Here is a 55,112-nt window from a genome sequence, read left to right as displayed (position 1 = left end):
CGACGGCGTCACCCGACGGCCCCGTCGTTCGCGACAAGCAGTACCGCAGGGAGCAACAGATCATGGCCAACGGAACCGTCAAGTGGTTCAACGCTGAGAAGGGCTTCGGCTTCATCACCGTCGATGGAGGGGGCCAGGACGTGTTCGTCCACTACTCGGCCATCGACATGAACGGCTACAAGGTCCTCGAGGAGGGCCAGGCAGTGACGTTCGACGTCGGCACGGGGTCGAAGGGCCCGCAGGCCGAGTCGGTCCGTCCGGCGTAGCCGCCGAACCACACGAGGAACGCGCCGTCCCCACCGGGGCGGCGCGTTCGTCGTGCCGGGTGTGCGTGCGTGCTCGTTGTGTCGGGCGTGTGCGGGCGTTCGTCGTGCCGGGACCCGCTGGTCGGTGCGTGTTGCACTCTCAGGGGTCGAGTGCCAGAATCGGGCTTGGCACTCGGTCGTACTGAGTGCCAGGTGCACCGGCTGACGCCGCGTGCGCAGGCGCTCGGTCACGCTGAGTGCCGGAAGACCCCCACGTTGTCCTGGAGGGACGAGAAACTCACATGGCAAAGATCATTGCTTTCGACGAAGAGGCCCGTCGTGGCCTCGAGCGCGGCCTGAACCAGCTGGCCGACGCCGTGAAGGTGACGCTCGGCCCGCGCGGCCGCAACGTCGTCCTCGAGAAGAAGTGGGGCGCCCCCACGATCACGAACGACGGTGTCTCCATCGCCAAGGAGATCGAGCTCGACGACCCGTACGAGAAGATCGGTGCCGAGCTCGTCAAGGAGGTCGCCAAGAAGACCGACGACGTCGCCGGTGACGGAACGACCACCGCGACCGTGCTCGCCCAGGCCCTGGTCCGCGAAGGCCTGCGCAACGTCGCAGCCGGCGCCGACCCCGTCTCGCTGAAGCGCGGCATCGAGAAGGCCGTCGCGGCCGTCTCGGACCAGCTGCTCGCGAACGCCAAGGAGATCGAGACCAAGGACCAGATCGCCGCCACCGCGTCGATCTCGGCCGCGGACCCGACCATCGGCGCGCTCATCGCCGAGGCGATCGACAAGGTCGGCAAGGAAGGCGTCGTCACCGTCGAGGAGTCGAACACCTTCGGCACCGAGCTCGAGCTCACCGAGGGCATGCGCTTCGACAAGGGCTACCTGTCGCAGTACTTCGTCACCGACCCCGAGCGTCAGGAAGCCGTCTTCGAAGACGCCTACATCCTGATCGTCAACTCGAAGATCTCGAACATCAAGGACCTGCTGCCGGTCGTCGACAAGGTGATCCAGGCAGGCAAGCAGCTCCTCATCATCGCCGAGGACGTCGACGGCGAGGCCCTGGCCACGCTCGTCGTGAACAAGATCCGCGGCATCTTCAAGTCCGTCGCCGTCAAGGCCCCGGGCTTCGGTGACCGTCGCAAGGCCATGCTGCAGGACATCGCGATCCTGACCGGTGGCCAGGTCATCTCCGAAGAGGTCGGCCTCAAGCTCGAGAACGCCACGCTCGACCTGCTGGGCAAGGCGCGCAAGGTCGTCATCACCAAGGACGAGACCACCATCGTCGAAGGTGCCGGCGACACCGAGCAGATCGCGGGCCGCGTCCGTCAGATCCGCTCCGAGATCGAGGCGACCGACTCCGACTACGACCGCGAGAAGCTCCAGGAGCGCCTCGCGAAGCTCGCCGGTGGCGTGGCCGTCATCAAGGCGGGTGCTGCGACCGAGGTCGAGCTCAAGGAGCGCAAGCACCGCATCGAGGACGCCGTCCGCAACGCCAAGGCCGCTGTGGAAGAGGGCATCGTCGCCGGCGGTGGCGTCGCCCTGATCCAGGCCGGCAAGGTCGCGCTCGACTCGCTCACCCTCGAGGGTGACGAGGCGACCGGTGCGAACATCGTCCGCGTGGCCATCGACGCGCCGCTCAAGCAGATCGCGCTCAACGCCGGTCTCGAGCCGGGTGTCGTGGCCGCCAAGGTCCGCGAGCTCGAAGCGGGCTGGGGCCTCAACGCCGCGACCGGCGAGTACGTCGACCTGATCGCCGCGGGCATCATCGACCCCGCCAAGGTCACGCGCTCGGCGCTGCAGAACGCTGCGTCGATCGCCGGTCTGTTCCTGACGACCGAGGTCGTCGTCGCCGACAAGCCCGAGCGCGCCGCGGCCGCTCCGGCTGGCGACCCGACGGGTGGCATGGACTTCTGATCCAGTCCTGACACGGAAGGGCCCTTGCACGCTGCGCGTGCGGGGGCCCTTCTGCGTGCCGGGGGCGGTGCCGGGAGCGGGTGCTGCCGCGTGCCGGGGCGGTGCCGGGGGCGGGGCTGCCGCGTGCCGGGGCTGCCGCGTGCCGGTCCGGAGCTCCCGCAACGACCGGTCACAACACCCCGCTCACGTCCGCTGAGCGGTCACGAACTGTCGGTCCGCCGGGCCTGGAGCGACGACGTGCGACCAGTCGGCGTCAGACCGCCGGTGATTCCTCACCGGTGAGATCGGCGGGTGGGCCCGGACGCGGCCAGAACACCGCTTCGAGGTCCTGCACAGGAGGCTCGGCACGCCTGGTTCTCCACAGTTCCGTCCGACGAGCGGTTGCGACCACGGCGGTCGACGTCATGATCGAGGATGCCCCGCCTGCGACCCCTGCCCGGAGACCTCGGACGCGGAGCCTTCCGGGTCTCCGACGCCGCTGCCCTCGGAGTGAACGGCGAACGGCTCCGTCGTTCTGACCTGTCCGCTCCGGTGCACGGCGTTCGTGTCGCCATGGGCAACGAGGGATTCGCGTCGTTCATCGAGGCGCTGGCGCTCGTCATGCGTCCGGACCAGTTCTTCAGTCACACCACCGCGGCGCGACTGTGGGGTGCACCGCTTCCCCGCGCCGTGCAGGACGACCCGACGGTGCACGTGTCCACGACCGCGGATGGAGCTCGGATGCGTCGGCCCAACGTCCGCGCCCATCGCCTCTCGGCCGCCCAGGCGGTCGAGCATTCCGGGCTGTCGCTGGCCACGCCCGCAACGGCCTGGGCGCAGTGCGCGTCACTGCTCGGGGTCCGCGCGCTCGTCGCCGTCGGGGACCACTTCGTGGGGCGGAGCGAGTTCGCGACGACGATCGATGCCCTCGGCGCGGCGATCGTCCCGGGCTCCCGGTCCTCGGTGGTTGCGCGGACGGCGGCCGATCTGGTCCGGGTGGGCTCCGAGTCCGCGATGGAGTCGTTGTTCCGGCTGGCGTTGGTCGACGCGGGGTTCCCCGAACCCGAGCTCAACGTCGACGTCCGCGATCCGGACGGCCGACTGCTCGGACGGGTCGACATGGCGTGGCCCGAGCTCAAGATCGCGTTCGAGTACGACGGCGACCACCATCGTGAGCGAGACGTGTTCCAGCACGATCAGCGCCGCGACAACGGATTCGTCGTCAACGACTGGATCGCCGTGCACGCCACCGCGGCGGACGCACATCGCCCCGCGGACGTCTTCGAGCGTCTGCGTCAGGCCTTCGAGCAGCGACTGGGCAGCACCCGTCGACTCGCAGCGTGATCAGGGCCGAAGGGCTCCGAACCGGCTCCGCGCGTGATCCTGAGTGGTCACGACATCCCGCTCGCCGAGCACCGACCGGTCGAAGAACGTCGATCGGGCACCGCGCGAGCGACGTTCTTCGACCACTCGGCGAACACGAGCGGGGTGTTGTGACCGGTGGTGGCGAGGGGCAGGGACACGTGCGCGTCAGGCGATGGGCGCGGCGCGGGTCGGGCGGGCGTCAGGGCGTGGGGGACTCGGGAGCGGGGGTCGGGGCCCAGTCGCGGGGGAGCAGGGGCAGCCAGATGCGGAAGGTGGCCCCGCCGCCCGGGGTGTCGATGACCTCGACGGAGCCGCCGTGTGCCGCGACGATGCCCGACACGATGGCGAGCCCCAGGCCCGATCCGCCGGTGTCGCGGGCGCGCGAGGTGTCGGCACGCCAGAAGCGCTGGAAGATCTTCTCGCGCAGCTGCGGCGGGATGCCCTCGCCGTGGTCGATGACGTCGATGTGCGCCATGTCGCGGTCGTCGTCGACCCCGATGCCGATCTCGATGGGGTCGTCGTGCGCGGTGAACCGCATCGCGTTGCCCATCAGGTTCGTCACGACCTGGCGGATCTTGTTCTCTTCGGCCAGGACGATCGGCGGGCGCTTCGGCAGCACGACGGTGGGCAGCGGGGTGGTCTCGGGGTCGATGGCACCCTCGAGCTCCATCGCGCGGTTGCGGCGCGTGCGCAGGCGGGCGAGCGTCTGGCGCGAGAACGCGATCGGGCCCGTGGTGTTGGCGGAGGGGGACATCGGCGCGGAGTCGGGCGAGGTCGGCGACACAGCGCCGGGTCCGAACGCCGAGGGTGCCCGGACGGCCTGCGGGACGTTCTCGCCGGTGACCGAGTCCTCGACCAGCACCTGGATCTCGCGGTCGGGGTTCGACGCCATGGTGTCGAGCGCGGAGTCGCGTGCGATGACCACGAGGTCGACGGGCCCCAGTTCGAGCGGCTTCGACTCGTCGATGCGGGCGAGCTGCAGCAGGTCCTGCACGAGCAGGCCCATGCGCTGGGCTTCCTTCTCGATGCGCTCCATCGCCTGGGCGACGTCCTCGTCCTTGCGGAGCGCCCCCATCCGGTACAGCTCGGCGTACCCGCGGAGTGACACCAGTGGCGTGCGGAGCTCGTGCGAGGCGTCACCCACGAAGCGACGCATCTGGGCGATGGTGCGCTCGCGGTCCTCGAACGCGCTGTCGATCCGCTCGAGCATGGCGTTGAGGGACCGGTTCAGGCGGCCGACCTCGGTGTTGGGGGTGTCGGCGTCGAGGCGCTGGTTGAAGTCACCGGCGGCGAACCGGGCGGCCGTGTCCTCGACGTCGCGCAGCGGGTCGAACGTCGCCGTCACGAGCAGCCGGGTGAGCATCGCCCCGAGCAGGATCACCGAGGCGCCGAAGCCCAGGAAGATGAAGGTGAACCGGGCGATCGTCTGGTCGGTGTCGGCGCTGGAGACCGCGACGAGCACGTAGCCGGTCTCGGTGGCGCCGGTCGACAGGTTCTGCAGGTTGGCCGGGATGACCTGTGCGCGCCACTCGTGGTTGTGCTGCTTGTCGTACAGCGTGAACGGCGTGGTCATCTTGGTGGCCGTGGCGAAGTCGAGCGCCGAGATGTCCGGCCGGGTGGTGGACTGCGTGTCGCAGATCTGCTTGCCGTCGCTGTCGTAGGCGGCCACGTACGAGCTCTCCTGGACCACGACGGAGAGCTTGCAGTACTGCTCGCCGTCGGAGACGTTCTGCCCCTCGAGCTGCGACGTCGTCGTCGTCACCTGGTCGTTCAGGCGCTGGACCAGGTAGGTGGAGAGCACCGTCATGGTGCCGAGCCCCGCGACGAGCAGCCCGAGCGCCACCAGGAGCACCGTGATGCCGGTGATCTTGGTGCGCAGGGAGATGCCGTCCCACCAGCGGTTCATTCTCGAGTGCATCGTGCCTCAACGGTAGACGGCGCCCGCCCGGCGAAACCGGACGAGCGCCGTGAGAACCAGGACGTCGACTACGAGGCCTTGGACGCCTTGAGCATGTAGCCGAAGCCGCGCTTGGTCTGGATGATCGGCTCGGTCGAGTACTGGTCGAGCTTGCGACGCAGGTACGAGATGTAGGACTCGACGATGCCGGCGTCGCCGTTGAAGTCGTACTCCCACACGTGGTCGAGGATCTGCGCCTTGGACAGCACCCGGTTCGGGTTGAGCATCAGGTAGCGCAGCAGCTTGAACTCGGTGGGCGAGAGCTCGATCTGCGCGTCGCCGATCGTGACCTCGTGGGTGTCCTGGTCCATCGTGAGCTCGCCAGCGCGGATGATCGCGTCTTCTTCGTCGTTCATCGTGCGTCGCAGGATCGCCTTGATGCGGGCGACGATCTCGTCGAGCGAGAACGGCTTGGTGACGTAGTCGTCGCCGCCGACCGTGAGCCCGGTGATCTTGTCCTCGGTGTCGTCCTTCGCCGTCAGGAACAGGATCGGCGAGGTGTACCCGGACGACCGCAGCCGCTTCGTGACGCCGAAGCCGTTCATGTCGGGGAGCATGACGTCGAGGATGATGAGGTCCGGCTCTTCCTCGAGCACGGCGGAGATCGCCTGTGCGCCGTTGCCGACGGCACGGACGGCGAACCCGGCGAAACGCAGCGAGGTCGTCAGGAGGTCGCGGATGTTCGGCTCGTCATCGACGATGAGGATCTTGGGTCCATCGGTCATGGCCCTATCCTCTGACTGTTCCCTAGGCGTTTCCTGAGAGCGCCTGGGGTACGCCCTGGATCTGGTCGGCATCGAGGATCGTGTACGAGTAGCCCTGCTCCGCCAGGAACCGCTGCCGGTTCTGCGCGAAGTCCTGGTCGACGGTGTCCCGCGTCACGAGCGTGTAGAACGACGCCGGCAGGCCGTCCTTGTTCGGACGCAGCAGTCTGCCCAGACGCTGGGCCTCTTCCTGCCGGGACCCGAACGACCCCGACACCTGGATGGCCACCGTGGCGTCCGGCAGGTCGACCGAGAAGTTCGCGACCTTGGACACCACGAGCACGTCGATCGAACCGTCGCGGAACTCCTGGTACAGCCGCTCGCGTTCGTCGACGGGCGTGGAGCCCGTGATCTCGGCCGCGTCGAGCGACGACGCCAGCGCGTCGAGCTGGTCGATGTACTGGCCGATCACCAGGATCTGCTCACCCCGGTGCTGGTCGATGAGCGCACGCACCACCGGGGTCTTCGCCGGGGTCGTCGCCGCGAGCCGGTAGCGCTCGTCGTCGCCGGACGCCGCGTACTCGAGCCGGTCCTCGTGCGGCAGGTCGATGCGCACCTCGTAGCACTCGGCGGGGGAGATGTAGCCCTGGGCCTCGATCTCCTTCCACGGCGCGTCGTACCGCTTCGGTCCGATGAGCGAGAACACGTCGCCCTCGCGCCCGTCCTCGCGGACCAGTGTCGCGGTCAGGCCCAGACGTCGACGGGCCTGCAGGTCGGCCGTCAGCTTGAAGACGGGTGCCGGCAGCAGGTGCACCTCGTCGTAGACCACCAGGCCCCAGTCGAGGGCGTCGAGCAGCGACAGGTGCGTGTACTCGCCCTTCCGGCGGGCGGTCAGGATCTGGTACGTCGCGATCGTGACCGGGCGGATCTCCTTGACGCTGCCGGAGTACTCGCCGATCTCGTCCTCGGTCAGGCTGGTCCGCTTCAGCAGCTCGGAACGCCACTGCCGGGCGGAGACGGTGTTGGTGACCAGGATGAGCGTGGTCGCCTTGACCGTGGCCATCGCGCCGGCGCCGACGAGCGTCTTGCCCGCACCACAGGGCAGCACGACCACGCCGGACCCTTGCGCGAAGAAGCTCTGCACTGCGTCCTGCTGGTACTGGCGCAGGTCCCACTCGGTGGTGTCGAGGTCGATCGCGTGCGGTTGCCCCGGTGTGTACCCGGCCAGGTCCTCGGCGGGCCAGCCGAGCTTCACGAGCTCTTGCTTGACCTGTCCGCGCGCCCACTGCTGCAGTTCGATCGCGGTGTCCGAACGCTTGTCGCCGAGCAGCGGCTTGATCCGCTTGGAGCGGGTGACCTCGGCCAGGACCGACGGGTCGGTCGCGGTCAGCAGCAGCGTGGGCTGGCGCTCGAGTTCCTCGGACGGGGAGTTCGCGATCACGGGAGCGTCGGCCGGGTCCTCGCGACGGATCACGAGCCGTCCGTAGCGGGCGACCGTGTCGCGGATGTCGACCGTCACGCTCTGCGGCACCGGGAACTTCGCGTAGCGCTCGAGCGTGTCGATCATGCTCTCGGCGTCGTGGCCGGCGGCACGTGCGTTCCACAGGCCCAGGCGCGTGACCCGGTAGGTGTGCACGTGTTCGGGCGCGCGTTCGAGCTCGGCGAACACCGCGAGCTCGTGGCGTGCGTCGTCGGCGTCGGGGTGCGCCACCTCGAGCAACACGGTGCGGTCGCTCTGGACGATCAGCGGTCCGTTCATGACCTGCCAGCCTAGCGGTGCGCGCCTGGGTCAGGCTTCGCTGTCGACGGACACGACGAGCGACAGGGGCAGCGTGCGCTCCACGTCGGCCGTGGTGTCCTTGCCGCGGACACGTCCGGCGGCGACGGACGTGGGCACGATCGAGAACGGCCGCTCGGTGCCGTCCGGCATCTTCACGACCACGCGGATCGGTGTGCGGCCCCGCACGGCCAGGTCGATCTGGCGCCCGAGCCACTCCTGCTCCGGTTCGGCAGCGCCGCGTTCGGTCGTCAGCCGGAGCCGTCCGACGACGGCGCGGGCCGCCGCTTCCGGCGAGCGGCTGGCGACACGGCGACGGCCTGGAGGCCCGTGGTGCGTCTCCGGGCGGGCGCCGGGTTGCAGCACGGCCGGGTAGCGCTGGTCCTCGAGCGCGGCGTGCACGACGTGCGCCGGGTAGCGGGTCACCAGGGTCGTCAGGTCGGGCCGTTCCCACGCCATCTGGCGCAGCTCGGCGTCCACCCCGATCAGGTCCAGCTGGTCGGGGGTGCCGCGCACCACCGCACCGAGACCGTCCTGGGCACGGTCGACCACGATGCTGCCGTCGCGCGCCGCGACCTCGTCGACCAGGTACGCCAGGGGCTGCGGCACGCCGGTCAGTCCGAGGCGCTCGAACAACCCGAGCACGTCGTCGCGGGAGCGGCCGGCGCGCAGTGCCCGGCGCAGGGAGTCGTCCGACACCCGGTACCGCGCGGCGAGTCCGGGCGCTTCGAGGTCCGCGACGCTCCGGAGTTCGGCGTCCGTGGCGGGGGCCAGCGGTCCCGGGGCGATCACGGTCAGGTCGTGCTGCAGGTAGACACCGTCGACGGTCTGCGGCAGGTCCGCCTGTGCGGCCCGAGCCGCGACGTCGGGGTCGTCACCGAGCAGGGCGGCACCGGTGTCGGTGACGACGCCGTCGACGGTCACCCCGAGGGCGTTCGCCGTGCCGCCGACGTCGAGCAGCGTCGCGTCGAGCCAGCGCGCACCCGCCGGGAAGGCCCAGCGCCCGAGCGTGACCAGGTCGGTCCAGTCGGCGCCGGCGGTCGTCAAGACCTCGTGCACGGCCGGGTCGAGTCCGTCGTGCCAGCGGGCGACGAGGTCCCGCCAGCGCTCGGGCCACGCCGTCGTCAGCCAGCCACGACCGGCGTCCGTGAGGGTCCAGGTGCCCTCGTCCGGTGCGGTGAAGCGGATGTGCGCGAGCAGTCCCAGGCGGTCGGGCACGACCTCGGCATCGCTGCCGGAGCGCTCGGCGAGCACCCGGGCGAGCGGGGAGCCGATGCCGCCCTTGACGAGTTCCCGCACGCCGCCGTCGTCGACCGCACGCAGGAGTTCCGCGAGCACCGTCATCGTCGCGAACGCGTGCTCGGCGCCCGTGGCGCGCGCGGCGTCCGGATCGGCCACGTCGGGGACGGGACCGGCGTGTCGGGCTGCAGCGGGGCCTCCAGGCAGGTCGGTCAGGTCGGGGTGGGCGGCCACGCGTGCGGCGACCGCGTCGTCGACCTGGCCGTCGTGGTCCGCCAGCCCGAGGGCCACCGCTGGGGCGAGGTCCGTGCCGGCGGTGCCGTCACGGAGCGCCAGCAGCGTGCGGCGGGGGAGTCGCTCGACCGCGGCGTCGACCGCGGCGTCGGCGCGGAACGCCTCGGCCAGGTCGAAGAAGTCGGTGATGCTCTGCGGTCCGGTCTCGCCCAGGACAGCGGTGGGCAGACCCCGCGCGACGATGAGCCGTTCGAGGTCGTCATCCGGCATCGCCCGCAGTCGGGCGGCCAGGTCGGCGGTGGTCGTCATCGTCCTTCGCCAGCGTCCGGTGCGGACGTCAGCGGGTTTCCTTCCGGTGTTCGCGGGCCTTGCGGGTCCACGTCACGCCCAGCAGCACGAAGATCAGGACCAGCGCGATGGGCGGCCCGAAGTACAGGATGCCCAGCACGGTCGGCCAGATGCCGTCCCCGGGGATGGTGCCGAGGGTCAGCCAGCCGATGATCATGGCGGCGAAGCACAGGATCGTGAACAGGATGATCCCACCGACCATGAACGCGAGCGTGCGTTCGGTACGATTGAACGTCGCCGGGGGTTCTGCGGAGTTCCGCGTGTCCCCGGGTGATCGGGTCGGCTTGGCCATCTGCCCAGGATATCCGCACCACGGCCGCACAACCATCGAGGAGTCCACGCATGCCCACCGGCAAGGTCAAGTTCTACGACGACCAGAAGGGGTTCGGGTTCATCACCGGCGACGACGGCGACCAGGTCTTCCTGCACGCGTCCTCGCTGCCCGAAGGCCTGACCACGGTCAAGGCCGGCGCGCGGCTCGAGTACGGCGTCGTGCAGGGCAACAAGGGCTCACAGGCGCTCTCCGTCCACCTGCTCGACCCGAAGCCGTCGCTGGCGAAGATGTCGCGACGCTCCGCAGACGACATGGCCGTGATCGTCGAGGACCTGGTGAAGGAGCTCGACCGGATCAGCGGTGACCTCCACCACGGCCGCTACCCGAAGAACGGCCCCCGCATCGCCGCCATCCTGCGGCACGTCGCAGACCAATTGGACGCATGACCATGACGACCGACCACACCGACCTGACCGCCCTGGCACGCACTGCGCTGCTCGAGGTCACTCCGGAGTCGACCATCGGCGCGCCCGCCGGCACCACGGACGAGGGCGACGGGGTGGTCTCGGTCCTGTTCGCGAACCGCCTGCCCGGGTACCCGGGGTGGCGCTGGACCGTCAGCATCGCGCAGGTCGAGGGCGACGAGCCGACCGTGCTCGAGGTCGAGCTGATGCCCGGCGACGGGTCGCTCGTCGCGCCAGAGTGGGTCCCGTGGTCCGAGCGGCTGGCCGAGTACCGCGCGGCGCAGGACGGCGAGGGGCACGACGGCGAGTCGGACGACGACGAGTCGGATGACGACGACGGGTCGGACGACGACGAGTCGGATGACGACGACGAGTCGGATGACGACGACGACGATGACGACGATGACGACGAGTCGGATGACGACGACTCGGACGACGACGATGACGACGACGAGTCGGATGACGACGACGAGTTCGACGACGACGACTTCGAGGATGCGGACGAGGGCGACCTCGCCGAGTCGGACGACGACGAGATCGAGGGCGTCGACGTCGACCAGCTCGCCGACGTCCGCGAGCCCGACCACGACGAGCGGTAGCGCGCACCACCACGCTCCAGACACGGCATCGCGGGCATCCGCGGTGCCGTGTCTGTCTGTCTGCCCGACGCTTCTGCCTTGCGAGTGGTCACGACACCCCGTCGGTGCGACGTCGAGCGGTCAGAGATCGTCGTTCGCGACGCGGCCGAGCGACGATTCGTGACCGCTCGGCGGACGTGAGCGGGGTGTCGTGACCACTCGGGGCGGGGGCGGGGCGGGGCTGTCCGGCGCCGGGCAGACTCAGGCGCCGAGCTGCTCCACGACGTAGGTGATCGCGCGGACGAGCTGCTGCACGTCGTCGGGGTCGATCGCCGTGAAGGTCGCCACCCGCAGCTGGTTCCGCCCGAGCTTGCGGTAGGGCTCGGTGTCGACGATGCCGTTCTGCCGGAGCGCCGCCGCCACGGCAGCGGCGTCGATGGCGTCGTCGAGGTCGATCGTCGCGACGACCTGCGACCGGTGCTCGGGATCCGTCACGAACGGCGTCGCCCAGTCGACGGACTCGGCCCAGTCGTACAGCGTGGACGACGACGTCTTGGTCCGGGTGTCGGCCCACGCCAGGCCGCCCGAGCCGTTGATCCACGACACCTGGTCGTCGAGCAGCAGCAGCGTCGTCAGTGCCGGCGTGTTCAGGGTCTGGTTCAGCCGCGAGTTGTCGACCGCGTTCTTGAGTGACAGGAACTCGGGGATGTACCGGCCCGAGGCGGCGATGCGCTCGACCCGCTCGATCGCGGCGGGCGAGAACAGGGCCAGCCAGAGCCCGCCGTCCGAGGCGAAGTTCTTCTGCGGCGCGAAGTAGTAGACGTCGGCGGCGCTGACGTCGAACGCCGCACCACCGGCAGCACTGGTGGCGTCGACGACGGTCAGTGCACCGGGGTCGCCCTCGGCTCGGACGACCGGCGCCATCACCCCGGTCGAGGTCTCGTTGTGCGGGTACGCGTAGACGTCGACGCCCTCGACGATCTCGAGCTCGGAGCGCGAGCCACCCGGGGCCTGGACGACGTGCGGTGCCTCGAGCCACGGGGCGGCAGCGGCCTTGGCGAACTTGGACCCGAACTCGCCGAACGACAGGTTCTCGGCGCGGCGCTCGATCAGTCCGAAGGCGGCGGCGTCCCAGAACGCGGTCGACCCGCCGTTGCCCAGGACGACCTCGTAGCCGTCGGGCAGCTGGAAGAGCTCGGCGAGACCGGAGCGCACCGAGCCGACCAGGTCCTTGACGGGCTTCTGGCGGTGGGAGGTGCCGAGGATCGTCGCGCCGCGGGTCACCAGGGACTCGAGCTGTGCGCCGCGGATCTTGGACGGGCCGCAGCCGAATCGTCCGTCGGTCGGGAGGAGGTCAGCGGGGATGACGATGTCGGCCATGGACCGATCCTACCGACGCTGGTATCCCACCTGGTCGCGCGTCTGCCGCAAAGCACGGTGAGGGTTTGTCGGCCTGAACAAGTAGGGTGGGTCGCGCTGGAGCCAGACATGAGAGGCGGACCGTGACGGATCTCGTCGACACCACCGAGATGTACCTGCGGACGATCCTCGACCTCGAGGAAGAGGGGATCGTGCCGCTGCGCGCGCGCATCTCCGAGCGTCTGGGGCACTCCGGTCCGACCGTCTCGCAGACGATCGCCCGCATGGAGCGCGACGGTCTGGTGGTCGTGTCCGGCGACCGGCACCTCGAGCTCACCGTCGAAGGCCGCTCGCGGGCGACGCACGTCATGCGCAAGCACCGCCTGGCCGAACGACTGCTCTCCGACGTGATCGGGCTCGACTGGGCGTTCGTCCACGACGAGGCCTGCCGGTGGGAGCACGTCATGAGCGAGCAGGTCGAGATCCGCCTGCTCGAGATGCTCGGCAACCCGACCGAGTCTCCGTACGGCAACCCGATCCCCGGCCTGGCCGAGATCGGTGGTCCCGACGCCGGCGGCTTCCTCGACGGCGTCCGCAACATCGTCTCCGCGACCGAGGGCACCGATGCGGTCGCCACCGGCGTGATCCGGCGTCTCGGTGAGCCGGTGCAGTTCGAGCCCGAGCTGCTGCACCAGCTGCGGTCCGCCGGGGTCATGCCCGGCCGGCTGGCCAGTGTCCAGCGCGCGGGTGCGTACGTGGCGGTCCGCGTCGAGGGCGAGGACGCCGGCATCGAGCTCCCCGCCGAGGTCGCGCAGCACGTCTACATCGACGCCGCCTGACGCACCGGACGACCTCCGCGCAGCCCGCGGGGTACAGCGTCGGGGGACGGCGTCGAGCGTTTGACACGGGCTGTGTCGGAAAATCGAACATCCGCGCTGACCAGGGCTTCTTTACCATTTTGTTACCAAGGGCCGTTTTCGTCTCGACAAGGTAACGGTGCGCCCGTATGCTCGACGAGTCCCCGGGCTGACAACGACCCGGGAACCCGTGGCAGGACGTCTCGAACCCGTCTCCTGCCTCGATCGGAGACGATGACGAACGGATGGGGTTGCGCACGTCGGTCCATGACCGGCGGGTGATGACGAGACGCCGGAGACCCATTCCCTTGACGCAGACCGGTACCGCCGCGGACGTGACGCCCGTGAACCCGACGAACACCGAGAACGCCACCGACGCCCCGCTCACCCGGCGGGCAGCGCGCGAGGCCGAAGGCCACACGCCCCGTCGATCCCCGGCCACCACCGCGATGCGTGCGACCGGCACCCACGCCGTGCGCAAGGCCGCTCCGGCTCCCCGCCCGACCACGGGCCCGTCGTCCGTGTCGCGCAAGCGCAAGTTCATGGCCCCGATCGTCCTGACGGTCGCCGTCGGCATGTTCGGCACGATGGCCGTCCCCGCCGCCTTCGCCGCGACGCAGCCGACCGGTGCCTCCGACGCCGCCACTGCGCAGCAGGCCATCCGCACCACCGAGAGCCAGCAGCTGTCCGTCTCCGACGCCGCTGCCCTCGCCGACACCAGCCGCGACGGCTACGGCGCGACCTCGCAGGCGTCGCTCGACTCGGCCAAGCACGCTGCCGACGTCGCCGCCGCCCGTGCAGCCGCCGCCAAGCAGTACGCCGCGTACACCGGTCCGACGGCGAACGACTACCTCGCCGCGAAGACGACCACCACGACGAACACCGCCGTGGCGCCCGCCGCCGGCACGCCGTTCTCGCTGCCGGCCGTCGTCGCGACCGCCAAGCAGTACATCGGCACCCCGTACGTCTTCGGCGGCGCCACCCCGGCCGGCTTCGACTGCTCGGGCTACGTGATGTTCGTCTACGCCCAGTACGGCATCAACCTGGCGCACTCGGTGCCGCTGCAGGACCAGGCCGGCACCACGATCCCCGAATCCGAGGCTCAGCCCGGTGACGTCGTGATCTTCAACAACGAGGCTCACGACGGCTTCTACATGGGCAACGGCATGATCATGGACGCCCCCAAGCCCGGTGGCGCGGTCTCGATCCGTCCGATCTGGACCAGCGACTACCACATCGTCCGGATGGGCATCTGACGCCCGACCAGTACCTGAACACTCTCCGAACCGGCCCAGCACCCCTCGTGCTGGGCCGGTTCGTGGGTTAATCTGACCCCATCGGCCCGTCACGGCCCGAACAGGAGACCCGATGTCCACGTCACACACGACCCGCACCATGGGTCGGCGCGCGTACGTGGACATACGGTCGACGACGACCTGCGTGCACCCGCACGTCCCGGTGTGACCGAGAGCACTGCCCGCCAGGGTGGTGCTCTTCTTCGTTCCGGGGGCAGTCCGTCCTCACCCGTTCGTCCCGACCGGTCCGGTGCCCGCACCGCCTGGAAGCCGTCCAGGCTCGTCGGAAGGGAACCCATGCGCACTCTCGTCCTCAACGCCGGTTACGAGCCCCTCGCGGTCATCTCGTTCCGACGGGCCCTCGTGCTGGTCATGAACCAGAAGGCCGCCATCGTCGCCGCTGACGTCGAGCACCCGATCACGGGGTCGACGTCCACCTACGACCGTCCGTCCGTCATCATCCTGACCCGGTACGTGCGGATCCCGCACTCCCGGCTGGTCCCGGTGTCGCGCCGAGGCGTGCTCCGTCGTGACGCCAACCGCTGCGCCTACTGCGACCGGCACGCCACGACCATCGACCACGTCCAGCCGAAGTCGCGCGGTGGCGCCGACTCGTGGGAGAACCTCGTCGCGTGCTGCCTGGCGTGCAACAACGCCAAGGGCGACCGCACGCCGCGCGAGATGGGCTGGCAGCTACGGATCCGCCCGCGGGCACCGCACGGCTCGAGCTGGGTGGTGCGTGGCGTGGAGCGTCCGCAGGCCGAGTGGGACGAGTACCTGGTGGCCGCGTAGCGACCAGAGTACGGACGGGAGGCCCGGTGCCAGCTGGCACCGGGCCTCCTGTCTGTGGCGGAGGGGGTTGCGTGAGGTGCAAGACCCTCGTCTCCGGTGGCTCGATCTCTGGATGGATACGTTGTCGAGGGTGTGAAATGTAACACCCGACAGTGTAGAGTTTCAGTGAGGTTGCAACGTCGCGACTGGAAGACGATCCATCGCTGCGCCTCGTGATTCGAGAGGGTCCCATGAAGTTCTCACGCACGATGATCACCTTGTCGACCACCGCGGCCTTGGTTGCTGGGACAACGGTCCCTGCGGCACCAGCCACAGCGGCAGCCTCTCCAACGGTGCCGCGCAGCGCAGTCTCGGCGTCGGCGGGCGCCCTCCAGTACTCTGACCGCGACGTCGTCGACTTCCTGGTGTTCGGTCGCGGAGCCATCGCGAACGAGCATCCGGAGCTCTTGACGAACATGGGCATCACGACGATCGCGGGAGCCCCGGCATCCGTGACCGACCAGCTTCTCATGGACCTCAAGTCCGTCGACCCGGCGTTCAACAAGCGCGTGACAGCGGAAGCGCAGGCTGGAGACCCGTACAAGGCGGAAGCATCGATCAAGGCGTTCAATGGTGACGTCGAAGCGGTCGCCGCGAAGTACCAGGTCACGCAGAAGACCGTCCGCGCAGTGTCGAGTTCGGCAACCGCCAGAGGGCAGGTCTATGCGTTCGCCAACTACGTCGTGAGTGTCCAGGTCGCGGTCGCCGCGTCGCTTGCTGTCAGCGTCATCGGCGTCGTCGCGGCGCTGGCCGTGATCGCGTACCAAAAGCCCAGTGACTCCTCGGCCATCGCTCGCCAGGACTTTGCCAACTCCTGGGCAACGCTGTAATCGGCATGTTCAACGGTGACACAACGGGACGCTTCGCCTCGACGGAGACGGAGCGTCCCGCCCGGCTGGCCTTCGGCATCGCCATCGCGGTGGTGTGCGCGTTCTTGGCGCTCACCGTCGTCGCGTCCTGGTCCACGAATGTTCTCGCAAGCGTTGGCAACGGCGGCCCGCGGCAGGCACTGCAAGTACTCGTCCCTCAGGGCTGGGCGTTCTTCACGAAGAGTCCTGAGGGCATCACCCTCGTGCCGTACAAGACCACTGCGGCCGGCTCCTGGGTGCGCGCCGACTCTCTCCCGCAGAGCAACGACTCCAACCTGTTCGGCCTGAGCCGCAATCAACGCGCACAGAGTACCGAACTGGCCATCGTCGCCGCCGCAGTGCCCACGTTCACCCCCTGCGAGGACTACCTCACCACTTGCCTCGAAAAACCGATCAAGAACGTCATCACGCTCAAGAACGAGACGAACACGAAACACTTCTGCGGCTCATACCGGATCGTCCAGCAGGAGCCGGTGAAGTGGGCGTACCGAAGCGCAGTGCCAGATCCAGTCCGAGTCGCTCGGTACGTCGACGTGACAGTCGAGTGTGCCTGAGATGAATCCGATCCAGGATCTCCGGGCCGGCTTCAACGCACTCGCCGCCAATCTCGACCACTTCGACGGGGAGTCTCTCCGGCCGCAGGCGGGCCGCTCGATCATCGCGCTTGCCCAGCTGCTGACTCTCGCACTCACCAGCTGGCCGGCCCTCACCGCCGATGTTCTCGGCCGTCTGCCGGAGATGTACTGTGCGGGCCCGAGGAGCATCTCGATGTTCTGCCTCGGATCCAGCACACCCAACGAGACCGGTCGGTGGATCGCAATCGCTGTGTGTGTTCTGGTCGTCAGTGGCATCTACCCGCGGTGGACGAGCATCTTGCATGCCTGGGTGGCCATCTCGATGGCGGTGTCCCTCTCGCTGCCCGACGGCGGCGAAGCCGTCGCAGTCTTCAGCTGCGTGCTCCTCATCGGTGTTCTCGTGCCCAACAGCAAACCGTTTGCCTGGCGTCGCACCGAGTCAGAGTCACCTCCCGTCCTGAGAGCGATCGGCTACGCAGCGTCACTCGCGCTCTGCCTGCAGGTGGCCGGGATCTACTTCGAGAGCGGACTCGCGAAGCTGGCGGTTGCCGACTGGGCGAACGGCTCCGCTGTCTACTACATCGTCCGGGACCCGATGTTCGGGAGTGTCGGACTTGTCGGCTCGGTTGTCGCCGAGATCACCGCGCATCCGCTCGGTACTGCTCTCTTCACGTGGGGGACGATCGTTGCTGAGTGCTGCATCGCGGTGGCATTCCTGCTCCCGCATCGCTTCAAGCGCTACGGGCTGGTCGGAGTCATCCTCCTCCACACGAGCATCGCGATCATCATGGGCCTGTGGTCATTTGCCCTGGTGATGATCGGCACAGCCGTAGTCGCCTCGTACGACCTGCGACCGGCTGCCGACAGGAACAGCGTCGACCTCGCGGGCGCGAATGTCGCTCGAGAAAGGAGCACATCATGATCATCTGGACTGCGGTTTCAGCCCTCGTCCTTGCAATGGCACTTGTCTGCGCGCGAGGTTGGGTGAGACCGAACCACGGGGTCGGGCTGCGCATTCCCGCGACGCAGCGGAGTGAAACTGCCTGGCGCGTGGGGCATCGCGCCGCTGTTCCCGCTGCTGTCACGGGAACCGCGGTCATCGCGATCGCACTGGTCATCTCGCTCGCTGACCCCGCGACCGCTCCCGCAATGATGGTCGTGGCGGTCATCGCCTTCGTCGGCGAGCTCGTCTGGATGGTCCTCGCTGCCAACCGTGCCGCCTCTCGCGTGTCCGTTCACCATCCATGAGTGCGCACGACCACGCTTCGCCACGAACGGCAGCACAAGGTCAACCGACCAGGCTGCTGAGCCCGGCGCTGCTCCTGGCTGCAGTGATGTCATGGTTTCCTCCAGGCGTCCTCGTGCTGGTCCGGCTCACATCATCGGACGTTCCAGCGCGCGTGCCGACACACTGGAGCGGTGCGGGCGTCGTCGACGGGTGGGGCTCATCGACCTTCGCCTTCTGGTCACTGCTGGTGCCGGGCGTGGTCGGGGCGTTCATCTGCTCGGTCCTCGCGGTGGTCCTCGCGACGGACACCACCAGGATCAAAGCAGCGGTCGCCATCGGTCTCGTCTCGGCCGTCACCGGAGGAATCGCTTCGGCCTGGTTCACGATGGCCCTCAGCGCGACCGGCTCGTCGGCGGCGCTCCTGCCGGTGCTCGCTGCCGTCGTCTGGGGTGGGTTGGTCTTCGGCATCTGCCTCCTGCGACGGAATCCGGTCGACTGATCGTCCGCCCCGCATCACGCTCCGGGCGTGAGCCGGTAGACCAGACCGGCAGCGTCGTCCGTCACGTACAGCGCACCGTCCGGTCCGGGTACCGCGTCGACGGACCGTCCCCAGCGGGACCCGGACGCCGTCTGGAACCCCTCGACGATCGTGTGCGGCTGGCCGAGCGTCCTGGTGTCGTCGTCCCAGGCGCTGTAGGACACCGACGGCGGTCGCGGAGGCTGCCGGTTCCACGACCCGTGCGTGGTGATCAGCGCGCCGTCCGCGTAGGCGTCCGGCAGCGCGCTGCCCCGCGTGAAGACGAAGCCGATCGGGGCACTGTGCGCCGGCAGTCCGACCATCGTCGGGGTCACGGTGCTGCAGTCGAGCGCGTCGCCGTCGGGGTTGTTCGCCGGCTGCCGCACGTACCCCAGGTCGAGCAGGTCGGGCTTGCCGCGGGAGTCGGGCACACAGTACGGCCACCCGAGCTCGGTGCCGCGGGTGATCCGGGTGACCTGGTCGTTCGGGTGCTCGTTGACGTACGCCTGGTCCCGCTGGCCGTACTTCCCGCTGCCGTCGTGGAAGGGGTAGGGCTGCTGGTCGGCCTGGTTCACCGCGGTGAACAGCGTGCCGTCCGGGGCGTGGGCGAGCCCCTCGCCGTTGCGGACCCCGGTGGCCAGCAGTGTGTCGCCGGTACCGTCCAGCCCGATCTGCCGGATGACGGCGCGGTCGGGGTTCGCCTGCCGGTCGGCGCCGCTGTCGTTCGTGCCGGAGCCGATGTCGTACGTGACGATGCCGTTCCGCACGGCGACGAACTTGCCGCCGTGGCCGCCGGTCGGCAGGTCGTCCACCAGGACCCGGCGGTCGGTGAGTGCGCCGTTCCGCCAGCGCCACGTGACGATGCGCGAGTCCTCGCCGAGCACGACGACGGTCTGACCGCCCTGCTGCGTGACGGCCACACCCTGGGGATCGTCGAGGCCGGACGCCAGGCGCTGCACGGCGGGAACGCGGTCACCGCTGCGGGGCGTGAGCCGGAGCAGTCCGCCCTGTCCGCCCGTGGTCAGGAGCATGCTGCCGTCGGGCAGCCACGCCGCCATGCGCGCGCCGTCGGCGTCGGCCCACACCTCGGCCCGCCAGCCCTTCGGGATCCGGAGCGATCGGCCCGAGGCGGCACCGGCATCCGCCCCGTCCGCGACGGTGAGCCGGACGGATCGCAGACCGCTCGCGGGGTTCCCGGTGACCGCGGCGCTGCTGCCGGTGCTCGTCGGTGCGGCGCCGGTCGGTGCCGCGGTGGCCGTGCAGGCCGTGACGCTGGCGACCAGCAGCACGGCCGCCGCCACTCCGGTGATCCGGTGGGTCGTCGACATGGGGTGTCCTTCCGGTGAACCTGGCATGTGTCCACGGCCCAGTGTCCGCTCTCGTGCACGGCGGACGCTGCGTAGGGTCGGGAACAGGACGACGCCGACGTCGTCCGCATCGACGGAGGGCACCACATGACATCCCCGTTCAGCCTGGACGGCCGCACCGCCGTGGTCACCGGCGGCAACCAGGGCCTGGGCAAGGCGTTCGCGTTCGGCCTCGCCGAAGCCGGAGCCCGGGTCGCGATCGTCGGTCGCTCCGCCGAGCGGAACGCGCAGGTCGCATCGGAAGCCGCTGCCGCCGGGCACGCGTTCGTGACCATCACGGCGGACATCACCGACGACGCGCAGGTCACCCGCATGACGGACGAGGCACTGGCGGCGTTCGGGCACATCGACGTCCTGGTCAACAACGCGGGCACGTGCGTGCACGACGAGGCCTTCGCCGTCACCGACCAGGCGTGGGACGACGTGTTCGCGCTGAACGTCCGGGCGCTCTGGAAGGCGACGATCGCGGTCGGTGCGCACATGCGCGACGCTGGCTCGGGGTCGATCGTCAACATCGGCAGCATGTCCGGCATCATCGTGAACCGCCCGCAGTGGCAGCCCGCGTACAACGCGTCCAAGGCGGCGGTGCACCACCTGACGAAGTCGCTCGCGGTGGAGTGGGCGCCGTACGGCATCCGGGTGAACGCCCTGGCGCCGGGCTACGTGAAGACCGAGATGGCACCCGTCGACCGCCCGGAGTTCCAGCGGTACTGGGTCGAGGACACCCCGCAGCAGCGCTTCGCCCTGCCCGAGGAGATCGCGCCGAGCGTGGTGTTCCTGGCCAGCGACGCGGCGTCCTTCATCACGGGGTCCGTCCTGGTGGCGGACGGCGGGTACACCGCCGTCTGACGACGCGGGGGATGCGCGGGACGCGCCGGACTGGAGGCTCGTGGCGGGGCCGCCACGAGCCTCCAGTCCGGCTCCGGGCCGGGTCGCGTCAGGCGGTGAGCTCCGCGACGAGCGTCGCGACCCGACGGCGGACGTCGTCGCGGACCTGCCGGACCACTTCGAGGGGCTGCCCCGCCGGGTCGGTGAGGTCCCAGTCCTCGTAACGCTTGCCGGGGAACACCGGGCACGCGTCGCCGCAGCCCATCGTCACGACGACGTCGGCCTGGCGCACGGACTCGGTGGTCAGGACCTGCGGCTGCTCGCCGGCGATGTCGATGCCCTCCTCGGCCATGGCCTGCACGGCGACCGCGTTGATCTGGTCGGCGGGCTCGGACCCGGCGGAGAACACGTCGACCCGGTCCCCGGCCAGGTGGCGCAGGAACCCGGCGGCCATCTGCGAGCGGCCGGCGTTGTGGACGCAGACGAACAGGACGGCGGGCTTCGTGGTCATCGGGGGTTCCTCCGGGCGGTGTTGTCGAGTGCTCGGTGGAGCGTAGCGTCACGGCATGACCGCGATGTGGATCGACGACGACACCATCTCCGACCTGCGGGAACGACTGCGCGCGACGCGGTGGCCGGACGCTCCCGCCGGCACGGGCTGGTCCCTCGGAGTCGACGTCGACGAGCTGCGTGATCTGGTGGCGTACTGGGCCGACGGGTTCGACTTCGCAGCGCACCGTGCCGCGTTGGCGGCGCTGCCGAGCCGCACGGTCCAGGTCGACGGCATCGGGATCAACGTCCTGGTCGGGCCGTCGACCGCGCCAGCCGACGGCCCCACCCCGCTGCCGCTGCTGCTCGCGCACGGCTGGCCCGACTCGACCTGGCGGTACCGCTCCGTGCTGCCGCTGCTGTCCGCGGCGGGCTTCGACGTGGTGGTGCCGGACATGCCCGGGTACGGGTTCTCGGATGCTCCGCCGCAGGTCCTCGACGCCCGACAGGTCGCCGGCATGTGGGCGACGCTCATGACGACCCTGGGGTACGAACGGTTCGCGGTGGCGGGTGGCGACATCGGGACGCACGTCGCCCGGTACCTCGCGCTCGACCACCCGGCGCGCGTGGTCGCCGCGCACCGGATCGACGGCGGTCTCGCCTGGCCGGGCATCGACGTGTCGGAGCTGTCGCCGGCCGAACGGGACTTCGTCGCCGCGACCGATGCCTGGCGGAACGCCGAGGGGGCCTACGCGATGCTGCACCGGACGAAGCCGCAGACCGCGGCCGTCGGGCTCACGGACTCGCCCGCGGGACTGGCGGCGTGGATCGTCGAGAAGCTCCGGTCGTGGAGCGACTGCGACGGCGACCTGTGGTCGGTCTACACGCGCGACCAGGTTCTGGCGCTCGTGACGGAGTACTGGGCGACGGGCACGATCGGCTCCGCGATGCGGATGTACCACGCCAACGCCGCGATCCCGCCCGAGCAGTCCGCGCGCCGAGTCGAGGCGCCGTCCGGGTTCTCGCTGTACCCGGGCGACCTGGTGACGGCGCCCCGGGAGTGGCTGGAGCGGACGACGAACCTGGTGTCCCTGACGTACCCGGCGCGGGGTGGGCACTTCGCGCCGATCGAGCAGCCGGAGTCGTACGCGGGGGAGCTGGTGGCGTTCCTCGAGCCGTACCGGCAGGCGGTGGTTCGCTAGAGTGGTCGAGCTGGCCTCTGTAGCTCAATGGAAGAGCAGTTCCGTCCTAAGGAAAGGGTTGGGGGTTCGAGTCCCTCCAGGGGCACCAGCGGTCAGCCAGCGAACCCGCCCAGCAGCAGCTCCCCGAGCTCACGAGCGCAGGCGTCGGGATCGAGCCCCGGATCCGCCTGCAGCCGCTCGATCATGGCGTCGACCGCCGCCTGGTACGTGACCGCCATGGTGCGCGCGTCGATGTCGGACCGGATGTCGCCCTCCTGCTGGCCTCGCCGGAACAGGCGCTCCTGCCCGCTGTGCAGCTCGTCGAGGTCGGACAGCGACGCCATCAGCACCCCGTCGGCGTCGCGCAGGTTGCCCACGAGCTGCTGGATCGCGCGGTACTCGTCCGGCAGGCGCGTGGGCACGCGTGACGCCACGACGATCGCCCGCCGGATCACCTGGGGGACCGGGGCGGTCAGGTCGACCTGGTCGGCGACAGCACGTGTGAGCTGCCGCAGGGCGTGCAGGCCGCTCTCGCGCAGCAGGTCGGTGAGGTCGTCGAAGTGCCGCCAGAGCAGTCCCTTCGAGACGCCGGCCTCGGCGGTGATCGCGTCCGAGGTCGTCCGGACGAACCCGTCACGAGCGAGCAGTCGGACGGTCGCCTCGACCAGCTGCGTGCGTCGTGCCTCGGCCGGCAGCCGGCGACGAGGGGGATGCGCGGGGGCCGAGCTGCCGACCATCAGCGAGTCCAGCGGCGCAGGTCACGCCGGGATGCCGCGGCGAGCACCACCATGAGCACGGCGATCAGGGCCATCTCGACGCGCATCCACGGCGTGAACAGCCCGGGCAGCAGCGCCTCGACGATGTTCGCGAGCGCCAGGACGACGGCGATCACACCGACCGCGACCAGCCCACGGCGCTGTCCCCGGAGCGCGGAGCGCAGCCGTGCGGCGAGCAGGAGACCCAGGCACGCCACGATCACCATGTGGACCCAGTCCTCGGAGGTCGCGGCGCCGGGGTCGACGGCGGACAGCACGCCGAGTGCGACGAGCGTCCCGATGATGACGACCGCGTAGGTCAGGACAGCACGCGTTGTCAGGGACGAGACACGGCTGGCGGAGGAGCGCTGCAGGATCGGCATGTCGACCACGGTAATGACTGAGCAGTCATTTGTCGAGGACTGCCGTCGCCGATGCAGTGGCGACTGGACTCGTCGTCGCGCCCGACGGGAGTCCTCGACAATGAGGACACGGATGTACCCCGTACGTGGGCTACCGGATGACCGTTCTGCGGAGTGGAATGAGGGCACCGGGGACCTGCTCGTCCCGGCCTGCCAGAAGGGCTCCAGTTGGCCGTCACCGCCCCGCGGGCACTCCGCCCGCCGACACGACTCGCCCCCGGCGCCACGGTGTTCCCGCCGCTGCCCGCGGTGTGGGTGCGCTGGGTCGTCCGGCTGGTGCTCGCCGCCCCGTTCGTGGTGCTCGCCCTCGTCGTCAGCCGCGCGCCGACGACCCCGCTCCTGCTGCTGACGGGCAACGAGATCACCTTCGACCGTGCATCGACCGCGTTGGACGGGGGCGTGGTGCAGGCCATCGGTCAGCTCTACCCCCTGCTGTCGGGCGTGGTGCTGCGGATCATGCCGTTCGGCGTGCACGGCGCCGCGGTGCTGGGCGGTGTCGTGGCCGGCATCGTCCTGCAGGTGCTGGCGCAGGCGATGGTGCGACGCGGCCTGCCGATGCGCAAGGTCGTCGTGTTCACGATCGCCCTCGGCGCGAATCCGCTGTTCGCCTTCGTCGCGCTGAACGACCTGCAGGCATTCGTCGGCATCGTGCTGTTCGCGCTGGCCCTGACCGATCTGGTCCGGTTCTCGGCGAACAGCGACACGCAGGCCGGGTTCCGCGCGGGCCTGGTGCTGATGGCGTCGACCCTCGTGGACCCGATGGGCCTGGTCTACCTGGTGGTCGCCGCGATCGCCGTCCCGCTCGTCGACCTCGCACGACAGGGACAACGTGGTGCCCGCGCGGCGAACACCCTGGTCGTCGTGTTCCCGAGCGTCGCGGTCCTGGTGTCGATGATGGTGCTCGACCTGATCGTGATGCGGGACCCGTTCGCGGCCCTGCGGACGACGATCGTCGTGGACGGCAGCCGTGTGTCGGACGTGCTTCGCCTGTTCACGACGGCCGACGGCCTGCTGCTCGTGGTGATGCTGGTGGCCGGCTGCGCGCTCGCGCTGCTGGTGGGCCGCCCCGGCGCGATCGGCATCGTCGTCGCGCTGTTCGCCGGCATCCTGGGTGGCTACGTCATCGGGCTCATCCCACCGGCCTCGGCGGGCAACACCTTCGTCACGATGATGGCCGTCGCCATCGCGATCGTGCCGCGCGCGACCAGCCGGGTGACCGGCGGCCTGGTGATCGCCCTGATGGTCCTGCAGATCCCGCTCGCCTGGGCGGCAGCGTCGCAACGCGCGGTCGTCGTGGAGTGGGTCCACGCCATCGCGACGGTGGTACAGCCGTGACCGGCGCCGAAGCGCCGCCGAGCCTGCCTGTGGGCGGCGACCCGCGCCTCCCGGCCGTCCTGGACGTGACCGTACCCACGGGCGGGCCGCGGCACCGCAGCCACGAGGCCGCGTGGCAGCCGCCGCATCGCTGCACGGTCCAACGGCACGTCGACGAGGGCTGGATCGCCGCGGCACGCGTGCGCGACGGCGTCCTGGTCCTGACCAGCGACCGGAGCGACCCGGAGGTGCTGGCCGCAGCGCTCGCCGAGGAGTTCGGGGAGCCCGTGGTCCTGCGGAGCGTGTCGGAGGCCGTGGTGCGCGCCCGGATCGTCGACGAACTGCACGTCGAGCTCGCCGACCTGGCAGCGCACGGCCTGGCGCAACGGGACCCCGAGCTGTCCGCACGGACCGTCCTGTCGCGCGGTCAGGCGATCGGCGGGGTGATCGCCCTGGTCGTGCTGCTCGGCTGCCTGGTGCTCCGGCCGACGCTCACGGTGGCGGTGGTGACGGCCGTGTTCTCGCTGTGCTTCCTGGCCGGCATCGTCTTCAAGTTCTGGGTCTCGCTGGTCGGCGCCCGGTTCGACATGACCGAGCAGGTGTCCGCCGAGGACGTCGCGGCGCTCCGGGACCAGGACCTGCCGATCTACTCCGTGCTGGTGCCGGTCTTCCGCGAAGCGAACATCGTGGGCGACCTGGTCCGGAACCTCGAGGTGCTGGACTGGCCGAAGGACCGGCTCGAGGTGCTCGTCCTGGTGGAGGCCGAGGACCACGAGACCCGTGACGCCGTGCTCCACGCCGATCCGCCGGCCTGGATGCGGATCGTCATCGTCCCGCCGGGAGCGCCCCAGACGAAGCCCCGCGCGTGCAATGTCGGTCTGGCGATCGCGCAGGGCGAGCACGTCGTCATCTACGACGCCGAGGACCGCCCCGACCCCGACCAGCTCAAGAAGGTGTTCATCTCGTTCGGGCGTGCCGGCGCGGAGACCGTGTGCGTGCAGGCGGCGCTGAGCTACTTCAACGCGGACGAGAACGCCCTGACCCGGATGTTCACCCTGGAGTACTCGTACTGGTTCGACTACATGCTCGCCGGACTCGACGCCCGCGCGCTGCCGATCCCGCTCGGTGGCACGTCGAACCACTTCCGTACCGACCTGCTGCGCGAGCTCGGCGGCTGGGACCCCTTCAACGTCACCGAGGACGCCGACCTCGGGATCCGCGCATCGGCCGTGGGCTACCGCGTGGCAGTGGTCAACTCCACCACGATGGAAGAGGCGAACACCTCGATCCCGAACTTCGTCCGGCAGCGGTCCCGGTGGATCAAGGGCTACATGCAGACCGCGCTGGTCCATGCCCGCCGCCCGCGGGCACTCGTCGGTGAGATCGGCTGGCGGCGCGCCGCGGCGTTCACGCTGCTGATCGCCGGGACGCCCGTGACGTTCCTCGGGATGCTGCCCGGGATCGTCGTGACGGTGCTGACCCTCGTGCTGCCGGCATCGTGGACCGCGGCGTTCTTCCCCGCGCCCGTGCTGTGGCTGAGTGTGGTGAACTTCCTGCTCGGGAACGCCACGATGATCTACCTGACGATGATGGGGCCGTTCAAACGGGCGCAGTTCGACCTGATGGCGTGGGCGCTGCTCAACCCGTTCTACTGGATCCTGCACTCCGTCGCGGCCTACAAGGGCCTGTGGCAGCTGATCACCCGGCCGCACTACTGGGAGAAGACCGAGCACGGGCTGACGAAGACCACCTGAACCCATCGTGTTGTGCGATGGCAGCCACGCGGTTTTCGGTCTTCCTGCGCCCGCCGCGACCGGCCACGCTGATCGCATGCAGCTCTCACCCCGCTTCACCGCTCGGCACAGCGACCGCTTCCGGTTCGTCAAGGCACCCGGCATCGACGCCCCGCCCGCACAGCGCGACCCCGAGGTCGTCGCCACGGTGAGCCGGATGCTGTCCGACATCGAGCGCGACGGCATGGACGCCATCGCGCGGTACGCGCGGGAACTCGACCACCAGGACGGTCCCGTTGAGTACACCGCGGCACAGATCGCGGCGAGCGGCGACCGCCTGGCTCCGGACCTGCGCCAGGCGATCGAACTCGGCTCGGCGCGGACGAAGCAGTTCGCCGCCATGCAGCGCGAGCACCTGGTCGACTTCGAGTCCGAACTGGTCGACGGGCTGGTCGTCGGCCAGCGGTACGTCCCGGTCGGCAGCGTCGGGGCCTACCTGCCGGCAGGCCGGTTCCCCCTGACGGCGAGCGCGTTCATGACCGTCGGCGTCGCCAAGGTGGCGGGTGTGCCGACGGTCGTCGCGTGCACCCCGCCGCAGCCGGACGGTGGTGCGAACGCCGCGGTGACGTACGCCGCGCACCTGTCCGGCGTGGACCGGCTGTTCGTGCTGGGCGGCGTGCAGGCCCTGGCAGCGATGGCGTTCGGTCTGCTCGACACGGACCTGGACCCGGTCGACATGCTCGTCGGTGCGGGCAACGCCTACGTCGCCGAGGCGAAGCGGCAGCTGTTCGGCACCACGGCGATCGACCTGCTGGCGGGGCCCAGCGAGGTCGCCGTCATCGCGGACGACACCGCCGACGCCGAGATCGTGGCGGCCGACCTGCTGGGACAGGCCGAGCACGGGCCGAACTCCCCGGCAGCGCTCGTCACGACGTCCGAGCGCCTGGCGACCGAGGTCGTCCGAGCGGTGGACCGACAGCTGCCGACCCTGTCGACCGAGCCCATCTGCGGCCCGGCCTGGCGTGACCACGGCTCGGTGGTGCTCGTGGCCACCCGCGAGGACGCCGTGGCCGTGATGGACGAGTTCGCGCCCGAGCACCTCGAGGTGCAGACCGCCGAGGACGACTGGTACCACGACCACCTCACGAACTACGGGTCGCTGTTCCTGGGTCACTGGAGCACGGTCGCGTACTCGGACAAGGGCATGGCCGGCACGAACCACACCCTGCCGACCGCCGGGGGTGCCAAGCACAGCGCCGGGCTCTCTGTGTCCCGCTACCTCAAGCCGCTCACGTACCAGCGCATCGCACGCCAGGCGACCCCGTCCGTGGCCCACGCCGTGGACGTGATCTCGGCGAGCGAGGGCATGAGCGCGCACCGGGCCACCGCGACGATGCGGCTCGACACGTTCGCGCCCCTGCACGCGTCCACCGACTGACCTGCCCTGTCCCCTCTTTCCGCAACGAACCACCCGACCGCATCGGAGCCAGCGATGACCACCGAGCACCACCCCACCCCGGCCGCCCCCGGCCTCAAGCGTGAACTCAAGGTCGCTGACGCGGCCGCCTTCTCGGTCGGCCTGATCGGTCCCGTCGGCGTCATGGCGCTGTTGGGCGCCGGCGCGGCAGGCATCCTCGGTCGCGGCGCCACCTGGGCGTTCGTGTTCGCCCTCGTCGCCGTGTCCCTGGTGGCCTACGGCTTCGTCAAGCTGTCGCGGCACATCGCCCACACCGGGTCCGTGTACGCCACGGTCGGTCTGACGCTCGGCGCCCGGGCCGGGTTCATCGCGGGGTGGGCGCTGTTCTTCGCCTACGTCACGATCGGCGCTGGATCCGGCATCGAGATCGGGCTGTTCGTCACGCAGCTGCTCAACGACCTGGGGCTCGACGTCAGTCCGGACTGGATCTGGATCACCGTCGTCGCGCTCGCCGTGGTCGTGCTGCTCGGCCGCCGCCCCGTGCACGTCATCACCCGGTCGCTGCTGTACGCCGAGCTGATTGGCGCGGTGCTCGTGACCGTGCTGAACGTGGTCGTGCTCGTCCGGCTCGGGATCGGCGCGGCACTGGCCGGGCGGCACCTGACCTGGGACTTCCTGGCGCTGCCCTCCGGCACCGACGTCGGACTGATCGCTGGCGCCGCGGTGTTCGGGTTCCTGGCGTTCGCCGGGTTCGAGGGTGCCGCGACCCTGGGCGAGGAGACCAGCAACCCCAAGCGCGACATCCCCAAGGCGCTGAAGATCGCGATCGTCGTCGTGGGGGCGTTCTACCTGCTGTCGATCATCGCGCAGTCCCTGGGGTACGGCACGTCGGCCGCGGGCGTGAAGCAGTTCGCCGGATCCGCGGCCCCGTACGGCGACCTCGCCCGCACCTACGTCGGCACGTGGCTGGCCGACCTGCTGACGCTCGCGGCGGTCGTCAGCCTGTTCGCGATCTTCCTCGGCACGCTCTCGGGTGCGTCCCGCGTCCTGTTCGCCCTGTCGCGCGACACGGGGCTCGCCAAGCCGGTCGCGAAGCTGTCCGCGCAGGGGTCGCCGGTGAACGCCCTGAGCGTCGTCGCCGTCGTGGCCGTGCTCATCGTGATCGGCGAACGGCTCTCCGGCGCCGCGGTCCTCGACGCGACCTACTGGGCGCTCACGGTCGGCACGATCGCGCTGCTGGTCGCGTACGTCCTGGCCACGATCGGTGCGGTCCGCTTCCTGTTCTTCTCGGGTCGTGCCGCCACGCCGAAGTGGCAGATCGTCATCCCGCTGCTGGCGCTGGCCCTGGTGCTGTACACGATCTACAAGAACGCCGTCGGGCTTGAGGCGCCCTACAGCTGGTTCCCCTACATCGTCGCGGCCTGGCTGCTCATCGGCCTGGCGATCACGTTCCGCAGGGGCCTGGTCGCGCGGGTCGGGTCCGCCCTGGCAGCGTCCACAAGCACCGGCCAGGAGGCCCCTCCCGCGGTCGCAGACGCCGGCCCCGCACCGCGACAGGGCCGTGACACGCGCGACGACGCCCAGGACGTGGTCCGGTGACCCGGGTCGCGGCCGTCCAGCTGGCACCGGTGGTCGGTGCGCTCGCCGCCAACGCGGCCACCATCCAGGCGGCGCTCGACGCGGTACCGGACGACGTCGACGTGGTCGTCCTGCCCGAGCTCGCCACCAGTGGCTACGTCTTCCGCGATGCGGACGAGGCGCGGTCGTGTGCCGTCACCGCGCAGGACGCGACCGTGTCCGGGTGGGCGACCACGGCCTCCAGGCTGGCCCGTGGAACGGGTGGGATCGTCGTCGGCGGTTTCGCCGAGGCGGGCGCCGACGGAGCCGTGTACAACGCGGCCGCGGTCGTCGACCGAACCGGCGTCGTGGGCGTCTACCGCAAGGTGCACCTGTGGGACGGCGAGAAGGCCTGCTTCACGCCGGGCTCGCAGGGCCCCCTGGTCCTCGACACCCCGCACGGGCGGATCGGGGTCGCGATCTGCTTCGACATGGAGTTCCCCGAGTGGACCCGGATGGCCGCGCTGGACGGCGCCGAGATGCTCGCGGTGCCTACCAACTGGCCGTGGGTCGACCGGCCCGAGGGGGAGCGCGCCCCCGAGGTGCAGATCGCGATGGCCGCGGCACGGGTCAACCGGATGGCGATCGTCTGCGCTGACCGCTGCGGGACCGAGCGCGGCGTCGACTGGAACGAGGGCACCACGATCGTCGACGCCGACGGCTGGGTGCGGGCCAGCACCGGGCCCGGCGCGGGGATGGTCGTCGCGGACCTCGATCTCGTGGCGAACCGCGACAAGACGTTGACCCCGCGCGCGGACCTGCTCGGTGACCGCCGCCCGGACCTGTACCAGGCGCTCAGTCGTCCCGGTCGGGTCGGTCACCGCGGCCGCTGAGGAGTTCCCGGGCCAGGCGGGCCAGCTCGGCCGTGGCCGCCGACAGCACGGCACCCTCGCGCTCGACCAGCGCGACGGTGTCGTGGAGTGGTTCGGCGAACGGCGTCCAGTGCAGTCCGTGGGCGAGGGCTGCCTCGGCCACGGCGCGTGCGACGAACGTGTCGCCCACGCCCGAGGCCACCAGGGCCAGCGCGGTCTCGACCTGCTCGACCTCGACGTGGGGTTGCAGCGCGACGCCCGCGGCCCGGGCACGCTCGGCGAGCTGCCGCCGGGTGGGGTCACGCCAGCCGTAGTGCGCGTCGTAGAGCACGAGCCGCCGCCGTGCCATCTCCTGGATCGTGATCGGCTGCTCGGCGACCGAAGGGTCCCGGCTCACGAAGACGACCTCGTCCCGGCGGAGCGGGGTGACACGGAGGCCGTCTGCGTCGATCGGCAGCACGACCAGCCCGGCCTCGAGCCCACCGGACGCGACCTCGTTCGCGACCTCGACGGAGTTCAGCCCGATGACCCGCAGCCGCACTGCCGGGTGGGCCGTGTGGAACCGGGTGAGCAACTCGTCGAGGGCGTAGTACTTGGCGTTCCGGAGCAGCCCGAACGACGCCGTCCCGCCCACCAGCGAGGTCACCGCCCGGAGTGCCCGGTCGGCGGCGTCCGCCTCGGCGACGATCCGTTCGGCGATGGGCAGCAGGACCGACCCGGCGTCCGTCAGGCCGAGGTGTCGGCCACCGCGGACGAACAGTCGGGTGTCGTAGGTGCCCTCGAGCCGGCGGATGAACTCGGAGACGGACGACTGCGACATCAGCAGCGCGGTCGCCGCCGCGGTGAACGAGCCCAGGCGTGCTGCCGCGACGAAGACGCGGAGCTGGACGAGGGTCACGCGTGAGCGGGCGGGGACGCGACGCCGAACTCGGCGAGGACCGCGGGCAGCGTCGTGCCGAGCAGCACGGCACTGCGCTCGTACTTGTCCTGCAGCCGGGCCCGGGTCGCGTCGTCCTCGACCAGCGCCAGTCGCGCGGGATCGGCGTTGTGGCTGAGGTCGGCACGCTTCACCCGGAGCGCGATGCCCGAGTCGTCGGCACGGACCCGGGCCATGGACTGCTCGAGCGTCTCGCCCCGGCGCTTCGTCAACGCGTCGACGGCCAGCACCTGTTCGACGGTGAACCCGGCGGTGCGCAGGTCGGCGAGGGTGACGTCGGTGTCCTCGACCACGTCGTGCAGCAGCGCCACGACCCGTTCGTCGTCGGTCGACAGTCGCTCCGCGACGGCGACCGGGTGCTCGACGTACGGGCGGCCGGACTTGTCCACCTGGCCGTCGTGGGCCGTGGTCGCGAGTCGGCGGGCGAGTTCGACCTGGTCCTGCTGCGTCATGGTGCCAGCGTGCCACGCCGCGGGGGGATCAGGGGAGGGGCATCAGGGGCGGAGCATCAGGGGCGGGGAGGATGGTCGCGGTTGCGGCCCCCACAGCGGCAACCGCGACCCATCGGACTCCCCGCGCGGGTCCGAGTCTGCCGTGGCCGGGTGGCTGAGACATCCTCCGGAAGACTGATCTGTGTCCTCGGACACATCCGTCAGACGGAGCGCTTCCGTCGCGGCTTCGCCGACCGCGGTGGCACGGTGCGCATGTGGTCCCGCACGGTGCCGAGCGTGCGGGCGAGCCCGGCGACGTCCTCGGGGGCGAGCGGATCGAGGAACAGCTGCCGCAGCACCGCGACGTGCCCCGGGAACACCGCGGCCAGCACGTCCCGTCCGACGTCGGTGATCGTGACGGTGACGCCGCGGTCGTCCTCGGGCGACGGCCCGCGAGTGACCAGGCCCGCCTGTTCGAGCAGCCCGACCTGGTACGTCAGGCCGCTCCGGCTGTAGACGACCCCGTCGGCCAGGTCCGTCATCCGCCGGCTGCCGTCGGCCGCGTCGCCCAGGGTCGCCAGCAGCTGGAACTGCACGTAGCTCAGGTCACCGGCGTCGCGGAGCTGCTGCTCGACCGTGTGGCGGAGCAGGCTGCTGACCTCGATCAGTGCGAAGTAGGCGCCGAGTTCGTCGGGGCGCAGGGGGCCGGGGGGCGCGTGGTCGTCCATCGCTCCAGCGTAAGTCGTTCGACTTCGAAGCAGCGTCGCGGCGCCACGGCGCGGAGCGGACAGCGCGCTGCGAGCGCCCCGGGCAAGTGGTGGCAGGATGAGCGCTGGCCGCTTCCCTGGCGGCGCAGATCAGGAGTGATCGAGCGTGACCGAGACACACTCCGCGGCACCCGTCACCGAGGACACCGCGGCCCCCGAGCACGACGGCCGGATGGGGACGACGGCGCTCGCGCTCGCCGCCCTCGGCGTCGTGTTCGGCGACATCGGGACCAGCCCGCTCTACGCGCTGCGCACCGTGTTCACCATCGACGGCGGCATCGTCAAACCGATCCCCGAGGACGTCTACGGCGTGATCTCGATGATGTTCTGGAGCATCACGATCATCGTGTCGATCAAGTACGTGCTCGTGCTCATGCGCGCCGACAACAACGGTGAGGGCGGGGTGATGGCGCTCGCGGCCCTGGCCCGGCGCCTGTACGCCCAGCGTCGTGGCGGCGCCACCATCTTCCTGGTGATCGGCATCATCGGCGTCTCGCTGTTCTACGGCGACTCGGTGATCACGCCCGCGGTGTCGGTGCTGTCGGCCGTCGAGGGCCTGCAGACGGCGACCCCGGCGATCGGGCACCTGATCGTGCCGATCGCCGCCGTCATCCTGGTCATCCTGTTCGCCGTGCAGCGTTTCGGTACCGGCAAGGTCGGCACGCTGTTCGGCCCGATCATGCTGCTGTGGTTCGTGGTGATCGCCGTCGCGGGACTGCCGTTGATCGTGCAGCACCCCGGTGTCCTGCAGGGACTGTCACCGACGTGGGCGATCGCCTTCGTGTTCGCCCACCCGGTCATCTCGTTCGTGGCGATGGGTGCCGTGGTGCTCGTCATCACCGGTGCCGAGGCGCTGTACGCCGACATGGGCCACTTCGGCCGCGTGCCGATCCGCCGGGCCTGGTTCTTCGTCGTCTTCCCCGCGCTCGTCCTGAACTACCTGGGCCAGGCGGCGCTGGTGCTCGAACACCCGGAGGCCACGAAGGACCCCTTCTTCCTGCTCTTCCCGAACTGGGCGCAGCTGCCCGTGGTGGTGCTGGCGACCATGGCGACGGTCATCGCCAGCCAGGCCGTCATCTCCGGCGCGTTCTCGCTGACCCGGCAGGCCGTGCAGCTCGGGCTGCTGCCGCCGCTGACGATCCGCCAGACCTCCAAGCGCGAAGGCGGCCAGATCTACCTGCCGGCCGTCAACCTGCTGCTGTTCATCGGCGTGATGGCGATCATGCTCGCGTTCCGGTCCTCGGCCAGCCTGGCCACGGCGTACGGGGTGTCCGTCACGGGCGCGCTCGTGACCGACACGATCCTGCTGCTGCTGGTCGTGAAGCCGCTCTGGCACTGGTCGACGTGGAAGCTCGTCGTCGTCGCGGTCGTCTTCGGTGGCCTCGAGCTGACGTTCCTGGCGGGCAACCTGTCGAAGGTCCTGCACGGTGGATGGGTACCGCTGCTGATCGCGCTGGCGGTCATCACCGTCATGACGACTTGGCGCCGCGGCCGGCAGCTCGTGCAGGACGAACGCCGTGCGCGCGAGGGCTCCCTCGACGAGTTCATCGCGAAGATCAACACGAAGCGGGTCCCGCGGGTCCGTGGCATCGGAGTGTTCCCGCACCCGAACAAGGAGACGACGCCGCTGGCGCTCCGCGCGAACGTGGAGCACAACCACGTCGTGCACGAGCGGGTCATCATCGTGTCGGTCATCACCGCGAACGTGCCGCACGTGCCGCACAGCAAGGCGTTCACGCGCGACGACCTCGGCTACTCGGACGACGGCATCGAGCACGTCACGATCAAGTTCGGCTTCTCCGACGATCAGGACCTGCCGCACGCCCTGCACGCCGCCTGCCTGGCCGAGGTGCTCGACCTGGAACCCGACGCCATGTCGGACGCGTCCTACTTCATCTCGCGTGGTGCTCTGCGGCCGATGCGCGGCAACGGCGGGATGGTGAACTGGCGGAAGCGCCTGTTTGTCGGGCTCGCGCACAACGCGGCCGACCCGGCCTCGCGGTTCAACCTGCCGCCGCAGCGCACCGTCACGATGGGCATCGACGTCGAGATCTGACGTCGGCCAGGCCGGAGGACCCAACCGGACCGCACGGACCGGACCGGACCGGACCGCACGCACCGGACCGGGCCGGACCGCTCAGGCGGACCGCGCCTCGGCGCCCGCCAGCGTCGCCGCCGCGTGCACCGCGTTCCGCACCACCCGGGCCACGTCCTGGGACGTGGACGCCGCCGGCCACGCCACCACCGTCGTCGCGAGCGGCGCGTCGAGCACCGGCACCGCGACGTGCTCCGGCCACTGCAGCGTGCGGCTGGACCGCGGGATCACGATGACCGTGTGCCCGAGCGCCACGAGCTGCGCCAGCTGCGCCTGCGAGTGCACCTCGGGTCCTGGTCCGTCCGGGTAGGTGCCGTCGATGCGGGGCCACCGGGCGGCCGGCAGGTCCGGCAGGTCCCGCAGCTCGGCCGTGGACACCGAGGCGCGGGCCGCCAGCCGGTGCGAGCGGGGCAGGATCGCGACCTGCTGCTCGGTGCGCAGGTCCTCGGTGTCGAAGCCCGTCAGGTCGTCGTACGTCCGGTGCATGATCGCCACGTCGGCGGTCCCGTCGCGCAGGAACGCCCCCTGCTCGTGCACCTCGCCGAAGCGCACCTCGAGCGGCAGTCCCAGGGGATCGGCCTGCTGCACGTCGAGCAGTTCCTGCAACAGGTCGTGGTCCGCGCCGGCCTTGACGGCCAGGACCAGACGCCGCGTCGGCTGACCGGCCCGTCGGGCACGCCGGCCGGCACGGGCCACCGCCTGGAGTGCCGGTCTGGCCTCCTCCAGCAGCACCGTGCCCGCCGCGGTGAGCACCACGCCGCGTGGCGTGCGGTCGAACAGCGCCGCCCCGATCCGCTGCTCCAGTTGCTGCACGGCGCGCGAGAGCGGCGGTTGCGACATGCCGAGCCGGGCCGCCGCCCGTCCGAAGTGCGCCTCTTCGGCCACGGTCACGAAGTACCGGAGTTCGCGGGTCTCGAGATCGTCCACGACGTCGAGCCTACGTCGCGCCGATACCCGTCCGGTATCGCCGACCACCCGACAGGTCTTGGACGCCGGAACTCGGTCGGACCCAGGATCGAGGCATGACATCAGCAACGACCGCCCTGGTCACCGGGGCGAACAAGGGCATCGGGTTCGCGATCGCACAGTCACTCGGGAGGCTCGGCATGCGTGTCGTCGTCGGCGCGCGTGACACCGCGGCCGGCTCCGACGCCGTGGCCCGGTTGGCCGCACAGGGCATCGACGCGTCCTCGGTGCAGCTCGACGTCACCGACGACGCGAGCGTCGCCGCCGCGGCCCGCGAGCTCGACGAGCGGTTCGGCACGGTCGACGTGCTCGTCAACAACGCCGGCATCTCCGGGTCGTTCGACCCCGTCACGTGGGAACAGGACCCGACGACGACGGACCTGGATGAACTCCGGCGGATCGTCGACACGAACGTGTACGGCGTCGTCCGGGTCACGAACGCGGTGCTCCCGCTGCTGCGCCGGTCGAGCGCCCCGCGGATCGTGAACACCTCGAGCAGCATGGGGTCGCTCACCCGGCAGCCGGGACCGGTGATGGCGGCGTACTCGTCGTCGAAGACCTTCCTGAACAGCATCACCGTGCAGTACGCCCGCGCGTTCGCCGACACCCCGGTGATCGTCAACGCCGCCTGCCCGGGCCTGGTCGCGACGGACTTCAACGGCTTCGCCGGCGACCGGACCCCCGAGCAGGGCGCCGCCCCGGTCGTGCGCCTGGCGACCCTGCCCGACGACGGCCCGCGCGGCGGCCTGTTCGACGAGGACGGCGTGGTGCCCTGGTGATCCGTTCCCATGAACCGGCCATGAGCTGCCGAAGGATGCTCCCAGGTCGGTGACGCCCGCGCTGCCGTGGCCCTACCGTCACCAGCATGCAGTTCTCGCGCACGCTCGTGGTGTCCACCGCGATGACGCTGACCGTCGTGGTCGGCCTGATCGGGTGGGACGCCGCGACGACCACGACGGCGACCTCGGCAACGGCGGGCACGTCGACGGCGCCGGGCGTCGCGAACAGGACCGGCAGCGCGTCCTCGCTGCCGCAGACCACCGCACAGGGAGCACCCGTCACCAGCGACACCGCCGTCGTGACGATCGGCGACTCGATCATGGCCGGCCACGGACTCGACGACCCCTCCGACGCCTGGCCCGTGCTGCTGGGCACCGAGACCGGCCAGGCCGTGACGAACGACTCGTGCAGCGGCGCGGGGTTCATCGCCGTCGGGGACTGCGGCACCGACTACGACGGGCTGCTGGCCGCCGCGGTCGCGAGCGCACCGGGGACCGTCCTGATCGAGTCGTCCGACAACGACCTCGGGCAGGACCCCACCGCGCTCGCCGCCGCCACCACGTCGACGATCGCTGCCCTGCACGCCGCGCTGCCCGATACCCGCATCGTGGGCCTGAGTACGCTCTGGGACCAGCCGGGCACCGTGCCGGACGAGGTCGCCGCCAGCAGCGCCGACCTGCAGCACGCGGTGCAGGCCGTCGGCGGGACGTACATCGACGTCGGACAGCCGATCGCCACCGGTGCCGGGCTGCTGCAGGCGGACAGCGAGCACCCGACCGACGCCGGGCAGCAGGTGCTCGCGACGGCCGTGCTCGCCGACCTGCGCGCCGCCGGCATCGAGGGCTGACCCGCGATCAGTCCGCCACGATCAGTTCTGGGCGGGGTCAGCCTTCGGTGGGGCGGTGCGGCGTCGCGATCCGGTCGTGCAGGGGCTCGGTCTGCCAACGCTCACTGACGTTCAGCGGCGTGACGGAGAAGCGCTACGGGTGGGCGGAACGGGAAGGCGTGCAGATGATCGCCGTGATCGGTGACGCCGCACACGATCGGCGACTTCGCCAATGCTCGTCTCGCGGCCGCGGCCGCCGTCAGGTCGACCCGATCAACGACCTGTACGGCACCGACACTGTCAGCGAGAACGGCGGCGACGACGGACTCCCGTCCGACCCCTTCGGGTTCAAGGCCGGGATCGACGACAACCACACCGGGCTCGTGAAGTTCGGACTCCGCTGGTACAACCCCGACGTCGGGTCCTGGACACAGCAGGACACCCTGGACCGACCGCTCGACCCCAGCAACGGCGATCGCTACGCGTACGCCGGTGGCGGCCCGATCAACAGCTCCGACCCAACCGGGTCCATCTCGTTCAGCCTGTTCGCCAAGCTTCTCGTTGCCGTCGTCACCGGGAAGGACGTCTACACCGTTCTTGGCCCCTCGACGAGGACAGAAGGCTTGAGTACTGACTTCTCCATCGCCTGTGGGCTCGTCGCGGGAGCGATCGCTGTGCCCACTGTCGCAGGCGCGCTCCTGGCCCTCGGAGGGTGTTGTGTGGCTACGAAACTCGTTGAGAACGCCCTAGAAGAAGAAGGCTGATCCCATGGCACCGACAGATTCTGGTCCAGAGGACAACGGAGCACAGCGCCCGAGCCGTTACCAGTGGCGGTACGGGCCGCTTCGACTCGTCATGCCGTGGGTAGCGATCGTCGTCGGGGCCCTCCTCGCCATCATGAACAGTGATCCGGTGCTCCGGATAGGCGGTATCGGGCTGATCGTCTTCGGCATCATCCTGTTCTTCGTCTACCGCTTCATGGCCAAACGAGGAGTCTGAGTTCGTCAGAGTGCTGCTGTACCCACCGCGGGCGGGTGCAGCAGCACTCTTCGCGTGAACGGGTCCTCGAACCAGGTTCACGGTCCCGGTGCAGACTGGGGCCAGATCACCCTGCACCGATGCCGACGTACACCTGGCAGTTGGTCCGGGACCGTCGGTTCTGCGGTCGGGTGCGCGTACGACTCAAGTACATCGAAGCCGAAGACGTCGCGACGTTGTCGGCCAAGGATTCGGGTATTCCGTCGACGAGTGCGGTGCCGCGTCAACGGGTTGACGTGGTACCCGCGCTCATGGGAGATGGGATCACGTTTGACCCGTGTCTGCTCGCCGGAACGATCGCGTGGGCAGCACGGATCCGCCGTTCGCTACTGGTCAGCGTCAGCCCGTAGCCATTGCGTGCTGACGCTCATCCGCTCAGCGAGTGCCATCCCCGCGGATGGGACCTCTTGGACCCCGCAAGCCAGCAAATCAGTGAAGATGAGGCGAAGCGCGGCATCCCCCAAGCTGATGGGAGGCCCACCGCGCGTCCGACCCGATCGGCGAACCCTCCACGAGCTATAACGTTTGTATCAATTATTGGTTACAATCGTTGTATGGCAGGGGCAACTATGGCGCGTCTTGCGGCGATCGCGGAACAGCGCTGGGGACTGGTGACGACCGAGCAGGCTGCAGCTGTCGACGTCACACGGAACGCGCTGACACGGCTCACCGCGTCGGGAGCGCTGGTGCGGGTAGCGCAGGGCGTGTACCGGATGGCGGGCGCACCCGAGCTCGAGAACGAGGGGATCTACGCCACGTGGCTCGCACTCGGTGGAGCGACCCGGCCGGCCACCGACGAGGGTGTGGCACCGGTCGTCGCGGCCGGGGTCACGGCCGCGATCCTGCACGGCATCGGCGACTTCTACCCGGAGCAAGCGGACTTCGTCGTCCCGTCCCGCCGCGGCACACGGCTGCCGGCACGACTGCGGGTTCGATCGCTGACGCCGGCCGAGGTGACCTTCGCCGAGAGCGTGCCGACGCTGACGGTCGAGCGAACGATCGCGGACCTGGTGGGGCTGTGGACCGATCGGTCCCTGGTGGCTGATGCGCTGTTCTCCGCGTACGAGCAGGGCAAGTTCGTTCGGCCGTGGCAGCTCGTCGAGTACTTGGAACCACTCGCGGGGCCGGCGGGCTTCCGCGACGGGACCGACTTCGCGGCCGATCTGCTGGCCATCGCCGGGATCCGACACCCGGTGACCAATGGCTGAGGAAGGGTACGGCAGTTGGACAGCGATCGCGTCAGCGATCAAGGCCTCCGCGCAACGCGCTCGCGCGGAGGGCGCCACGAACCAGGACGTCGGGGCGCTGATCGCCCAGGCGAGGCTGGACCGGTTCCTGTCACGGGTCTTCTCCGACGGCGAGCGGTCGGAGTGGCTGCTCAAGGGCGGCGGGGCGATGCTCGCCCGGGTCTTGCACACTCGCGCGACGAAGGACGTCGACCTGGCCTCATCGAGCGGGGATCTCGACGAGGCGCAGGTGGCGCTTGAGCGAGCTGCGGGTCAGCAACTCGACGACCATCTCCGGTTCGAGCTCACCACCGCCCGTGCGACCGGCCGGGGCGACAACCAGCCCGGCGTCCAGACCCGCCGGCTGCTGTTCTCATGCTTCGACGTACAGACCGGCCGGAAGGTGGGGGAGGTGCCGGTCGATGTCGTCGTGGGGCCAGCACCTGTCGGGACGGTTGAGACCGTCACCCCGGCGAACCGGCTGCCGCTGCCGCGGGATCTCCCGGCCCCGCAGTACCGGCTGTTCCCCGTCGCCGACCAGGTCGCGGAGAAGGTCTGCGCCACGCTGCAGGACTACGACGGCAAGCCGAGCAGCCGCGTGAAGGACCTCGTCGACCTGGTCACCATCGCCCGGACGCAGCAGATCAGCATGCACGAGCTCCACGCTGCGATCGAGCACAAGCGCCGGCAAACCAACCTCGACCCGATCAGGACCTTCGCGGTCCCGGAGGGGTGGGACCGGCAGTACCGGACGCTCGCGGCCGCGACGCCGTCTGCTGGCGGGATCACCGACGTTCACGAGGCCGAGGAGTTCGTGCGCACCCTCATCGATCCGGCTCTCGACGGCGACAGCGAGCAGACCTGGTGCCCGGGCCACGGATGGCACGAAGCCGGCGAAGTGCCGGCGACCGAGAAGTCCACCGATGATCGTTCCGTGCACGTCGACGCGCATGTCCGGAGCGGGCACCCCGGCAGCGAGCATCACCGCGGCCGCCGCGTATCCGGCGCGTAGCCGGCCACGGCCCACGAACTGGGACACACTCGCCGCACCGCGGAACCCTGAGCATCGACCGAGCAACGGGCCGATTCGGAAGATCGCGCGCGAGCGGCGGGACGTGTACGCGAACGAGATCGCGCGTGCCGTGCGATGACGACGCAGCGGCAGTGGCGTCGTCCGACCCAACAGCCGACGCAGATGACTCCGAAGATGTCGAAGTGACAGACGAACCCGACGTGAAGGGTGGAGCTCAACCGCTCCAGTACTCTGCCGACGCACTGGACCCGCAGACGCCAGACGAAGGCCGCAACACGGTCGGATGATCAGCGAGGACCCCCAAGCGCTGCGCATGTGGTCGAGCGAACCGTGCAGTACGCCCGCGCGTTCGCCGACACCCCGGTGATCGTCAACGCCGCCTGCCCGGGCCTGGTCGCGACCGACTTCAACGGGTTCGCCGGTGACCGCACTCCCGAGCAGGGAGCCGCCCCGGGCGTCTGCCTGGCGACCCTGCCCGACGACGGTCCCCGCGGCGGCCCGTTCGACGAGGACGGTGCCGTGCCCTGGTGAGCGTCAGTCGGTCGGGCGGTGCAGCGTCGCGATCCGGTCGTGCAGGGGCTCGGTCTGCCAGCGCGCACCGAACGTGCCGGCGGCGGGGTCGCACCGCACCCACAGCAGGTGCGGGGTGTCGACGAACCGCACGGCCAGCAGCACCCGTCCGTCCGCACGGACCGCGGCGCTGGCGGCCGTCGCGTCCGACACGGTCCACGCACCGGACCCGAGCGGCACCCGCAGGGGTGACCCGTCCTGGGTCAGCGTGGCGGTCCAGCCGTCGCCGTCCAGCTCGAGCACCACGGTGTCCAGGCCGGGGACCGCGGTCCGGTCGGACACCGCGAAGTCGACCCGGGCCTCCAGGCCGGCGGTGTCGAGCGGCGCACCGTCGACCGGTGCCAGCGCCAGCGACCCCGTGGCGGACGCCAGCGCCGCGTCTGCGTCGGCGCTGCCGTCGGCGTCGATCGCCGGCAGCAGGTGCTGCCAGACCGCGTCGAGCACGGCCTGCATGTCGAGGCTCTGGCCGGTGATCGCCAGCACCACGTCGTGCTCGGGCAGCACGACGCAGAACTGTCCGTAGGCGCCGTCGCCGCGGAACCCGTGGCGAGCCATCCAGAACTGGTAGCCGTAGCCCTGGCTCCAGTCCGGGTTCGGCTCGTCCGGGTTGGCGACCTGCGTGCGCGTCGCCGCGTCCACCCAGTCCTCGTCGAGGATCCGTTCGCCGTCCCAGACCCCGCGCTGCAGGTACAGCTGGCCGAGCTTCGCGATGGACTCGGTCGTGGCGTAGCAGCCCGAGAAGCCGAGCTCGCCACGCCCGTCGCGCTTCCAGGACACCTGCTCGATGCCGAGCGGGTCGAACAGCCGCGGGCGCAGGTAGTCGACGAGCGTGCCGCCGCTGACCCGTCGCACGATCTCGGCGAGCGTGTAGGTGCAGGGCTGGTTGTACGCGAACACCGTGCCCGGGTCCTGGTCCGGCGGCAGCAGCAGGAACCCGCGGACGACGTCGTCCGGGTCGATGGCCCGTGCCCGGTCGAGCGTCTCCTCACGGTGCCCGCTCGACATCGCCAGGATGTTCCGCAGCGTCATCGTCCGGCTGCGGGCGTCGGTGACCTCGGCGTCGAGTTCGGGGAAGTGGCTGATCACGGTGCTGTCCAGGTCGAGCAACCCCGCGCGCGCGGCGATGCCGACCGCCGCCGCGGTGAAGCTCTTGCTGAGCGAGTACAGCAGGTGCGGCCGCTCTGCGGTGTAGGGACCCCACCACCCCTCGGCGGCGACCTGCCCGTGGCGCAGCAGCACGAAGCCGTGCGGTTCCACGTCGGGGGTCGTCTCGAGGGCACGGACGAGGGCCTGGACCCCGGTCGCGTCGATGCCGCGGGCGGACGGGGTGCTGCGCTGGAACGTCGTCGTCACGACCCTGAGCGTAGTCACCGGACGCCTGACATCATCGGGGGAGCGTTCGCATCCAGATCGCGCCGCCGTCACGACGACAAGGATCCGCATGCCGTTCTTCACCCCGTCCGCCCCTGCCCCGGGCGACCAGCCGGCGACCGGAGCGCGGAAGGCCTGGTCGGACGCGTTCGGCGGACTCGCCACCCGGTGCCTGCAGGTCATCATCGTCCTGGTCATCGTGATCGGCATCGTCTACGCCGTCGCCACGCTCAGCGTCGTGACGATCCCGATCCTGCTCGCGCTCATCATCGCCAGCGCGATGCACCCCGTCGTGTCCTGGTTGCGCCGACACCACGTGCCGTCGGTCATCGCCACGCTGGCCGTGCTGCTGGGTGTGCTCGTCGTGCTCGGGCTGGTCGCGTGGCTCATCGTCGTCGCGGTCGAGAACCAGTGGTCCGACCTGCAGCAGTCCGCGGTCGACGGGTTCCAGCAGCTGCAGGGCTGGGTGACGTCGCTGCCGTTCTCGATCACGGACTCGCAGATCGACAGCGCGACCAAGGCCGCCACCGACTTCGTCACGAGCGCCAAGTTCGGGTCGGGGGCGCTCGCCGGGGCCTCGGCCACCGCGAACTTCCTGACCGGACTCGTGCTGATGATCGTCGTGCTGTTCTTCTTCCTCAAGGACGGCCCGAAGATCTGGGAGTTCCTGCTCCGTCCCTTCACCGGTGCGCGCTACGACCGTGCGCGCCGCGTCGGTGACCGCGTCGTGTCGACCCTGGGCGGGTACGTCCGGGGCACGGCGATGGTGGCGGCGGTCGACGCCATCGGCATCGGCGTGGGCATCGCGATCGTCGGCGTGCCGCTCGCGCTGCCCCTGGCCGTCGTCGTGTTCATCACGGCGTTCATCCCGATCGTCGGTGCGACGGCCGCCGGCATCCTGGCAGCGCTCGTCGCCCTGGTCGCGCTCGGACCGGTGCAGGCGCTGATCGTCGTCGGCATCGTGATCCTGGTGAACCAGCTCGAGGGCAACTTCCTGCAGCCGGTCCTGATGGGCAAGACGCTGCAGCTGCACGGCCTGGTCATCCTGATCGGCCTGACGGCGGGCACCGTGCTGGCGGGCATCACCGGGGCGGTCATCGCCGTCCCGCTGCTGGCCGCTGCGTGGGGCGCCGTGCAGGTCTGGGACGGGCCGGACACGCCCGCCAGGCCGTGGCGGCAGAAGCGGTCCGAAGCAGTCGGCGCACAGTAGGGATCGCGGGGGATACTGGGGTATGCGTGAACTCCAAGCGGCCATCGCAGCCGACCTCAACGTCCAGCCCGACATCGACCCGGCTGCAGAAGTCGAGCGTCGGGTCGGGTTCCTCCGTGACTACCTGCTGACCACCGGTGCCAAGGGCCTGGTCCTCGCCATCAGCGGGGGACAGGACTCCTCGCTCGCCGGCCGGCTCTGCCAGCTCGCGATCGAGTCCCTGCGCGCCGACGGCCACGACGCGTCGTTCACGACCGTGCGCATGCCGTACCGCACCCAGGCCGACGAGGACGACGCCCAGCTCGCGCTGCAGTTCATCGCGGCCGAGCCGGGGATCACCGTGAACATCCAGCACGGCGTCGACGGGGTCGTGCAGGACACGCAGGACTCCGGCGTCGAGCTGAGCGACTTCGTCAAGGGCAACGTCAAGGCCCGGATGCGCATGGTCGCCCAGTACGCAGTGGCCGGGCAGCGCGGCCTGCTCGTCGTCGGCACCGACCACGCGGCCGAGGCCGTCACGGGCTTCTTCACCAAGTACGGCGACGGCGGGGTCGACCTGACACCGCTCACGGGGCTGACCAAGAGCCAGGGGCGTCAGCTGCTCGAGCACCTCGGCGCGCCCGCGCGGCTGTACCAGAAGGCCCCCACCGCCGACCTGCTCGACGACCTGCCGGGCCAGACGGACGAAGCCAACCTCGGCATGCGCTACGCCGAGATCGACGCGTACCTGCAGGGGCACGACGTGCCGGTCGAGGTCGCCGAGGCGATCGAGGCCCGCTACCACGCCACCGAACACAAGCGCCAGGTGCCGGCCACCCCGTTCGACGCCTGGTGGCGTTCCTGACGCACGTCTCGATGGCGAACGCCACCGTCTGACGGACGGGAGGCCCGGTGCCAGCTGGCACCGGGCCTCCCGTCGGTCGTGCACTCGCGTCAGCCGGCCAGGGCCGCGGTGCGCTCGGCGATCGGTGCGCCGAGCGACGCGCGCACGGCCTTGGTGAGCTCGTCGGCCAGCACCTCGTCCGCACCCTGCTCGACCCCGTCGAAGACCGCGGTGACGACCTGCTCCGGGGTGTTCTTCGGGGCGTCCACCCCGTCGGTCATCGCGGTGTCCGTGTAGCCGAGGTAGGCGCCGACGACCTGCACGCCGTCGCCCGCGAGCTCGAGTCGGGTGGAGTCGGTGGCCGACCAGAGTCCGGCCTTCGAGACGCCGTACGCGCCGCTGCCGGGGAGCCAGCTCAGCACCGACGCGACGTTCACGACGGCGCCGTGGGCACGACGGAGCGCTGGGGCGAACGCGCGAGTGACCAGGAGCGGGCCGACCAGGTTGGTCTCGATCTGCGTGCGGATGTCCTCGAGCGGACCGTCGACCAGGCCACCCTGGCGCAGCTGGCCGGCGTTGTTGACCACGATGGTGACGTCCGCGGCCTCGGTCGCGGCGTGGGACACCGACGCCTGGTCGCTGACGTCGAGCACGAGCGGCACCACGCGGGCGTCGTCCCAGTCGCGGGGTCGACGTGCGGCGGCGTAGACCTTCGTCGCGCCGCGGTCCAGGGCCTGGCGCACGAACTCGGTGCCGAGTCCGCCGTTCGCGCCGGTGACGAGCACGATCTGTCCGCTGAGTGTGGTCATGGTGGGGTTCCTTCCGTCGGAGCACCGGTCGGTGCCGCTGTCACAGGAGAGCAATACGACCGGTCGTCTCATTCCCGGAGTGGGACAATCAGTGCATGCCCAAACCCAGTCTGCGTGACGCGATCGTCGACGCCGCCCTCGTCGAGTTCCACCAGCACGGGTACGCGGGCACCGGCGTCGCCGCGATCACGGGGTCGGCCGGGGCGCCGAAGGGCTCGTTCTACAACCACTTCCGGTCCAAGGCCGACCTGGCGATGGTCGTCGCGGACCGGTTCGCCGCCGCGTCACCCGTCGACCTGTTGCAGGACCAAGCGGTGCCGCGTGCGATCGACCGGATCACGGGGTACTTCGACGTCATGCTCGACCGGCTGGCCGGCATCGACTTCCGGTACGGGTGCCTGCTGGGCAACCTGGCCGTCGACACCGCGACCGACGAACCCACGGTCGCGGCGCACGTCGACACGGTGTTCGCGGCCTGGGTGGGGCAGCTGGCGGCAGCGGTCCGGCTGGCACAGGAGCAGGGGAACGTCGACCGCGACCGCGACCCGGACCTGGTCGGCGCGCAACTGGTCGACCTGTGGGAGGGTGCGGCACTGCGGGCGAAGGCGCGGCGCGACGGTGCCCTCACCCGGCGCGTGGTGACCGACGGGGTGCGGCGGTTGCTGGTCGGCTGACGTCGCTCGATCAGACGGCGGCGGCAGTGGTGCGACGGTGTGCCGCGGCCGGGTGTGACGCCGGCAGCCGGCCCGGGCCACCGGTCAGGCGTTCGCGCAGGGTCTCGCCGGGCGTGTACCGCTCGGGCAGGCGGCCGCGCTCCCGCAGCAGGGGCGTGACGTACGTGCCGAAGTCGCGCACGGTGTCGAACGAGTGGTACTGCCGCAGGTTGATGCCGTCGATCCCGTCGTCGTCGAGCCAGCTCTCGATCTGCTCGGTGACGGCCTCGGGGACCCCGGCCGCCCAGAACGCACCGTGCCAGGCCTCGTCGACCCGGTCGAGCAGCTCGCCGACGGTGGCGTCGAGCGCGACCCGGCCGACCAGGCGTTCCCCGCCATCAACCCCCTCGGCCTCGAGCGCATCGCGGACGGTCCGGCTGCGCGGGTGTGCCAGCGCGTCGAAGGGGATGCTGCCGTGCACGAGTGACCCCTCGTCGCTACGGAACGCCCGGTACTGGGCGACCCTGTCCTCGACGTCGCGCTGGGTCGGCGCCGTGATGACGGCGGCCTGCGTCACGAACCGGACGTCGTCCCGGCTGCGCCCGGCGTCCTCGGCTGCAGCGCGCACCGCGTCGGCGGTCCGCTGGACCCCGTGTCCACCGGTGAACACGACCTCGGCGTGCCGGCCGGCGCGGGCGATGCCAGCCGGGGACCCGGTCGCCAGGAACAGTGCCGGGGTGCGCTGCAGTGAGGGCTCGGACAGGTGCGGTCCGGCGACGCTGAAGTGCGTGCCGACGTGGTCGATCGGGTGCACCTTGCTCGGGTCCGTGTACACGCCGTGCTCGGCATCGCGGACGACGGCATCGTCCTCCCAGGAGCCCTCCCACAGCTGGTAGAGCACGTCGAGGTACTCGTCGGCGATCTCGTACCGGGTGTCGTGCGGGATCTCGGTGGCCAGACCGAAGTTCCGGGCGGCGTTCGGCAGGTAGCTCGTCACGACGTTCCACCCGACGCGGCCGTTCGTCAGGTGGTCGAGCGTCGACATGCGGCGGGCGAACGCGAACGGCGGCTCGTAGCTGGTCGACGCGGTGATGCCGAAGCCGAGGTGCTCGGTGACGGCGGCCATCGCGGGCACGACGAGCATCGGGTCGTTGTTCGGGATCTGCAGGCCCTCGCGCAGGGCCGGTGCCGCGGAGCCCCCGTACACGTCGTACGCGCCCAGGACGTCGGCGATGAAGACGGCGTCGAACTGGCCGGCCTCGGCGGTGCGGGCGAGTTCGGTCCAGTACCGGATGTCCGTGTACCGGTGTCGCGCGTTGCCGGGCAGACGCCACAGTCCGTGGGTGATGTGCCCGACGCAGTTCATCTCGAAGACGTTGAGCAGGAGTCGCTTCGGCATGCTCCGAGGCTACGGAGCCGGGTCCACGGGTCGCATGTCCGTGACTCCGTGTGTCATCGGTGGACCGTAGGATCGTCCTGGAACACCAGATGCAGCATCCCGGTCGACACCCGACCGGGCGAAGGGGGAACACATGTCGGCACTGTTCGCACTCGGAGCGATCCCGGTCATCATCGGCGCGGTGGTCGTCGTCGCGGTCATCGCGCTCGTCTACGCCAAGGCGGTCTACCGGAACGCCGGTGCCGACGAAGCGCTCATCATCACCGGCAAGCGCTCGCGCAAGGTCCAGAACGCCGACGGCACCGAGACCGTCGAGTCCGGCATCAAGGTCGTGCTGGGGGCCGGCGTGCTGGTCCGTCCCTTCTTCGAGAAGGTCGCCAAGCTCTCCCTGAGCTCGCGGGCCATCGACATCAACGTCAACGCGCAGGACTCCCGCGGGGTCACGATCGACGTCGAGGCAGTGGCGCTCGTCAAGGTCGGCGAGACCGACTCGTCCATCCGGGCCGCCGCACAGCGGTTCCTCGGGCAGGAGAAGAAGATCGACGACTTCGCGCGCGAGGTCCTGTCCGGGTCACTCCGCGCGTCGATCGGTGCGACCGACGTCTCGACCATCATCCGCAACCGCGACCAGCTGACGGTCGCCGTGCTCGACGTCGCCAAGGACGCCCTGCACAGCCAGGGGCTCGACGTCGACTCCTTCGAGATCAAGGGCATCTCGGACCGCAACGAGTACATCAGCGACCTGGGCCGCGCCGAGCGTGCCCGCGTCCGGCTCGAGGCCGAGAACGCCGAGGCGCAGGCCGACCGCGAAGCGCGCGAGGCCCGTGCCCGAGCCGACCAGGCCATCGCCGAGGCCGAGAACACCCTGGCCATCCGGCGGGCCGCGCTGCAGCTCGACGCCGACCGCGCGGGTGCCGAAGCCGCCGCCGCGGGCCCGCTCGCCCAGGCCCGAGCCTCGCAGGGCGTCGTCGAGCAAGAGCAGATCACGGCACAGAAGCGTGCCGAGCTGCGCCGTGCCGAGCTGGACTCCGAGGTCAGCGCCGTCGCCGAGGCGAACGCCCGCAAGACCCGGGTCGAAGCCGAGGCCGCCGCCGCCGCCCAGATCGAGACCGCCCGCGCGCAGGCCGAGGCACGACGCATCGCTGCCGAGGCCGTGGCTGCCGAAGCACACGCCGAGTCCGAGGCCCGCAAGCTCGCCGCCGACGCGTCACGCGCCGAGGGCGAGGCGATCGCCGACGCGATCCGCGCGAAGGGTCGTGCCGAGGCGGAGTCCACCAAGGCCCAGGCCGACGCGCTCGCCGAGCACTCTGACGCGGTGCTGCGCGTCAAGGCCCTCGAGACGCTGCCGGCGATCGCCCGCGAACTCGCGGCACCGATGGCCGCGATCGACTCGCTGACCGTGGTGTCCTCGGACGGTGCTGGGTCGCTGTCCAAGAGCGTCGTGAGTCAGTTCAGCGAGGTCGATGCCCTGCTCGGGGCGACGGCCGGATTCACGCTCAGCGACATCGTCAAGAGCACGACGACCGGTCAGGCGGCAGCGCGCGCAGTGGCTCGCGAGACCGTCTCCGAGTCGACCGAGTAGTCAGCGCTCGTCTGACCCGGGACGGCGGCGCTCGTCCGCCGACTCCTCGGTGTCGCGGCGGGTGTCCTCGCCGGAGCGCTGTCGCTGGTCGCCCGAGGTGCGCCGCTGATCGTCCTCGTGCTGCTCCGGCAGTCCGTCGTCCAGTTCCGCGGCGCGACGGTCGTGCTCGGCAGCCATGCGTTCCTGCCAGACGATGCTGCGCGCGGCGCCCTCGAGCACGTCGTCGACCGACCGTCCGGTCTGGGCGGCGAGTGCTCCGCTGAGGCCCGCGGTCAGGGTCCCCCCGGCCGAGGCCAGCCGCTGGACCACTTCCTCTTGGCGGGGCGTCAGGGGCTGGTCGACCATGCCGTCGACGGTCTCGCGGATGTTCTCCTCGCTCGCGTCGAGGGCTGCCTCGTCGCCGGACTGCAGGGCTGCGGCCTCTCCGACGACGACGAGTCCGAGACGTGCGGCGTCCTCTTCGGGACGGGTGCTTCCGTGCTCGTCGGTCATCGCTGGGACGCTACGCGCGGCACCGGCGCGCTTCCTGGACAGATGGGGGACCGGCGCCTGCAGGATGGGCGGCGTGGAGTACTCGGCGGACCCGTGGGTGCAGCGGCTGCGCGACGGCGTGCCTCCGGCGACGTGGCCGGTCGTCGTCGCGATCGTCCTGACGACGATCGCCGGTGTGCTCTTGCTGGTCGCCGAGGCGCTGCACCCCGATGCCGTGCGGCAGATCGATCAGGCGCGTCGGGGGTTCATCGTGCTCCTGGTGCCGCTCGCGCTCGTCGTGTCCGGTCCCTGGGCTGCGATCGCGACGTGGTTGGCGGGGCGCCACGACCGCACGGTGCTCGCACGGATCCGGTCCCGTTCCGAACCGTCGTTCTTCCTGCCCGTCGTGACGCGCTCGGTCCGGGGACCGGACGATCTCCCCGCGCCGCGTCCGACGATCTGGACCGTGGACCACGCGGGGCTGCATGGTTGGGCGCGCGGGCGCGACGCCCCGGTCGTCGAGGTCCCGTGGGACCGGGTGCGCACCATCGACATGGCCACGACGTGGGTGCGCGGCCAGCGGCAGGAGTACGGCATCTGGATCGAAACGGACCGCGGACACCTCGTCCTCCGGCCGCGCGCAGCCCTGACCCGGGCGTCCGAGGCGAGCCAGACGAAGCGGGACGTGCTGATGCGGGTGCTCCGGTCGCTCCGGCGCGAACTCGCTCCCCGCGACTGACCGCGGCTCGGGGCTGCCGCTGCTCAGTCGTCCCAGCGGCGCAGCAGCCACGCCGCGGCAGCGAGTGCCTCGGAGTGCTGGAACGCCCGCAGCGTCGGCATGTTCGGTGGAGCGGGGCGGGACGCCTTCTCGAAGAACGTGCCCGCGAGTCCGGCGAGCACCGCGTCGACGGACACGGGCGACACCCCGGCGAACACCGGGTGCGACGCCAGGTGGTGTTCGACGTCGACGTCCTCGCCGCGGACCAGCGCGTCGAGCAGGTAGGTCAGCGGGTCGAGCCAGTGCGCGCCGATCCCGGCCCAGGGCCAGTCGACGATCCACACCACGCCGTCCCGGTCGATGATCAGGTTGTCGGCGCGGCAGTCGAGGTGGACGAGGTGCTCGCCGTCGACGGCCGCCGCCCCCGCACGAGCCGCGACCGCCATCCGTGGTGCGTGTGCTGCCACCTCGGCGGGGACCACGTCCGGCAGCCCCTCGGCGAGCATCCGGTCCCAGCTCGCGAAGTCCGACGCCAGGTCGCATGCGGCGCGTGGCAGCTCGGCGAGGGCGCCCGTGGCGAGCGGCAGCGTGTGCAGCGCGTCGAGCACGGCGGTGGCCTCGGCGCCGTCGAGCGCGCGCCCCGGGTGACGGCCCTCGACGTCGTCGAGGACCACCGCGATCCACCGGTCAGCGCCGACGTCGGCGGTGAGCGCGGCCCGGAGCCGGGGTGCCTGCACACCGGACGGCAGCGCGGACATGACCCGGGCCTCCTGCCCGTGCAGGGCGAACCCGTCCGCGTTCCGTGACCGTGAGAGCGTCTTGACGAACGCCCGCGTGCCGGTGTCGGTCACGACCCGGTCGGCACCACCGGGGGAGTACCCGCCGGCCTGCGAGTCGGCGGTGACCACCCGGCCTCCGAGCACCCCCTCGACCTGCGCGCGCAGCTGCTCCGGTACCTCGGCCCACGTCGTCCGCCCCATGCTCCGACCGTACCTTCCTGAAGGGGCACTCACGAACGTGCGCTGACGGCAAGATTGCGTTGCCCGCAACACTGCTCGTGGTGTAAAGTTGCAGCGTCTGCAACGAAGCGGACCGCACTCCACACGAACCGCTCCGAAGGACTCTCCATGTCAACAGCCACTGCACCGGTCCAGGTGTCCGGCGGGCGACCCCAGGCACCGGCCGCCGCGCCGGGCAAGCCGATCATGTCGCACCGCCAGATCCTGCTCGTCATCTACGGCCTGATGGCCGGCATGTTCCTGTCGTCCCTCGACCAGACGATCGTCGGTACGGCCATCCGCACCATCGGCGACGACCTGCACGGCCTCGACCAGCAGGCCTGGGTGACGACCGCGTACCTCATCGCCAGCACCATCACGACGCCGATCTACGGCAAGCTCTCCGACGTCTTCGGCCGCCGCCCGCTGTACATCTTCGGCATCGCGGTGTTCATCCTCGGCTCGCTGCTGTCGACCCTGTCGACCTCGATGATCATGCTCGCGGCCTTCCGTGCCTTCCAGGGCATCGGCGCCGGCGCGCTGATGTCGCTGCCGCTGGCGATCATGGGCGACATCCTGGCTCCTCGTGAGCGCGCGAAGTACCAGGGCTACTTCCTGGCCGTGTTCGGCATCTCGAGCGTCATCGGTCCGCTCATCGGTGGCCTGTTCGCCGGTGCGGACCAGATCCTGTGGATCACCGGCTGGCGCTGGGTCTTCCTGGTGAACGTCCCGATCGGCGTGGGCGCGCTGCTCATGGTCATCGCGTTCCTGCACCTGCCCAAGTTCGGCGACGCCAAGGCCAAGCCGCGCATCGACTGGTGGGGCGCGACCGCCGTCATCGCCACGCTGGTGCCGCTGCTGCTCGTCGCCGAGCAGGGCCGCACGTGGGGCTGGGGCTCCGCCGGCGCGATCGCCTGCTACGTCATCGGCGCCCTGGGACTCGTCACCTTCCTGGTCGTCGAGACCCTGATGAAGGACGACGCGATCATCCCGCTCAAGCTGTTCCGCTCGGGTGTGTTCTCGATGGCGACGGTGCTGGGCTTCCTGGTCGGCTTCGCGATGTTCGGCGCCATGCTGACCATCCCGCTGTACCTGCAGATCGTGACCGGGCTGACCCCGACCCAGTCGGGCTTCGCGACCCTGCCGATGATCGGCGGGCTCATGATCGCCTCGATCGCGTCCGGGCAGATCGTCGCCCGCACGGGCCGGTACCGGATCTTCCCGGTCATCGGCACCGCGTTCACCGCCATCGGGTACGTGTTCCTGACGTTCATGACGATCGACAAGCCGCTCTGGTTCCTGATGATCGGCATGTTCTTCATCGGGCTCGGCCTCGGCCAGCTCATGCAGAGCATCACGCTCGCGTCGCAGAACTCGGTCCAGCCGCGTGACATGGGTGTGGCCACGTCGTCGGCCACGTTCTTCCGCCAGATCGGTGGCACGCTCGGCACGGCCGTGCTGCTGTCGATCCTGTTCTCGGTGATGCCGGCGAACATCGTCAGCGCCACCGCCGACAAGGGGAACCTGACCGCCGGCCTCGACGCGGCGCTCAACCCGACCGTCGCCACGGCGAAGGCGAACCAGGGCGTCATGGACCAGATCTGGAACCCGATCGTCACGCCGATCAAGCAGAACGTCGCATCGGGTCTGGCAACCGGCACGGCAGCGGCCAAGCAGGCAGCCGACCAGGCCGTCACGCAGCAGGTCACCGCAGCGGTGCAGGCGCAGGTCGCCGCGGGCACCGTCCCCGCCGCGGCAGCCCAGACGGTCATCGACCAGCAGGTCGCCGACGCCACGCCGGCCGCCGAGGCCACCGCGCTCTCCGCAGCCGCGGACAAGGCGCACGCGACGGTGTCGAACGGCACGCTCGTGGTCGACTGGTCGAACGCCTCCGACCGGCAGTACTACGTCGACCAGGTCGTCCCGACGCTCGTCAAGCAGCTCGACAAGGGCACGGGCTCGTCGTCCGGCTCGAGCGCCGACACCAGTGACACGTCGTTCCTGAACGGCGCCGCACCGGCACTGACCCGGCCGTTCATGACCGGGTTCAACGCCTCGGCCGTCACGGTCTACTGGGTCGGTCTCGGCGTGATCCTGCTGGCCTTCGTCCTCAGCTGGTTCTTCAAGGCGCCGCCGCTCCGCAAGAGCTCGGCCCTGCAGGAGCAGGCGGACGCCGACGGCACGGCGGACGACCTCGAGGCCCAGGCGGTCGCCGCGGCCAACACGATGGGCTCGCCCACCGCGCCGTCCACCGGTTCGATCCCCGTCCAGCGCGCCGGCCGGGCGGACTAGGCACCTCGGGGCCTCCCGCACCACGCGGGAGGCCCCGACCCGCACCAGGAGCACACCGTGAGCACCGTCCCCGCCACCATCACCGAACCCGACGCCGAGTCCTGCGGGCTGCGCGAGCGCAAGAAGCAGCGCACCCGCCAGGCCATCCACGAGTCGGCCATGCGGCTGGTCACCGAGCGTGGGCTCGCCGGCGTCACGGTCGAGGAGATCTGCGACGACGCGGGTGTCTCGCCGCGCACGTTCTTCAACTACTTCCCGGCCAAGGGCAACGCCGCGCTCGGGCTGCCGTCCGCGGCCGTCTCCAACGAGGCCCGCGCGACGTTCACGGCCGCCGGGGGCACCCTGGTGGCCGACCTGTGCGACCTGGTCGCCAGCACGCTCGAACTGCCTACCGACCGCCTCGGCATGAAGGCGCTGGTGCGGGAGCGGCCCGAGATGGTCCCGACCATGCTGCAGTGGATGGCGGACGCCCGGGTCGCGGTGCACCGGGTGGCGTGCGAGCGTACCGACGCCGCCACCGCCAGCACGGCGGTCACGCTGGTCATGGCCGCGGTCATCGAGACCGCGCACCGCGCGGACGTCGACGCAGCCGACGCGCCCGACGCGTTCGCGGCGCGGGTGCGCGCGGTCGTCCGCGAGATGGGCGCGCTCGCCGCGTCCTGAGCCGGGCCGCGGCGCGGCGGCCGCGCGGCGGCTCGGCCGCGCCGTGGTGCGGCCGGCGGCGCCGCTGCGCCGAGTCTCGGCCCTGCGGACAGATTGCGCCGTCCGGACGCCGCAAGATGTCCGCATGGCCGAGACTCGGCCGCGGCACCCTGCGCGGGCGGCACCCTGAGCGGGCGGCACCCTGCGCGGGCGGCACCGGGACCGGCACCGGCACCGGCACCGGACAGGAGGCTCGGCACCGGTCCGGCACCGAGCCTCCCGTCCGGCGACCACGCGCGTTCCGACCCGCCACCTCGCGCCCGGTGGGTCGATTCGCGCATGGTCGGTCGGGACTTCCGCCTGACCATGCGCGAATCGACCTTCGTCGCGCGATGTGACCGACCACGCGCGGACCGGCCCCCGGCGCGCGGACTGGCCGATCGCGAGCGTTTCGACCTGCCACGTGCCAGTCATCGGACCGATGACTCCGGGAATCCGCGCTTTCGTCATGAAAGAAGTGCTTGACGCGCCAGACATCCGATGTTTTGATGTCCTCGTTCGGTCGACGGCGACCGGACGGGCAGGAGTAGACGATGAGCCGCATCACCGGACTGCGGGTCCGCGACATCCGGTTCCCCACCTCGCGGGAACACGACGGGTCCGACGCGATGAACCCCGACCCCGACTACTCGGCCGCCTACGTCGAAGTCACCACCGACGCCCTCGACGGCCACTCCGGATCCGCCTTCGTCTTCACGATCGGCCGCGGCAACGAGGTGCAGGAAGCGGCGATCGCAGCCCTGCGCGGGCACGTCGTCGGCCGGGATGCTGAGGCGTTGCTGGCGGACATGGGTGGCACGTGGCGGAGCATGGTGCACGACTCGCAGCTGCGCTGGCTGGGCCCGGAGAAGGGCGTGATG

At 70.5% G+C, this 55,112-nt stretch carries 55 protein-coding genes, 1 tRNA gene and 1 pseudogene; 38 read left to right on the top strand and 19 right to left on the bottom strand.

Annotated features, from left to right (window positions below; translation table 11 throughout):
- The first annotated feature begins 62 nt into the window (after window positions 1–62).
- The 3 genes from ACLBWP_RS16745 (at window position 63) to ACLBWP_RS16735 (ending at window position 3,493) form a co-directional block, all read left to right on the top strand.
- A complete protein-coding gene (locus ACLBWP_RS16745) occupies window positions 63–266 on the top strand; it encodes a cold-shock protein (RefSeq protein WP_056120541.1) in 204 nt (67 codons plus the stop codon).
- Between the two features lie 281 nt (window positions 267–547).
- On the top strand, window positions 548–2,170 hold the full coding sequence (groL, locus tag ACLBWP_RS16740; protein ID WP_123656295.1) for a chaperonin GroEL: 1,623 nt from the start codon (window positions 548–550) through the stop codon (window positions 2,168–2,170).
- A gap of 414 nt (window positions 2,171–2,584) precedes the next feature.
- Entirely contained in the window at window positions 2,585–3,493 is a 909-nt protein-coding gene (locus ACLBWP_RS16735; protein ID WP_447656002.1) for a hypothetical protein, read from the top strand.
- A gap of 220 nt (window positions 3,494–3,713) precedes the next feature.
- Here the strand turns inward: ACLBWP_RS16735 and ACLBWP_RS16730 are convergent, their stop codons facing one another.
- From ACLBWP_RS16730 to ACLBWP_RS16710, 5 genes are all read right to left on the bottom strand, one after another.
- Window positions 3,714–5,432, bottom strand: coding sequence for a sensor histidine kinase (locus tag ACLBWP_RS16730; protein WP_243562909.1), 1,719 nt, complete (start codon window positions 5,430–5,432; stop codon window positions 3,714–3,716).
- Window positions 5,433–5,500: 68 nt separating this feature from the next.
- A complete protein-coding gene (locus ACLBWP_RS16725) occupies window positions 5,501–6,196 on the bottom strand; it encodes a response regulator transcription factor (protein ID WP_056120555.1) in 696 nt (231 codons plus the stop codon).
- Window positions 6,197–6,218: 22 nt separating this feature from the next.
- Entirely contained in the window at window positions 6,219–7,934 is a 1,716-nt protein-coding gene (locus ACLBWP_RS16720; protein ID WP_447656001.1) for a DNA repair helicase XPB, read from the bottom strand.
- 30 nt (window positions 7,935–7,964) lie between these two features.
- Complete coding sequence (locus ACLBWP_RS16715; protein WP_243562907.1) at window positions 7,965–9,734, bottom strand: helicase-associated domain-containing protein; 1,770 nt, start codon at window positions 9,732–9,734, stop codon at window positions 7,965–7,967.
- 28 nt (window positions 9,735–9,762) lie between these two features.
- Complete coding sequence (locus tag ACLBWP_RS16710; protein ID WP_243562906.1) at window positions 9,763–10,065, bottom strand: multidrug ABC transporter ATPase; 303 nt, start codon at window positions 10,063–10,065, stop codon at window positions 9,763–9,765.
- Window positions 10,066–10,115: 50 nt separating this feature from the next.
- Here ACLBWP_RS16710 and ACLBWP_RS16705 point away from each other — a divergent pair, with 50 nt between their 5' ends.
- Window positions 10,116–10,493, top strand: a complete 378-nt coding sequence (locus ACLBWP_RS16705; RefSeq protein WP_243562905.1) for a cold-shock protein — start codon at window positions 10,116–10,118, stop codon at window positions 10,491–10,493.
- Entirely contained in the window at window positions 10,490–11,110 is a 621-nt protein-coding gene (locus ACLBWP_RS16700) for a DUF3027 domain-containing protein (RefSeq protein ID WP_447656000.1), read from the top strand. The genes ACLBWP_RS16705 and ACLBWP_RS16700 overlap by 4 nt, the downstream gene beginning before the upstream one ends.
- A gap of 240 nt (window positions 11,111–11,350) precedes the next feature.
- Here ACLBWP_RS16700 and serC read toward each other — a convergent pair whose 3' ends face one another.
- Entirely contained in the window at window positions 11,351–12,469 is a 1,119-nt protein-coding gene (serC, locus tag ACLBWP_RS16695; RefSeq protein ID WP_447655999.1) for a phosphoserine transaminase, read from the bottom strand.
- 122 nt (window positions 12,470–12,591) lie between these two features.
- Between serC and ACLBWP_RS16690 the strand changes: the two genes are divergently transcribed.
- The 8 genes from ACLBWP_RS16690 (at window position 12,592) to ACLBWP_RS16655 (ending at window position 18,602) form a co-directional block, all read left to right on the top strand.
- Entirely contained in the window at window positions 12,592–13,287 is a 696-nt protein-coding gene (locus ACLBWP_RS16690; protein ID WP_243562902.1) for a metal-dependent transcriptional regulator, read from the top strand.
- A gap of 353 nt (window positions 13,288–13,640) precedes the next feature.
- Window positions 13,641–14,561: a C40 family peptidase gene (locus tag ACLBWP_RS16685; RefSeq protein WP_447655998.1), complete on the top strand. Its 921-nt coding sequence runs from the start codon at window positions 13,641–13,643 to the stop codon at window positions 14,559–14,561.
- A 336-nt stretch (window positions 14,562–14,897) separates the two neighbouring features.
- A complete protein-coding gene (locus ACLBWP_RS16680; RefSeq protein WP_243562901.1) occupies window positions 14,898–15,392 on the top strand; it encodes an HNH endonuclease in 495 nt (164 codons plus the stop codon).
- A 230-nt stretch (window positions 15,393–15,622) separates the two neighbouring features.
- Window positions 15,623–16,261, top strand: coding sequence for a hypothetical protein (locus ACLBWP_RS16675; protein WP_447655997.1), 639 nt, complete (start codon window positions 15,623–15,625; stop codon window positions 16,259–16,261).
- A 5-nt stretch (window positions 16,262–16,266) separates the two neighbouring features.
- Window positions 16,267–16,854: an SdpA family antimicrobial peptide system protein gene (locus ACLBWP_RS16670; RefSeq protein ID WP_447655996.1), complete on the top strand. Its 588-nt coding sequence runs from the start codon at window positions 16,267–16,269 to the stop codon at window positions 16,852–16,854.
- A gap of 1 nt (window position 16,855) precedes the next feature.
- Entirely contained in the window at window positions 16,856–17,797 is a 942-nt protein-coding gene (locus ACLBWP_RS16665) for a sporulation-delaying protein SdpB family protein (RefSeq protein WP_447655995.1), read from the top strand.
- On the top strand, window positions 17,794–18,123 hold the full coding sequence (locus ACLBWP_RS16660) for an SdpI family protein (protein ID WP_447655994.1): 330 nt from the start codon (window positions 17,794–17,796) through the stop codon (window positions 18,121–18,123). The genes ACLBWP_RS16665 and ACLBWP_RS16660 overlap by 4 nt, the downstream gene beginning before the upstream one ends.
- The gene (locus tag ACLBWP_RS16655; protein ID WP_447655993.1) at window positions 18,120–18,602 is read left to right on the top strand and encodes a DUF1648 domain-containing protein; all 483 of its coding nucleotides are present in this window, start codon (window positions 18,120–18,122) and stop codon (window positions 18,600–18,602) included. Before ACLBWP_RS16660 ends, ACLBWP_RS16655 begins: the two co-directional genes overlap by 4 nt.
- 14 nt (window positions 18,603–18,616) lie before the next feature.
- On the opposite strand, the gene ACLBWP_RS16650 is transcribed toward ACLBWP_RS16655, so the two are convergent.
- Window positions 18,617–19,948 carry a PQQ-dependent sugar dehydrogenase gene (locus tag ACLBWP_RS16650; protein ID WP_447655992.1) on the bottom strand — a complete coding sequence of 444 codons (1,332 nt, stop codon included), beginning with the start codon at window positions 19,946–19,948 and terminating at the stop codon, window positions 18,617–18,619.
- 126 nt (window positions 19,949–20,074) lie between these two features.
- Here ACLBWP_RS16650 and ACLBWP_RS16645 point away from each other — a divergent pair, with 126 nt between their 5' ends.
- A complete protein-coding gene (locus ACLBWP_RS16645) occupies window positions 20,075–20,836 on the top strand; it encodes an SDR family NAD(P)-dependent oxidoreductase (RefSeq protein WP_243562894.1) in 762 nt (253 codons plus the stop codon).
- Window positions 20,837–20,924: 88 nt separating this feature from the next.
- Here ACLBWP_RS16645 and ACLBWP_RS16640 read toward each other — a convergent pair whose 3' ends face one another.
- Window positions 20,925–21,326, bottom strand: a complete 402-nt coding sequence (locus tag ACLBWP_RS16640; RefSeq protein ID WP_447655991.1) for an arsenate reductase ArsC — start codon at window positions 21,324–21,326, stop codon at window positions 20,925–20,927.
- A 55-nt stretch (window positions 21,327–21,381) separates the two neighbouring features.
- On the opposite strand from ACLBWP_RS16640, the gene ACLBWP_RS16635 reads away from it, so the two are divergent.
- Together ACLBWP_RS16635 and ACLBWP_RS16630 are read left to right on the top strand one after the other, a co-directional pair.
- The gene (locus ACLBWP_RS16635) at window positions 21,382–22,506 is read left to right on the top strand and encodes an epoxide hydrolase family protein (protein ID WP_447655990.1); all 1,125 of its coding nucleotides are present in this window, start codon (window positions 21,382–21,384) and stop codon (window positions 22,504–22,506) included.
- 13 nt (window positions 22,507–22,519) lie between these two features.
- Window positions 22,520–22,594, top strand: a tRNA-Arg gene (locus tag ACLBWP_RS16630).
- 4 nt (window positions 22,595–22,598) lie between these two features.
- Here ACLBWP_RS16630 and ACLBWP_RS16625 read toward each other — a convergent pair.
- Both ACLBWP_RS16625 and ACLBWP_RS16620 read right to left on the bottom strand, forming a co-directional pair.
- On the bottom strand, window positions 22,599–23,222 hold the full coding sequence (locus ACLBWP_RS16625; RefSeq protein ID WP_447655989.1) for a TetR/AcrR family transcriptional regulator: 624 nt from the start codon (window positions 23,220–23,222) through the stop codon (window positions 22,599–22,601).
- Entirely contained in the window at window positions 23,222–23,623 is a 402-nt protein-coding gene (locus tag ACLBWP_RS16620; RefSeq protein ID WP_447655988.1) for a hypothetical protein, read from the bottom strand. The genes ACLBWP_RS16625 and ACLBWP_RS16620 overlap by 1 nt, the downstream gene beginning before the upstream one ends.
- A 207-nt stretch (window positions 23,624–23,830) precedes the next feature.
- On the opposite strand from ACLBWP_RS16620, the gene ACLBWP_RS16615 reads away from it, so the two are divergent.
- The 5 genes from ACLBWP_RS16615 (at window position 23,831) to ACLBWP_RS16595 (ending at window position 30,576) form a co-directional block, all read left to right on the top strand.
- Window positions 23,831–24,997 (top strand): hypothetical protein, encoded by a 1,167-nt coding sequence (locus ACLBWP_RS16615; RefSeq protein WP_447655987.1) that lies wholly within the window; start codon window positions 23,831–23,833, stop codon window positions 24,995–24,997.
- 65 nt (window positions 24,998–25,062) lie between these two features.
- A complete protein-coding gene (locus tag ACLBWP_RS16610; protein ID WP_447655986.1) occupies window positions 25,063–26,730 on the top strand; it encodes a glycosyltransferase in 1,668 nt (555 codons plus the stop codon).
- 76 nt (window positions 26,731–26,806) lie between these two features.
- Window positions 26,807–28,147, top strand: coding sequence for a histidinol dehydrogenase (gene hisD, locus ACLBWP_RS16605; protein ID WP_447655985.1), 1,341 nt, complete (start codon window positions 26,807–26,809; stop codon window positions 28,145–28,147).
- 54 nt (window positions 28,148–28,201) lie between these two features.
- Entirely contained in the window at window positions 28,202–29,725 is a 1,524-nt protein-coding gene (locus ACLBWP_RS16600) for an APC family permease (RefSeq protein WP_447655984.1), read from the top strand.
- Window positions 29,722–30,576 carry a nitrilase-related carbon-nitrogen hydrolase gene (locus ACLBWP_RS16595; protein WP_447655983.1) on the top strand — a complete coding sequence of 285 codons (855 nt, stop codon included), beginning with the start codon at window positions 29,722–29,724 and terminating at the stop codon, window positions 30,574–30,576. Before ACLBWP_RS16600 ends, ACLBWP_RS16595 begins: the two co-directional genes overlap by 4 nt.
- Here ACLBWP_RS16595 and ACLBWP_RS16590 read toward each other — a convergent pair.
- The 3 genes from ACLBWP_RS16590 to ACLBWP_RS16580 all read right to left on the bottom strand — a co-directional run bounded on the left by ACLBWP_RS16590 (window position 30,539) and on the right by ACLBWP_RS16580 (window position 32,651).
- Window positions 30,539–31,453, bottom strand: a complete 915-nt coding sequence (locus ACLBWP_RS16590) for a LysR family transcriptional regulator (protein WP_447655982.1) — start codon at window positions 31,451–31,453, stop codon at window positions 30,539–30,541. The genes ACLBWP_RS16595 and ACLBWP_RS16590 overlap by 38 nt on opposite strands.
- Entirely contained in the window at window positions 31,450–31,944 is a 495-nt protein-coding gene (locus ACLBWP_RS16585; RefSeq protein WP_447655981.1) for an HD domain-containing protein, read from the bottom strand. The genes ACLBWP_RS16590 and ACLBWP_RS16585 overlap by 4 nt, the downstream gene beginning before the upstream one ends.
- A gap of 200 nt (window positions 31,945–32,144) precedes the next feature.
- Window positions 32,145–32,651, bottom strand: coding sequence for a MarR family winged helix-turn-helix transcriptional regulator (locus ACLBWP_RS16580; protein WP_447655980.1), 507 nt, complete (start codon window positions 32,649–32,651; stop codon window positions 32,145–32,147).
- A 145-nt stretch (window positions 32,652–32,796) separates the two neighbouring features.
- On the opposite strand from ACLBWP_RS16580, the gene ACLBWP_RS16575 reads away from it, so the two are divergent.
- Window positions 32,797–34,746, top strand: coding sequence for a potassium transporter Kup (locus ACLBWP_RS16575; RefSeq protein ID WP_243562878.1), 1,950 nt, complete (start codon window positions 32,797–32,799; stop codon window positions 34,744–34,746).
- Window positions 34,747–34,827: 81 nt separating this feature from the next.
- Here ACLBWP_RS16575 and ACLBWP_RS16570 read toward each other — a convergent pair whose 3' ends face one another.
- Window positions 34,828–35,712: a LysR family transcriptional regulator gene (locus ACLBWP_RS16570; protein WP_447655979.1), complete on the bottom strand. Its 885-nt coding sequence runs from the start codon at window positions 35,710–35,712 to the stop codon at window positions 34,828–34,830.
- A gap of 95 nt (window positions 35,713–35,807) precedes the next feature.
- Between ACLBWP_RS16570 and ACLBWP_RS16565 the strand changes: the two genes are divergently transcribed.
- The 8 genes from ACLBWP_RS16565 (at window position 35,808) to ACLBWP_RS16530 (ending at window position 41,185) form a co-directional block, all read left to right on the top strand.
- Window positions 35,808–36,530, top strand: coding sequence for an SDR family oxidoreductase (locus tag ACLBWP_RS16565; protein WP_447655978.1), 723 nt, complete (start codon window positions 35,808–35,810; stop codon window positions 36,528–36,530).
- An 86-nt stretch (window positions 36,531–36,616) separates the two neighbouring features.
- Window positions 36,617–37,378 carry an SGNH/GDSL hydrolase family protein gene (locus ACLBWP_RS16560; RefSeq protein WP_447655977.1) on the top strand — a complete coding sequence of 254 codons (762 nt, stop codon included), beginning with the start codon at window positions 36,617–36,619 and terminating at the stop codon, window positions 37,376–37,378.
- Window positions 37,379–37,542: 164 nt separating this feature from the next.
- A complete protein-coding gene (locus tag ACLBWP_RS16555; RefSeq protein WP_447655976.1) occupies window positions 37,543–38,121 on the top strand; it encodes an RHS repeat-associated core domain-containing protein in 579 nt (192 codons plus the stop codon).
- A gap of 4 nt (window positions 38,122–38,125) precedes the next feature.
- Window positions 38,126–38,356 carry a hypothetical protein gene (locus tag ACLBWP_RS16550; protein ID WP_243562873.1) on the top strand — a complete coding sequence of 77 codons (231 nt, stop codon included), beginning with the start codon at window positions 38,126–38,128 and terminating at the stop codon, window positions 38,354–38,356.
- A gap of 119 nt (window positions 38,357–38,475) precedes the next feature.
- Window positions 38,476–38,745 (top strand): hypothetical protein, encoded by a 270-nt coding sequence (locus tag ACLBWP_RS16545; RefSeq protein WP_447655975.1) that lies wholly within the window; start codon window positions 38,476–38,478, stop codon window positions 38,743–38,745.
- 204 nt (window positions 38,746–38,949) lie between these two features.
- The gene (locus tag ACLBWP_RS16540) at window positions 38,950–39,603 is read left to right on the top strand and encodes a type IV toxin-antitoxin system AbiEi family antitoxin domain-containing protein (protein WP_447655974.1); all 654 of its coding nucleotides are present in this window, start codon (window positions 38,950–38,952) and stop codon (window positions 39,601–39,603) included.
- Window positions 39,596–40,633, top strand: a complete 1,038-nt coding sequence (locus tag ACLBWP_RS16535) for a nucleotidyl transferase AbiEii/AbiGii toxin family protein (RefSeq protein WP_447655973.1) — start codon at window positions 39,596–39,598, stop codon at window positions 40,631–40,633. The genes ACLBWP_RS16540 and ACLBWP_RS16535 overlap by 8 nt, the downstream gene beginning before the upstream one ends.
- A 351-nt stretch (window positions 40,634–40,984) precedes the next feature.
- Window positions 40,985–41,185: a hypothetical protein gene (locus tag ACLBWP_RS16530; RefSeq protein WP_243562869.1), complete on the top strand. Its 201-nt coding sequence runs from the start codon at window positions 40,985–40,987 to the stop codon at window positions 41,183–41,185.
- Window positions 41,186–41,188: 3 nt separating this feature from the next.
- On the opposite strand, the gene ACLBWP_RS16525 is transcribed toward ACLBWP_RS16530, so the two are convergent.
- On the bottom strand, window positions 41,189–42,577 hold the full coding sequence (locus ACLBWP_RS16525) for a serine hydrolase domain-containing protein (protein WP_447655972.1): 1,389 nt from the start codon (window positions 42,575–42,577) through the stop codon (window positions 41,189–41,191).
- 88 nt (window positions 42,578–42,665) lie between these two features.
- Between ACLBWP_RS16525 and ACLBWP_RS16520 the strand changes: the two genes are divergently transcribed.
- Both ACLBWP_RS16520 and nadE read left to right on the top strand, forming a co-directional pair.
- Window positions 42,666–43,805 carry an AI-2E family transporter gene (locus ACLBWP_RS16520; RefSeq protein WP_447655971.1) on the top strand — a complete coding sequence of 380 codons (1,140 nt, stop codon included), beginning with the start codon at window positions 42,666–42,668 and terminating at the stop codon, window positions 43,803–43,805.
- 22 nt (window positions 43,806–43,827) lie between these two features.
- Window positions 43,828–44,649, top strand: a complete 822-nt coding sequence (nadE, locus tag ACLBWP_RS16515) for an ammonia-dependent NAD(+) synthetase (RefSeq protein ID WP_243562866.1) — start codon at window positions 43,828–43,830, stop codon at window positions 44,647–44,649.
- 89 nt (window positions 44,650–44,738) lie between these two features.
- On the opposite strand, the gene ACLBWP_RS16510 is transcribed toward nadE, so the two are convergent.
- Window positions 44,739–45,437, bottom strand: coding sequence for an SDR family oxidoreductase (locus ACLBWP_RS16510; protein ID WP_447655970.1), 699 nt, complete (start codon window positions 45,435–45,437; stop codon window positions 44,739–44,741).
- Between the two features lie 95 nt (window positions 45,438–45,532).
- Here ACLBWP_RS16510 and ACLBWP_RS16505 point away from each other — a divergent pair, with 95 nt between their 5' ends.
- Window positions 45,533–46,111: a TetR/AcrR family transcriptional regulator gene (locus ACLBWP_RS16505; protein WP_447655969.1), complete on the top strand. Its 579-nt coding sequence runs from the start codon at window positions 45,533–45,535 to the stop codon at window positions 46,109–46,111.
- Between the two features lie 10 nt (window positions 46,112–46,121).
- Here ACLBWP_RS16505 and ACLBWP_RS16500 read toward each other — a convergent pair whose 3' ends face one another.
- A complete protein-coding gene (locus ACLBWP_RS16500) occupies window positions 46,122–47,489 on the bottom strand; it encodes an NtaA/DmoA family FMN-dependent monooxygenase (RefSeq protein ID WP_447655968.1) in 1,368 nt (455 codons plus the stop codon).
- Between the two features lie 133 nt (window positions 47,490–47,622).
- Here ACLBWP_RS16500 and ACLBWP_RS16495 point away from each other — a divergent pair, with 133 nt between their 5' ends.
- Entirely contained in the window at window positions 47,623–49,071 is a 1,449-nt protein-coding gene (locus tag ACLBWP_RS16495; RefSeq protein ID WP_243562863.1) for an SPFH domain-containing protein, read from the top strand.
- Here the strand turns inward: ACLBWP_RS16495 and ACLBWP_RS16490 are convergent, their stop codons facing one another.
- Window positions 49,072–49,563: a hypothetical protein gene (locus ACLBWP_RS16490; RefSeq protein WP_447655967.1), complete on the bottom strand. Its 492-nt coding sequence runs from the start codon at window positions 49,561–49,563 to the stop codon at window positions 49,072–49,074.
- Window positions 49,564–49,636: 73 nt separating this feature from the next.
- On the opposite strand from ACLBWP_RS16490, the gene ACLBWP_RS16485 reads away from it, so the two are divergent.
- A complete protein-coding gene (locus ACLBWP_RS16485) occupies window positions 49,637–50,281 on the top strand; it encodes a hypothetical protein (RefSeq protein WP_243562861.1) in 645 nt (214 codons plus the stop codon).
- 23 nt (window positions 50,282–50,304) lie between these two features.
- On the opposite strand, the gene ACLBWP_RS16480 is transcribed toward ACLBWP_RS16485, so the two are convergent.
- Complete coding sequence (locus ACLBWP_RS16480; RefSeq protein ID WP_447655966.1) at window positions 50,305–51,240, bottom strand: hypothetical protein; 936 nt, start codon at window positions 51,238–51,240, stop codon at window positions 50,305–50,307.
- Window positions 51,241–51,387: 147 nt separating this feature from the next.
- Between ACLBWP_RS16480 and ACLBWP_RS16475 the strand changes: the two genes are divergently transcribed.
- The 3 genes and pseudogenes from ACLBWP_RS16475 to ACLBWP_RS16465 all read left to right on the top strand — a co-directional run.
- Entirely contained in the window at window positions 51,388–53,550 is a 2,163-nt protein-coding gene (locus tag ACLBWP_RS16475) for an MDR family MFS transporter (RefSeq protein WP_447655965.1), read from the top strand.
- Window positions 53,551–53,607: 57 nt separating this feature from the next.
- A complete protein-coding gene (locus ACLBWP_RS16470; protein WP_447655964.1) occupies window positions 53,608–54,213 on the top strand; it encodes a TetR/AcrR family transcriptional regulator in 606 nt (201 codons plus the stop codon).
- Between the two features lie 572 nt (window positions 54,214–54,785).
- Window positions 54,786–55,112, top strand: a pseudogene (locus ACLBWP_RS16465) (fuconate dehydratase); the annotation flags it as partial.

The sequence above is a fragment of the Microbacterium sp. M1A1_1b genome, assembly GCF_053345565.1.
Note: the sequence above shows the minus strand (reverse complement) of the source record. Positions and strands in the feature narration are given on the sequence as shown.

Coding starts and splice junctions, on each gene's coding strand:
- ACLBWP_RS16625 (WP_447655989.1), bottom strand. CDS start 23,222: ATGGTCGGCAGCTCGGCCCCCGCGCATCCCCCTCGTCGCCGGCTGCCG.
- ACLBWP_RS16705 (WP_243562905.1), top strand. CDS start 10,116: ATGCCCACCGGCAAGGTCAAGTTCTACGACGACCAGAAGGGGTTCGGG.
- ACLBWP_RS16665 (WP_447655995.1), top strand. CDS start 16,856: ATGAATCCGATCCAGGATCTCCGGGCCGGCTTCAACGCACTCGCCGCC.
- ACLBWP_RS16510 (WP_447655970.1), bottom strand. CDS start 45,437: ATGACCACACTCAGCGGACAGATCGTGCTCGTCACCGGCGCGAACGGC.
- ACLBWP_RS16520 (WP_447655971.1), top strand. CDS start 42,666: ATGCCGTTCTTCACCCCGTCCGCCCCTGCCCCGGGCGACCAGCCGGCG.
- hisD (WP_447655985.1), top strand. CDS start 26,807: ATGCAGCTCTCACCCCGCTTCACCGCTCGGCACAGCGACCGCTTCCGG.
- ACLBWP_RS16550 (WP_243562873.1), top strand. CDS start 38,126: ATGGCACCGACAGATTCTGGTCCAGAGGACAACGGAGCACAGCGCCCG.
- ACLBWP_RS16500 (WP_447655968.1), bottom strand. CDS start 47,489: ATGCCGAAGCGACTCCTGCTCAACGTCTTCGAGATGAACTGCGTCGGG.
- ACLBWP_RS16745 (WP_056120541.1), top strand. CDS start 63: ATGGCCAACGGAACCGTCAAGTGGTTCAACGCTGAGAAGGGCTTCGGC.
- ACLBWP_RS16670 (WP_447655996.1), top strand. CDS start 16,267: ATGTTCAACGGTGACACAACGGGACGCTTCGCCTCGACGGAGACGGAG.
- ACLBWP_RS16475 (WP_447655965.1), top strand. CDS start 51,388: ATGTCAACAGCCACTGCACCGGTCCAGGTGTCCGGCGGGCGACCCCAG.
- ACLBWP_RS16560 (WP_447655977.1), top strand. CDS start 36,617: ATGCAGTTCTCGCGCACGCTCGTGGTGTCCACCGCGATGACGCTGACC.
- ACLBWP_RS16635 (WP_447655990.1), top strand. CDS start 21,382: ATGACCGCGATGTGGATCGACGACGACACCATCTCCGACCTGCGGGAA.
- ACLBWP_RS16680 (WP_243562901.1), top strand. CDS start 14,898: ATGCGCACTCTCGTCCTCAACGCCGGTTACGAGCCCCTCGCGGTCATC.
- ACLBWP_RS16505 (WP_447655969.1), top strand. CDS start 45,533: ATGCCCAAACCCAGTCTGCGTGACGCGATCGTCGACGCCGCCCTCGTC.
- ACLBWP_RS16580 (WP_447655980.1), bottom strand. CDS start 32,651: ATGGACGACCACGCGCCCCCCGGCCCCCTGCGCCCCGACGAACTCGGC.
- ACLBWP_RS16585 (WP_447655981.1), bottom strand. CDS start 31,944: ATGACGCAGCAGGACCAGGTCGAACTCGCCCGCCGACTCGCGACCACG.
- ACLBWP_RS16735 (WP_447656002.1), top strand. CDS start 2,585: ATGCCCCGCCTGCGACCCCTGCCCGGAGACCTCGGACGCGGAGCCTTC.
- ACLBWP_RS16600 (WP_447655984.1), top strand. CDS start 28,202: ATGACCACCGAGCACCACCCCACCCCGGCCGCCCCCGGCCTCAAGCGT.
- ACLBWP_RS16645 (WP_243562894.1), top strand. CDS start 20,075: ATGACATCCCCGTTCAGCCTGGACGGCCGCACCGCCGTGGTCACCGGC.
- ACLBWP_RS16650 (WP_447655992.1), bottom strand. CDS start 19,948: ATGTCGACGACCCACCGGATCACCGGAGTGGCGGCGGCCGTGCTGCTG.
- ACLBWP_RS16545 (WP_447655975.1), top strand. CDS start 38,476: ATGCCGACGTACACCTGGCAGTTGGTCCGGGACCGTCGGTTCTGCGGT.
- ACLBWP_RS16620 (WP_447655988.1), bottom strand. CDS start 23,623: ATGCCGATCCTGCAGCGCTCCTCCGCCAGCCGTGTCTCGTCCCTGACA.
- ACLBWP_RS16660 (WP_447655994.1), top strand. CDS start 17,794: ATGATCATCTGGACTGCGGTTTCAGCCCTCGTCCTTGCAATGGCACTT.
- ACLBWP_RS16540 (WP_447655974.1), top strand. CDS start 38,950: ATGGCAGGGGCAACTATGGCGCGTCTTGCGGCGATCGCGGAACAGCGC.
- ACLBWP_RS16730 (WP_243562909.1), bottom strand. CDS start 5,432: ATGCACTCGAGAATGAACCGCTGGTGGGACGGCATCTCCCTGCGCACC.
- ACLBWP_RS16710 (WP_243562906.1), bottom strand. CDS start 10,065: ATGGCCAAGCCGACCCGATCACCCGGGGACACGCGGAACTCCGCAGAA.
- ACLBWP_RS16655 (WP_447655993.1), top strand. CDS start 18,120: ATGAGTGCGCACGACCACGCTTCGCCACGAACGGCAGCACAAGGTCAA.
- ACLBWP_RS16490 (WP_447655967.1), bottom strand. CDS start 49,563: ATGACCGACGAGCACGGAAGCACCCGTCCCGAAGAGGACGCCGCACGT.
- ACLBWP_RS16640 (WP_447655991.1), bottom strand. CDS start 21,326: ATGACCACGAAGCCCGCCGTCCTGTTCGTCTGCGTCCACAACGCCGGC.
- ACLBWP_RS16675 (WP_447655997.1), top strand. CDS start 15,623: ATGAAGTTCTCACGCACGATGATCACCTTGTCGACCACCGCGGCCTTG.
- ACLBWP_RS16720 (WP_447656001.1), bottom strand. CDS start 7,934: ATGAACGGACCGCTGATCGTCCAGAGCGACCGCACCGTGTTGCTCGAG.
- ACLBWP_RS16725 (WP_056120555.1), bottom strand. CDS start 6,196: ATGACCGATGGACCCAAGATCCTCATCGTCGATGACGAGCCGAACATC.
- ACLBWP_RS16715 (WP_243562907.1), bottom strand. CDS start 9,734: ATGACGACCACCGCCGACCTGGCCGCCCGACTGCGGGCGATGCCGGAT.
- ACLBWP_RS16535 (WP_447655973.1), top strand. CDS start 39,596: ATGGCTGAGGAAGGGTACGGCAGTTGGACAGCGATCGCGTCAGCGATC.
- ACLBWP_RS16565 (WP_447655978.1), top strand. CDS start 35,808: ATGACATCAGCAACGACCGCCCTGGTCACCGGGGCGAACAAGGGCATC.
- ACLBWP_RS16700 (WP_447656000.1), top strand. CDS start 10,490: ATGACCATGACGACCGACCACACCGACCTGACCGCCCTGGCACGCACT.
- ACLBWP_RS16555 (WP_447655976.1), top strand. CDS start 37,543: ATGATCGCCGTGATCGGTGACGCCGCACACGATCGGCGACTTCGCCAA.
- ACLBWP_RS16480 (WP_447655966.1), bottom strand. CDS start 51,240: ATGGGGCGGACGACGTGGGCCGAGGTACCGGAGCAGCTGCGCGCGCAG.
- groL (WP_123656295.1), top strand. CDS start 548: ATGGCAAAGATCATTGCTTTCGACGAAGAGGCCCGTCGTGGCCTCGAG.
- ACLBWP_RS16495 (WP_243562863.1), top strand. CDS start 47,623: ATGTCGGCACTGTTCGCACTCGGAGCGATCCCGGTCATCATCGGCGCG.
- serC (WP_447655999.1), bottom strand. CDS start 12,469: ATGGCCGACATCGTCATCCCCGCTGACCTCCTCCCGACCGACGGACGA.
- nadE (WP_243562866.1), top strand. CDS start 43,828: ATGCGTGAACTCCAAGCGGCCATCGCAGCCGACCTCAACGTCCAGCCC.